Origin of the sequence: Brucella sp. RRSP16 (genome assembly GCF_052246815.1) — a bacterium.
Classification (GTDB): Bacteria; Pseudomonadota; Alphaproteobacteria; order Rhizobiales; family Rhizobiaceae; genus Brucella; species Brucella intermedia.
In genome coordinates, this window is sequence record NZ_JBQQAM010000005.1 from 1 (window position 1) to 57,671 (window position 57,671).

Below are 57,671 nucleotides of genomic sequence, written 5' to 3' on the forward strand. Positions count from 1 at the left end.
AACTGGGCATGGTGTTCCAGAGCTTCAATCTGTGGTCGCACAAGACCATTCTGGAAAACATCATCGAAGCGCCGATCTATGTGCAGGGGCGTCCGCGCGCGGAATGCGTGGCGGAAGCAGAGGCGTTGCTGGCGAAGGTCGGCATTGCCGACAAGCGTGACTTCTATCCGGCGCACCTTTCGGGCGGACAGCAGCAGCGCGCGGCGATTGCGCGCGGACTGGCGATGAAGCCGAAGGTCATGCTGTTCGATGAGCCGACCTCAGCCCTTGATCCGGAACTGGTCGGTGAAGTGCTGCGCGTCATGCGCGGCCTTGCCGAAGAGGGCCGCACCATGCTGGTCGTGACCCATGAAATGGGCTTTGCCCGCGACGTCTCCAACCGCGTCGTGTTTTTCCATCAGGGCCTGGTGGAAGAAGACGGAAAGCCCGAAGACGTCTTCGCCAACTCAAAGTCGGAACGCTTCCGTAAATTTATCAGCCAATAAACCATCTCCTCGAGAGAGGCTGGCAAATGAAAGGCTCCGTCACAAAAGTTCCAGTAGCCTCAAAGCGACTTTGTTTTTGGGTGCAGTAGAGCTGCGAAGTCGCTTGCCTCAGCCCGGAATTATTATTATTTCAGATCGTCCTAGTTTCAATGAAAGCCGCGTGAACCTTGCCGGAACAGAATTCGAGAATGGAGACGAAGCCGGCAGTCATTCAAGTCAACGATTTATCCGTCGACTATGACGGTTCGCCTGCGCTGACATCCGTTAATGTCTCTGTCAGCGCCGGTCGTATAACTGCGATATGCGGCGCCAACGGTTCCGGCAAAAGCACATTGTTGCGTTGCATGGCCCGCCTGCAAAAAGCCTCGCAGGGCACCGTGCTTTTCGAGGGACGGAACATCAGCGGCATGCGCCGCAACCAACTTGCCAGAAAGGTCGCCGTACTGGGGCAGATGCCTGAAGTTCCGGCAGGCCTTACTGTCGAGGAACTCGTTGAAAATGGTCGCCATCCTCATCGGGGATTGCTCTCCCGTCTGGGGCTGGCGGACCGGGCCATCATCGCACAATCGATTACACAGGTCGGACTGGAAAATCTTCGGCACCGGCAGGTCGCTTCCTTGTCGGGCGGCGAACGGCAACGGGCCTGGGTTGCGCTTGCTCTTGCGCAGAACCCTTCCGTACTCTTCCTTGATGAGCCGACGAACTTTCTCGATATACGGCATCAGTCCGAGCTTCTTACTCTTCTGAAAAAGCTCAACCGAGAGCGTAACCTCACCATCATAGCCGTACTCCACGATCTCAATCAGGTAATTGAGCTGGCTGACGATGTCATTCTAATGCGCAAGGGGCGGCTTATGGCTTCCGGCGACCCGCAAAGCGTCCTGACGAGACAGCATCTCAAGGAAGCCTTTGAGTTCGACATGGACGTTATCGCCCACCCTGTGCTGCCGATCTCCTTCTGTCTGCCGCGCTGGATTGTCGATGATCAAAATCAGGCCGCGAGATGAGGTCACGGGACGCCGTCGCGGAAGCTGCCAAGCCCCGAACCCATGTGTTCGGCCTGTTTTTACTGGCGTCAGTGCTACTGCTGGGGCTGATTATCGCCGAACTCCTTGTCGGCAGTGGTAACGTCACGCTGTCCGACGTTTTGCAGGCGCCGTCGCGGCCCCAGTCGCTGGCGCAGATCATCATTGAAACCATCCGCCTGCCCCGGGCTCTTGCCGCTGTTCTTGTCGGTGCCGCCCTTGCAGCCGCGGGCGTGATCATGCAGACGGTGCTGCGCAACCCGTTGGCCGCACCCGACATACTGGCTGTCACCAGCGGTGCCCAACTGGCCCTCATTATTGCCAGTCTATTGCTTCCATTCGCTTTTCCGAGCTTTCTCGCAACGATCCTCGGCGGAGCCATCGGCGGAGGTCTCTGTCTTCTGGTGGGGGGCGGATTGCGTGCGCAGCCGGTTCGGCTTGCGCTTGCAGGGGTAGCAATCTCCCTCGCCTTCTCGGCTCTTTCATCAGCGATTGTGCTTATGGCTGACGATCGGGCATCGGGCATTCTTTTGTGGTCTTCCGGTCTTCTGGAGCAATCCGGCTGGACCAGGGTTGCTTCGCTGGCGCCAGCAATACTGGCCGGAATATTGCTGCTTGCCCTCCTGGGGCGACAATTCGATGTCATGGCGCTCGGTAATGACATGGCCTCGGGTCTCGGACTGGGGAAAGCGCCGGCCATCATCGGTTTGCTGGCTACGGTCGTCCTTTCCGGCGCAGCGGTTTCCATCGCGGGACCGATCGGCTTTATTGGCCTCGCCGTCCCGAATTTCCTGCGGGCAATTGGTTTTCACAAACACGGTCTTCTTTTGCCGGCAGCCGCGCTTTTGGGGGCAGTCGCACTTCTCGCTGCCGATGTTGCGGCACAGCTGTTGAGCAGCCATGGCACGATCATCCCTGCTGGAGTTTTCGCCGCCTGTTTCGCTGCCCCCGTCCTGATTCTGGTTCTTCGCAGGATCAAAGGAGAGGCGCGCACGCGCGCAAACGTCGTTTCGCAAAAGGTTCTGTTTCAGCGGAAAACAGTGCTCTATCCCATTCTCGTTGGATTGATAGTGGCGGCTTTCCTGCTCGGCCTGCTCTTCGGTGACGGAGTGGCCGGTTGGCAAACCGATTGGAATACCGTCTATGCCCTGCGCATGCCGCGCGTGTTGATCGCCATGGGGGCGGGAGCGTTGCTTGCATGCGCTGGCTTGCTGCTTCAACTCGGCACTCGCAATCCGCTTTCGGGTCCGGAAACCTTGGGCCTGTCGCAAGGGGCTGCGCTTGCCGGTCTTGCCGGACTTTTGATCGGGGTCGTGCCCGGCAGTCCGTTATTCGCGCTTCTCGCCTTGCTCGGCGCAGGTCTGGTCGTCCTGTGCATTTCGCTTCTTTCGATCCGGATGTCGCCCGAGCGCACCGCGCTGACCGGCATGGCGGTTGCCGCCAGTCTCGCGGCGGTCAGCACAATCATCGTCATTGAAGCCAAATTGCAGGTCGCCGAGGCGCTTTCCTGGCTGGCGGGGTCCACGCATGGCCGCAACTGGCAGGATGTCACAGCACTTGCTCCCTGGCTCGTCCTCATCCCCTTGATGATGACACTCGCAAGGTGGTTCGATATTCTGGCAATGGGGCGGGACGAAGCGGAATCCATCGGTCTCAACACAATGTCCGCCCGGATATGGACGATGCTTTTGGCCTCGCTCGCGGTGGCGGGTGCTGTGGCGACGGTTGGCGCAATAGGCTTCGTGGGATTGATCGCTCCGCATGCCGCGCGGTTGTGCAGCGGCGCCCGCTATCGCCAGCTCGTGCCTGTTACGGCGCTTATCGGAGCAATCCTCACCGCCTTCGCGGATATCTTTGGAAGAACCCTGATAGCGCCGCAGGAAATTCCCGCAGGAATTGTCACCGCGTTCATCGGAGCGCCGTTATTCATTCTGCTGATGCGCCGTCAATCGCGATAACTTCTGCTTGTATCCGGCCCGGAATGCCGGACCATTTCCCGCAAGAATGGTTTTGCGTAGAATAATGCTCATCGCGTTTGGGTCAGGCGGGGAGCACGCTTTCCACGCGGTCCAGCAGACGCAACATCGACCGTGTGGAACCGAAGGGCCAGATATCGGGACCTATTGCGTGCACCTGATTGCTCGCGACCATTGGCAGGACCGGCCAAAGGGCGCTTTCCGTCAGTTCCCGCGGAGGCTCATCGCCAAGAAGACAGAGATGCGTGTCGGCATCGAGCACGGCGAGATCTTCCAGCCCCAGCGTGGTGAAACCGAAGGACTGGCTGCCAAGATCGACAGCCGTGAAAAATCCGGCTTTTGACAGCGTCGTCATCGCGGCGGAATTGGATGTAAAGATGCGCAGACGGGCGACGCCCGGCAATGGCTGTGCAATGACAATCCTGGCTTCCTGTGGCAAGCGCTTCGCCCGCGCTGAGGAAAGACGCTCTTCAAAAGAGACCCATTCCTCACGTGCTTCCGGCTCTCGCCCCACCGCTTTGCCCGAAGCCAGAAGCCCGGCTTTGATGTTGTCGTAGAAGTCGGACTTTTCGGAACCTTCGTCGAGCAGCAAGGTTGGCGAAATTTCGGTCAGTCGAGCTGCAATGGCGCCATGGCGCAATGCGGATGTGACAATGAGATCGGGCTTGAGACGCATCAAGGCCTCAAGGCTCGGCTGCTGACGCCCGCCGACATCGACCGCACTGGAAAGCTTATCGTTCCCAATGTTCACCCACTGGCGATACCCAGCCAGATCGGCAACCCCGACAGGGACAATGCCGAGCGAAAGAAGAGTTTCAGTTGCCGCCCATTCCAGCGTTACAATTGTCGAGGACTCTGCGCGGGCAACAGATGTAAGGGCAGCCAAGGCCGCCCCTACAAGAATATCACGCCGCGAAAAAACTGTTACCATCGAACGCTCGTCGTCGCGACGATGGAACGACCCTGACCATAATAGCACTGGCTGGTGGAATTGCAGCCGGCCACATATTTCTTGTCGCCTAGATTGAAAGCATTGACCTGCAAACGATAGCTGCCGATGTCGTAACGCAGAAACGCATCCACCAGTGTATAGGACGGCACATAGAAGGTGTTGAGCGTGTCGCCCGCCGTCTTTCCGATGCGACGCACACCCCCACCGACGACAAGGTTGCCTTCGATATTGCCCGGCAACGGCATGTCGTAGCTCAGGAACACGGATTGCTGGTTCTTCGGCACGGTATAAGGCAATTTGCCGATCTGGTCAGGATTCTGGCTTTCGCTGACTTCGGGGTCCTGGAAGCTCAATGCAGCGGTGAGGTTCAGCCTGTCCCAGAGACGTGCAGTTCCTTCAAGCTCGATCCCGCGAACCCGCACTTCGTCAGTCTGATAATAAACGCCGGAGATGCGGTTCACGACATTCTGCTGCTCAGCCTCGAAAGCCGAAAGCGTGACGGTGTAATCCTCTCCCTCCGGTGCATATTTCACGCCCACTTCCTTCAAGGTGCCGGTAGTAGGTTTGAGCGGCGTATCGGCGAGTGTCAATGTCGGGAGGAACGAAGTCGAGTACAAGGCATATGGAACGAGGCCTGAATCGAACAGGTAAGCCACCCCCACGCGGCCTGTGAACTTGTCTGGATCCTGTTCGTAATCCGTCGTCTTCCCTGATGCGAGTGCGGTCTGTTCGGAACGGATGCTGACGAAATCCTTGCGGCCGCCCAGCGTGACACGCAGCTTGCCGGCTTCGATCTGGTCCTGAACATAAATGCCGGTCTGGTACTGCTTCTGCAAAAGCCGCGTTGTCGGCGACAGCTCGGCTAGAGGCTGGCCATAGGTCGGGTTGAAAAGATCCTGCGTGGGGCCGCTTGCCGAGGCAGTATAATTGTCGAGACGTTGCCATTGCTGATCGAAGCCCACAAGAAGCGTATGAGCCACCGGTCCCGTATCGAAACGCGACTCCAGTTGCGTATCGAAGGCAATCGCATCCAGTTCGGGCTGGGCCAGATAGTTGGTGCGGGGAATCGTATGCCCGTCCCAGCCCTTTGTCGGGATGACGCCGGTAAACAGATTGCGATAATCCGTCTTCATATGCGAGTAGCGAAAATTCTGGCGCAGAGTGAACGTGTCGTTGAAACGGTGCTCGAAATCGTAGCCCGCATAACCGATCTCTTTCTTGTAGATCGCATTGCGCGGATCTCCATCGGAAAACTCGCGTGAGATCGTCTGTCCAGTCGGGTTTGGCAACACGCTGCCATAGGCCGGGATTATGACGCCGGCCTGTCCCATATCGTCCTTCAGATAGCCGCCGGAAACCACGAGGCTGGTATCGGCATCCGGCCGCCAGGCGAAACTGGGATTGATCGCAATACGATCATTCTTGCCCAGATCATAGGATGTGTTGCTATCGCGGAAAATTCCGTTCAGACGATAGGTGAAGCGCGGGTCGTTGTTGATAGGCCCTGTAATATCGGCACCGAATTCCTTACGTTCAAAGCTTCCGCCGCGCAGATAAATCTCGCGCGAAGCTTCGGCCTGCGGCTGCTTGCTGACCATATTGACGATGCCGCCCACATTGCTCTGACCGAACAGGGCGGAACTCGGGCCGCGCAGGATTTCCACGCTTTCCAGAGAATAAGGTTCGACGACGAAGCCGGAATAGCCGCCAGATTGGCTGGCAATCTGGGGAATGCGCAGGCCATCCAGATAAAGATCGGCTGGAAAGCCGCGCACCGTAAAATAGTCCGAACGAACATCGGCACCATAACGCTGTGCGTTCACATTGGCGCTATAGAGCATCGCTTCGCTGACCGACTGCACCGCGCGGTCGTTCATGTTGTCACGGGTCACAACCGAAATAGACTGGGGAACTTCCCGGATCGGCACGTCACTTTTGGTTGCGGCACGGCTATGCTCGGCAATATAACCTTCCACAGGAGCACGCGGGCCTTTCCCATCCGACGTCTGTATCTCGATCGTGTCGAGCTTGAGGATTCCGGTCTCCTGCGCTGCGGATGGCGATGCGATTGCGATGGAAGCCGCACCACCCAAAATTACGGTTTCCAGCAGAGACTTGACGCTCGTCCTGCGTGGGTTCTTTGTGCCCTGTTTGCGCGCAGCACCACTCGTATTCAATTCGACTCTCCTTGCCGCCGGCCAGCCGACGGCACTTTCTCCCGCTGGCTGATCATGGCTGCGGGCTATGCGATGATTTTGGCGTTGCGCAAACTCGAATTTCAGAATAATTCTAATTTGTGCGTATCAATGAACGCGTTACGCAGCTGAATATATTTCAGCAACCTTGATGGAGTCAGGCCAAACTCCGTTGCAATTGGGTCAAAATTCTGCAATTTCCGTTAAATATGACAATTTCAGTCAATTTGGGCCAAACGGAAATCTGCATGCGACCGAAACACGCCATCGACTATCAGAATTTACCGCGGCCTCTGGCTGTCATGCGGCGTGAATATAAAACCGGCATGAATTTTGGCTGGCATAGTCATCAGCGCGGTCAATTGCTCTACGGGAATACCGGTTACATGACGGCGCTGACCGAAGAGGGCGCGTTCATGCTTCCAAGCGGTTATGCGGTGTTATTGAGACCAGATCTGCCGCATGCGGTGGAAACGTTCGGCGAAACGGAAATGTATTCGGTCTATGTTGAAGAGAACATTTCACGCGACTTATGGGAGGAGACGCGGGTCCTCAAAGTTTCCGCCTTGCTCGACGCCAGCATACAGGCGCTTGCCAAGGAGCCCCTGCTTTATGACGAAAACGGACGTGGGAGGCATCTTTCCGCTCTCATTCTGGACGAAATCCGCTGCGCGGGCAGGCAGCCTTTGACGGTACCGCTTCCGACAGAAAAACAGCTCCGAAAGCTGTGCCGGAATCTTCTTGGAAATCCGGGTCTGGACCTTACCATTGATGACTGGGCTGAAGAGGTGGGCATGAGCCGCCGGACGATGACGCGCAAGTTTCGCCAGGAAACTGGGATGAGCTTTATTGAATGGCGTCAGCGCCTGCGTGCTTCCCATGTCATGCGTCGTCAGGCCGAAGGTGTTCCATTGGCCATGGCGAGCGTGGAAGCGGGCTATCAAAGCGTTTCAACCCTGCGCAAAGTGATGAAAAGCCTCAATCTGGTATAATGAGTTTTAGTGGGCCTCTCGTAAAATCGCAGCGAAACGCTTCAGCTTGGCATTTTTCAGCGGGCAAGATCACGCAATGTGGCAGTCATTGTGTCGTTCGCCTTTCCTGTTGGTCCTGATAGATCGAATTATGGCGCTCGATTGCGAGTACCATACTTCTTTACAGTCAAGACCATGTGCGACGCTCGTTACAATCTCAAACACAAACCTCAATAAATCGACGCATCAAAGCCCAACTCAGACACAGTTGCAAAATTTCAGCATAATCAGACGACAAATCGAATTGCACGCTGAATATCGAAAAAGTCATTAGCTCTGAAAAGCAGTGTGCGGGGGGCCGGATGTTCGATCCCCGGATACCAACTGCCTCGATAGGCTTCGATTGGGTTTGTGTATTCCACAATGAGCTCGAACGTGTTTGCGAGTTTTGGAGGGCATTTGGACAGGTCGCGCGATAACGACCGCTCAACGCCGTCACGAATTGCTTTAACGGCAGCCTGCGGTGACAAAGAGGAGGTTGCGGGGCCATGTCCTTCGCTGGTGGCGACCGTGCGAATACCAGACACGAATTCATGCGCTTCGCTACACATTCCCGAATCCCCCGAAAGAAACGTCGAAGGTACGCCATAGCGTGCCGCACAGAGGGCGTTCAGCGTGAATTCAGAAGCAACTTCGCCGTTGATCAGCATTCGCGAAACAGTGCCAGTCAACGTGTGAGCTAGCGGATTGGTATCGGTGCCCGCCTTGTTGTGATAACCGGTGTACAGCGCCGCACTGAAACTGCGGTCAATACCAAACATCATGGCGTCGGGGTGCCCGCTCCAGCCCCGGACGATGCGAACATAGTCGGGAAGTTTCGAGAGGATCAGATTACGCGCAGTTGAGTGCGCATCTTTTACCACGATCTCCTTCGCACCTGCTGCCCGTGCACCCTCGCAGGCGGCGACCAGTTCGTCTGTCATGTATTCGCGAAACTCTTCGTAGTCAGCATGCCCTTTTCGCGCCTCGTCCCAGTTGGTGATGCCAGCCGTACCCTCGATATCCGCGCTTATGAATATTTTCATGACTTCGCTCCTTATCCGCATACGTGCGCCCGAAGGTGCGTTAATATTCTGAGACTAACTTGGCCGGCCGCGAGCCCTCTTTCAGGCGGCCTTTCCGGCTTCCCGACGTTCCAGAAACATCGGTCCGACCCGAATACCTGTTCGCCCAGCCTCGTCAGTTGCGCCCAGTTCCAGTATCTCTTCTTCATAAAGCAATCCGCGCATGCGGAACCGGTTGCCGTCGACAGGCTCGCAAGTGTGGGTGCAGAAATACTCGATGAGGCATTTGAGTTGGCCGTGGCTATAAGTCAGGTATGTGATGTTAAAGTCTGGCCCGTATCTGCCCAGATGAGAGGCTATTTCCGTTGGAACTTGCTCTGTAGGAAGGCTATCGGCTTTCAGCCACTCCTGACCTTTCCAATCGAGTTTGCCGGCTTCGGGAAACGAGACATCCATATGAGGATAATCCGCTCCACGACCGTAGATGCGACCGTCAATGACAAAATGGTTCTTGGACTTCGGACGAATTTGCAGAGGCACACCCTCTCCCATGAGATAGAGTTTGCCTGCCTTTTCCTTTACCTCGATAACTTCACCACTTTCAACCTGACGATAAAGGCCTGGAAGGGTGGCAAACTGCTCGTCAGTTATAGCGGGCGGCACCTGGACGCCGTGCGGGCGCTTGCCCATACCATTTTCCGACAATGCAATACGCAAACCATCGCCAGCCAGGCGCGAGGCAATCTGATTGGCAAAATCCAGTGTGGCAAAGATAAGAACGCCAAATCCAGCACGGGGGAGCAAGGTCATCTGGGATGCATAACCATAAACCGCTCCGCCATGTCCAACTGAAGTCCAGCCATCCATGTCGCCAACACCAAAACACAGTCCATAGCCGTTCTGGGTTCGGTCGTGGCCGGTTGGTCGCCTTCCAATCGGCGTCCACATCTCCCGCAACGAAGCAGGGCTGATAACGGAATGACCATTGGGCGTAAAACCACCGCGCAGAAGACATCTCGCGTAGCTTGCCATGTCATGGTTAGTTGAGAAAATGTTTCCAGCAGGAGAACCACCGAGGCTGAAGACCGGCGCGGGGCTATCCCCGTCTAGAGTCCACATCTCAGCAGGCGCGAGACGTTCTCGAATACCGTCTGCCATACCCGAGGAGGTGTCATACATACCGAGAGGCTTGAGGATATTGTCAGTTATATAGTCTGCATAGCTCTTGCGTGTTACCTTCTCGATAACCAGTCCAACTACCGCAATTCCGGCGTTGGAATAATGCATGGTTCCAGCGCTGGGGTCCTGTTTGAGTGTTGAAGTTGCAAGCTCGGCCACTGTATCTGCAAGCGGAGGGCGATGGGCGTCAAGATAATGGCCGCTTTTGGGTTCCCGGACGATACCGGCGGTATGACTCATCAACTTGCGAAGGCTGATACGGGAGCCGAAAGGCCCACTTTCACGACCGACGAACGGATTGATAGGCTGAAAACCTGGAAGATATTCAGAAACATCCACGTCGAGGTCTAAAAGGCCCTTCTCGACCAATTGCATAATCGCGACCGAAGTGAAGGTTTTGGTAATCGAACCGATACGGAAACATGTTCGAGCATTCATCTCGAAATGTCGATCTGGATGCTGAATATGTCCTTCCGCCAGCAATCCGTCCCGATCAACAAGTGCATAGGAAATTGAAGGTATGGTCTTGTCTTCCACCTCATGGCGGATAAGGCTTTCGAAGAGTTCAATTGATTGATTTGAAAGCTTGGACACAACAATACTCCCGAGGTTCAGCTTGAGTGGCGAGGATCAAGAACATCTCGCAGCGCGTCGCCGACAAGGTTCCATGACAAAACAAAGAGAAAGATTGCAGCGCCGGGAAAGACCAGCGTGTACCAGTATTGGAAAGGGTTTCCCGGCTGACCCACGATCCAGTTTCGCGAATAGGCGATGAATTGCCCCCAGTCTGCATAGCCTTCCTCAGTGCCGACACCAAGGAAACTGAGCGCTGAAGCCGAAAGTACCATTGACCCCGTCGCCATGGTGGCCAGAACAAGGACAGGAAAAAAGGCGTTGGGCAGAATGTGCAACGCAATAAGACGAAGATCTCCGGCTCCATAGCTTCGGGCGGCATGGACATAATCCATCTCACGAATACGCAGGATTTCGCTGCGGATGACGCGGGCGTAACCCATCCAGCCAAAAGTTGTCAGCGCGATCGTAATCGGACCGATGCCCTTTCCAAGAAGGGCGGTCAGGACCATGGCTGCAATCAGGAATGGAACAGCCATGAATACGTCGACAATGCGCATCAGAATCTCATCGACTGTACCGCCATAATAGGCGGCGACAGAACCGATCAATGTTCCGATTAACACGGAAATGGCGACCACACCGAGGCCGATCTTGAAGGCCGTACGGGTGCCCCATATGACTGCATAATAGATGTCATACTGACCTTCCGTGGTCCCGAAGATCGCTTCTGCGGAGGGCGGTTGCGGTGTCGCCAGAAAGCCGGCTCGCGGCGTGTCATAGACCGACATCTGGAATTCCTGCGGCGGCGCCAGTACCGGCGCGAATATTGCCACCAGCACAAAGGCCAGCAAAATCAGGACTCCAATGAGCGAGACAGGATTACGCAGCAGATATCGCAGCAATTTCATCGTGTCTTCACCCTTGGATCGAGTAACGGATAAATCAGGTCAACGATCAGGTTCATTAGTACAAGCACGATCGCGAAATAGAGGCTGAAGCCGAGAATTGCCGGAAAATCCAGATTGGCGGCAGACTTGGCGGCGAACTGACCAAGCCCGGCATAATCGAAGATGGTTTCCGTGATAACGACGCCGCCCATCATCGTCGCCAGCTCCATGCCAGCAATTGTGGTAACGGGTAGAAGCGCATTGCGGCGGGCATGGCGCAGTTCCACAACGCGTTTAGGCATACCCTTGGCTCGTGCAGTACGCACATAATCCTGACGGAGGGTCTCCAGCATCGAGGTTCGCATCACACGGGTCATGCTGGCGAGATTGACATAGGTCAACGTAATGACAGGGGCTGCAAGGTGGCGAAGGGAATCCCAGAATATCTGAAGATTGCCATTGAGGATCGCATCAATGGTATTGGCGCCGGTATATCTGGTGAAATCCGGGGACATGACAGTCGCTTGCGCCCATTGGCTGAGCCTTCCCGGCGGAAACCAGTCAAGCGCGGAATAAAAAATCAGCAGCATCAACAGTCCAAAGACGTAGACAGGAAACGACCACCCCAGAATGGTGAATATACGGATAAGGTGATCCGGCCATTTGTTGAGATAAATGCCCGCACGCGAGCCCAGATAGATCGCAAGCAGAAAACTTGGAATGAAGGCCAGTAGAACCAGCTCCAGTGTTGCAGGCAAGAGAGACGTCAGCGCATGGGATACAGGTTGACGTGCAGTCTCGGACCAACCGAGATTGCCGGTCATGATATTACCGATCCATCTGCCGTATTGAACGTGGAAGGGATCGTTAAGCCCGTATTGTTCGATCATGCGCCGGATGCTCTCCTGTCCCCCTTTGAGAAAGTCAGGCGAAGGAGCGTAAGCCGCCAGCCGTTGTGTTGGCGATAGCGACATCTGCAGCGCGAAGAGCATCAATGACAAGGCAAAAAGGACGACGGGAAGCGTCAGCAACCGCCTCAAAGCGTAATTCAGCACACCAGAATCCGTTTCGCTTGGAGTTGGGGAAAAGAGCCGGGCGATCGTATCGCCCGGCACGTTTCAGCAAGGCTCAGTCAGCCTTGGTCACCGGGTAAAAATCCCAGGCACCGTAGAGGATCATGTTATGTACGTAACCGTCGATATTACTCCGGGTAACGATGTAGCCGAAATCTTCCCAGAGGAACTGGGTGGTTGCGTAGTCGTGAGACATCGTCTGCAGTTTTGCATAGATTGGTTCGCGAACGGCAGGGTCAGAGGAAGCCCAAGCCTCGTCCAGCAAGGGTTTGAATTTTTCGGCCATCAGCCCCCGATAACCATCGCCGAGCATGCCGCCAACGAGACCTGTGGGTGAAAGATAGTAAGTTGCTGCACCGAGCGGACCGCCTGGATCGGAATAGTCTGGGCCCCAGCCCATATAGGTCAGCGGAGACGCCGGCTTTTCGCGATTATTGAGCTTGTCCGAAATCGATGCCCAAGGCAGCGACTGGATCTTCATCTTGAACTTGGGATTGATGCGCTGCAAACCCTGCTGCAGTGCAGACAATGCGGCTGTACCCTGCGGCGTGCCTTCCTGTACATAGGCCGTGAAGGTAAAGCCTGTTTCCCAGAGCTTGCCGCCGAAAGCCTTCTTGAAATGTTCTGCGGCCTTCTTCGGATCGTAGCTATAGATAGGAGAATCGTCACGATAGCCCATGATGCCGCGCACGGTCGGGCCACGCGACTGAACGGTCTTGTTCAGAAGAACCTGTTTGATAAGCGCATCATAGTTCTGTGCGTAGTTGAAACCTTTGCGCACATCAATGTCGGCGAAGAAATCCGGCGGAATACCGTTTCCGTCAAGCTTGCCGCTGCCGAGCGCGGGGTTGTCGGCGTCATCCAAAGGCCACGCAAAATAAAGTCCGCGACTGAAAACCTTAGGTAGTCCGTCAACAACCTTGACACCCTCGGTCTTGCTTAGTTCATCGAGAAATTCGACCGGAGCCGTAACAAAATCGGCGTCCCCTGAGAGGAGCTGCAGGCGCCGTGTCGTCCATTCCGGCACCGTGCGCATGACCACGCGCTCGAGCTTTGCTGGTCCCATGAAGTAATTATCGAACCGCTTGAGAGTGATGCGGCGATCAGTACGATCCCATTCTTCGAGCATGAAAGGCCCGGTACCGTTTTCCTGGGCAAACAACGGATCGTCGCCAAGCTCGGGACGATAATATTTTATCCACGTATCACCATTGCCATCCCACCCGCCGACCGAAGCAACCCATTCCTTGTCAACAATGGAAGCACCGAAAGGGAGAGCCAGAACACCGAGCGTAGCCGGGAAAGATTTCGGAAGTTTCAGGACGACATTGTCCCCTTCGACGGTAATTTGTGATGCAAGCTGGTCATAGACCTTGCGGAGGGCTTGAGGATCGGCGTCTTTGATATCCTTGACATTTGCCTCGGTCTCGACCCATTTCGTGACATCCGGATATTTTCCGGCCGTTACCACCTCGGTGATGGCGTTCGACATCCATGATTGACCCATGAGAATAGCCCGCAACAGCGAGTATCGCACGTCTTCAGGTGTGATCTGGCCATATCCAGGTTCGATCTTCGCCTTCTGGTCACCCGCCAAACCGTCGTAGTTTTGCCAGGTTATCTTACCGTCGCTACCCTTAATCCCTACTTTGTGAGCGTGAACGTCCTTGCGGATGGGAAACGTATAGCTGATCGATCCGTCACTGCCCTGTTTTATAAGTCCGTTTTCCAGCGTCGGCACCTCGCTGGAAAGGGAGGGCACAAATTCCGAAATCTGTGAACCGTTGTAATTGAGAAGGCGACTATAGACGTTCAGTACGCCGTAGGAACTGGGTGTATTCGCGATATAGGCCGGGTCGAAGGACTGAATATCGTCAGTCCACAGAAAGACAAATGTTCCTGGATTCTTGGTCTGCGCGACAGCAGGCGCCACCGCCAGGCCAAGGCCACAGGAAAGGGCCAGAGCCAAAGCACGTTTCATGGATATGTTCCCCTATTTGGTCTTGCAGTCTTCTTTTAAATTTAAGCTAGGAGCACACTTGCATCAGTGTCCAATGCGTAGTTAGAATGAATTATGCAAATAACGCATGAGGTCGTTATGGAGCTAGCTTGGCTCGAGGACTTCCTGGAAATTGTTGCGACGCGGAATTTCTCCACGGCTGCTGCATCGCGAAATATTTCGCAGCCAGCGTTCAGTCGGCGCATCAGGTCGCTGGAGTCATGGGTTGGTGCAGATCTTCTTGATCGAAGTACCTATCCGGTGCATTTGACAAGTGCTGGTAACATGTTCGTACCGCGCTGTCAGGAACTCGTTAGAGACATGTACCGTCTTCGCACCGATTGCCACAATGTTGCGGGCGCCAATTCGCAGCTTCTTACATTCGCCGCCCTGCACACACTGGCGATCTACTTCTTCCCGAACTGGATCAGCGGTTCCGGATTTCCGAGTTCCCCTGTTCGCTGCAGTATGCACACGGGTGATTTTCTCGAATGTATTGAACACCTGTCTTCTGGAAAATGTAACTTCGCGATTACTTATGACCACCCTGATGGGCCACCCGTTCTCGAAGCGGGGCCGTTCGAATCTTTGCAGATTGGAAAAGATCGTCTCATCCTCGTCTCGGGAACTGATGCAGCAGGCAAACCTCTTTACGATCTGGACACGGTTGAGGGCGAAAGAATTCCTTACCTTTCCTATTCATGGAATGACGGCTATCTGGGAAAGCTCATTTCTCTCATCCAGTCGCGCTGGCGACGTCCGCTCAACCTCAGCACCGTGTATCAATCCTCGCTTGCGGAGGGCCTCAAACAAATGGCTATCGCCGGTCAAGGGATCGCGTGGTTGCCCCAGATATGTGTGCAGAAATCGATCAGCCAGAACGAATTGACTCAAATCGGCGGCCAGCAAATGTCCTTGGAGATAGAAATTCGAATCTTCCGGCGCGCTGGCGCGAAAGACCGGGATGCAGAGGCATTCTGGAAATATCTCGCAGAAAACCAAAGCCGCCCGCGCAGCCTTATCGATCCCGCACTTAAGCTGCGCTGAGAGTGTCCATGCGAAAACAGAGAGGGTAATGCAAAGTTTGCATAACCTTTTTCAGAAGCACTCTCGGCCGGATTTTTTGATTGAATAGTCATGGTTGGTCTCTTCCCGCCAGCTGTTTGTCCCCGCGGGAAGCCATTTGTTACGAAGACGGTATGTTGACACGAGCTTTGGACAAAGCATTAGATGTTCCCAAAAAGCGGGCCAATCGCAAGGGGAACCAGTTTGACCAGGATATCGACAAGTAGTTTAGCCCTTCCCGACAACATCATCCTGTCTGTTGAAAATCTCGAAGTGTGTTTCGCCCCGAACGCTGCAAAGCCCGTGCGCGCCGTGCGCAAAGTATCGTTTCAGATCGGGCATGGAGAAACCCTAGCGCTGGTGGGAGAATCCGGCTCGGGGAAATCCGTGACGGCGATGACGGTAATGCGCCTGACTGAATTTGATGGTGCGAGGATTACTGATGGCCAAATCCTGATGCGGCTGAAGGACGGTTCGATTGCAGATCTGGTAAAACTTTCCGAAAGGCGTGTCGAGGGGCTGCGCGGCTTTGAACTCTCAATCGTTTTTCAGGATCCTATGTCTAGCCTGAACCCCGTCTTCACCGTCGGGGATCAGATTGCGGAAGCCGTTATCAGGCATCAGAAAAAAACGCCAAATGATGCAAGGCAGATAGCGCTAAATGTTCTAAAACTTGTCCGTGTGCCCGATGCCGAGCGGCGGCTGGACCAATATCCGCATCAACTTTCTGGCGGTATGCGCCAACGGGTGATGATCGCGATGGCTCTGGCATGTCGGCCGTCGTTGATGATCCTCGACGAGCCCACGACGGCGCTGGACGTTACTATCCAGGCTCAAATACTGGATCTGGTGCGAGCGCTGCAACGGGAAATCGGTATGGCAGTTCTGTTCATCACCCACGACATGGGCGTTGTTGCAGAAATCGCGGATCGCGTGTGTGTGATGCTCAAGGGGGAGATAGTTGAGACCGGACCTGTCGACGAGATATTCAACAACCCGCGGCATCGGTATACACAAGCATTGATCTCGGCTGTCCCGCGGCTTGGCAGCATGGCAGATAAGGACGGACCTGAAAAATTTCCTCTCCTTGTTTACGAGCCAGATGTGGTTCTGACGGAGGTGGCGCAATGAATGATGCTGCCATGCAAAATATTGCTAAAGCTCCTCTTGTTGAAGTTCGTAACCTCATTACACGCTTTGAGCTCAAGGGCGGCCTTTTGGGACGTACTACCGGCCGTGTCCATGCGGTCGAGAGTGTTTCCTTTGATATCTTCCCCGGCGAAACCTTGGCGCTGGTGGGCGAATCCGGTTGCGGCAAGTCCACGGTGGCACGGAGCATCATGCAACTGGACAAACCGCAGTCCGGTTCGATCCGGTATGATGGAACCGAACTCATCGGCGCATCCAGAGCGGCGCTCACACGATTTCGTCGCGAAGCACAGATGGTATTTCAGGATCCCTTCTCATCGCTCAACCCGCGCATGACTATAGAACAGGCCTTGATTGATCCGATGCGTGTCCATCGGGCAGGACGAACAAAACAACTGCGGGAACGGGCTGTTGATCTGCTCGCCAGGGTCAACCTCCCGGCTGACCACCTTGACCGCTACCCGCACGCCTTTTCCGGTGGTCAGCGCCAGCGTATCTGTATTGCTCGCGCACTGGCGCTCAATCCGCGCCTGATCATCGCGGACGAAGCCGTTGCTTCACTTGACGTGACAATTCAGGCGCAAGTCATCAATCTGCTGATGGACCTTCAACGGGATATCGGTATCGCAATCTTGTTTATCAGCCATGATATGGCTGTCGTCGAACGCATCGCACATCGTGTTGCAGTCATGTATCTGGGCGAGATCGTGGAAATCGGAGATCGCCGCTCGGTCTTTAACAATCCTCAGCACCCGTATACCAAGAAGCTGCTTTCGACCGTTCCTGTTGCCGACCCCGCACGGCGTCCAATCGGCCGCGAACCTATGTCGGATGAAATTCCGAGTGCCGTAAGGGCGCCGGATTTTGTGCCAATTCATCTACCAATGAACCAGATCAGTCCAACGCATTACGTGCGCCAATCTTAAGTGCAAGCTTGGCGGCGCTGCTACCCTCAGCCTGCCAAGCGGGCTGTACTCCGCCGGCTGTTTCATAAGGTTGCCAATCAACGCAATGTAAGACTTGCAGCGCCAGCCGATATCAGGCGCGACTTCCCACAGTGGGAACGCCAATCGTCATGCTTCATATTGAACCCTTATCGAGCGCGAAGAGTTTTTCCTCAGGGATTGAACTCCCTCATTCATGCTCGAACGGCTCGCGGATACTCTGTAATTTAACGGGGTCCGCTGAGCCTGAGAACAGAATGCTTAAGGCTAACCATCCACTGCTGTTTCTAACATATCTTTCTTGGAGATAGGCCGTCTCTTAGTTAGTAGATTCATATCAGGTTTGAATAACACCATACCCATTTGGGATTTTACATTTGTACCCACCTACCGCATGCTTTCACTAAAAATGGGGAAATGAGAGTTGCGACCAGTGATTAGCGATACTTGGCTACGTAAATCGGAGCACAGGGCAGCTGTATTCAACGCCATGTGCTCTCAAGGAGATGCAAGGGTTGCTCCAATTTGTGGCCATCGATCTATCTTCGGTCGGCGACGTCGCGCCTTCAATTGCAAATGAAGTAAATTTGACGCAGGAGAATTGCATAAACTCAAATATTATTAGATATTATGATTATTTTTTCCAATATATTTAAGTCTACATTGGAAATGAACCACAAAGCCTGAAAAACAAAACACAACCGAATATTCGGATTGAATGTATAAAAGGGGATAGAATGCTTACAAGAGCTAGATTGCTAGTGGCCACCGGATTGGTCAATTTGACTTTGATGTCACCAGCACTCGCTGATCAGATACTACGTTTGGCGAATTCTGACGATCCTCGGACCATAGACGTCCAGATGACGACGAATGACTATACAATTCCGCTGAATGTATATGACCGGCTGGTGGAAGCAGAAACGGTAGCTCCTGGGCAGTCGAAAATCGTTCCATCGCTTGCGGAAAGCTGGGAAGTCTCTGAAGACGGAAAAACCTACACTTTGCATTTGCGCAAAGGCGTTATGTTCCATAACGGCGAGGAACTGACAGCCGACGATGTCGTGTTCACCTATGACCGCATGCTGAATCCTGCAACCAAAGCGTTGAACACCGATATCCTGGACTTCGTTGAAGGGGCGAAAGAACGGCTTGATGGCTCAGCGCAGTCCGTCTCAGGTTTGCAGGCTGTTGATAAATATACGGTCAAGATTGTTCTGGTCCAACCTTATTCGGCTTTCATTGCACTGCTCGCCAGTCCACAGGCATCAATCTATAATCGCAAATTTACCGAGCCACTCGGTGACAAATATGGTCTGTCGCCTGAGACTGTTAACGGTACCGGCCCGTTCATTTTGAAAGAGTATAATCTGAACGACAGCCAGATGATGGAAGCCAATGAGAATTATTTCAAAGGCCGTTCCAAGTTGGATGGCGTTCTCATCCGTGTTGTTCCCGACGCGGAAACCATGCGTATGTTGTTCGAATCTGGCGAGATAGACGTTTTCGATACGGACTCAGCTATCACGCAAGTTCCATATTTTATGAAGAACGAAAAATGGAAGGACCAGATTCGAAAGGGTCCGATTGCCGGCTTGGATTATTACCACATCAACCAGAAGATTAAGCCCTTTGACGATGTGCGGGTGAGAAAAGCTTTCCAGATGGGTATTAACCGTCAGGAAATACTAGACAAGATGTTCTATGGTGAAGGACAGCTCGAGAATGGTGTTCTTCCAAGCGGTCTCACCTGTTACAAGCCGGCCACGCCGATTGAATATAACCCCAAAAAGGCCAAGGAACTGCTGGCCGAAGCAGGTTATCCAGACGGGGTGGACATTGCCTTTTCTCAAGTGAGCAGCTGGTCGTCAAAGTGGGTTGACCTGAATCAGCTCGTTCAGGCGCAATTGAAAGAAGCCGGTTTTAACACTGAAATCAAAGTCGTTGATGAATCGGCCTATTTCGCCATGCGTAAAGGCGGCACCATCAACAATTATTCCCAGGTCTGGTCTGCCGATTTCAATGATCCGGATAACTTCTTCTACACCTTCTTTAGCAAGACCGGCACTTCGGTGCGTGGTTTCAACAACGAAGATCAGGAAGTTTTCGACGGCATCGAAAAAGCCCGGAGCATGACCAACCCCGACGAGCGCTGCGAACTGTATGCAAAGCTCGCCGAGCGTATTGTCCAGACGGATGCTGCGTGGGTTCCAATGTATAGTCTCAACCATCTGTTTGTCGTACAGCCGCGGGTGAAGAATTTTGTGGTCCCATGGAACGGATGGACAAGCATGAGCTACTATAAGATGGAAGTTGAAGACTAATCATACTGGCCGAGGAGTCATGCCTACTCCTCGGTCATACTTCCATTCTTACAGCTCCATCCCAGCATGAATTGATGAGCCAGCTCCAGCTCGTCAATTCATGTCAGCCGAAGATAATGCTCGTGCGGCGTTATCTTAGCCATACAGATGAAAGCCTCCACGCAATGCTGACCTTTCTGATTAAGCGTATTGCGGTCTCCATTCCCGTCTTGATCGGTGTGACCGTACTGCTCTTCATCATGATGAATATCATTCCAGGCGATCCAATCGCCTTGCTGATGAAAGAGCATGCCAGCGCTGAAGTTATAGAGCGCGTGCGAGCTCAGATGCATCTTGATGATCCACTGATCACTCGTTACTTCAGGTTTCTGTTCGCTGCGGTTCAAGGCGACCTGGGTGTTTCCATAAAGCTCAATCGCGATGTCACGACTCTGATCCTTCAAGCGTTTCCCAACACGCTTTATCTGGCGGCCTGTGCGGCCCTCGTATCATGGATGATTGGCATTCCGGTCGGCATCCTGTCAGCCGTAAAGCGCGATTCAGCGCTCGATCATTTTTTCATGGGTTTCTCGCTGCTGGGCGTTTCGATGCCGGTTTTCTGGTCCGCGCTCCTGTTGCAGTATATTTTTGCCATGCAGTTAAAATGGCTTCCGGTATCGGGCTTTTACGGCTTCAAATATGTCATTCTGCCAGCGATTGTGCTGGGCTGGAGTTCGGCAGGCGTTATCGCGCGTTTGACGCGGTCAAGCCTGCTGGAAGTCATGCGAAACGACTATGTGAGAACAGCGCGCGCAAAGGGCCTGCGCGAGATTTTCGTCATCCTTCGCCATGCCGTTAAAAATGCTCTTATTCCCGTTGTGACAATCATGGCAATCCAAGTTGCCGGACTGTTGTCTGGCGCAGTCATTACGGAAGCGATTTTCGGCATTCCGGGTATTGGCCGCATATCAGTTAACGCAATTCAGGCGCGCGATATGCCTCTACTTCAGGGGTCGGTTCTGTTTGCCACTGTACTGGTACTGATCGGCAATCTGGTTGCTGACATACTTTATTCCATTCTTGACCCCCGTATTCGCCATCAGATGAAGGGAGGGGCGAAATGACCGAACTCGCTCAGGCAAACGACGCCTATGTCGAAGAAACGGAGAGCGCCAGCTTTCTGCGCGACACAGTTCGAATATTTCGTCGCAATCGAATGGCAATGACGGGCTTGATTATTATCGTCGTTCTGGTGCTGACGGCAGTATTTGCACCTTATATAAGTCCTCATGATCCATATCGCGTCGATATGAACGAGCAATTCCTGTCACCATCGCTCACACACTGGCTCGGCACTGATAATTTTGGACGGGACGTTTTAACACGCATACTTTACGGTGCGCGCATTTCGCTTGTGGTCGGCATCGTTCCGAGCTTCATATCGTTGATAATCGGCGCCATCATGGGCATCGTCAGCGGCTATTATGGCGGACGGATCGATTTTACGATCATGCGCCTTGCCGACATGATGATCGCCTTTCCGTCGCTATTGCTGGCAATGGTGGTGATGTACACACTTGGCGCGAATTTGTTCAACATCTTCATAGCTCTCAGCCTGGTCGGCTGGGCAAGTGTAGCCCGGGTTGTACGTTCACAGACGCTGGCATTGAAAGAAAAGGAGTTTATCGAGGCCGCTCGCGCCAACGGATCGAAGAAGACAACGATCATGTTCCGGCATCTGTTTCCCAACGTAGTGCCTACGCTGATCGTTCTGTTCTCGCTCAGCATTCCTGAAGCGATCATGTGGGAATCGAGTCTCAGTTTCCTTGGCGTTGGTGTGCAGCCACCTGAAGCAAGCTGGGGCCTGCTCGTTGCCAAGGGAAAGGAATATCTCTTTGCTGCTCCTCTCGTTGCCATCATGCCCGGCGTGGCGATTTTGATCACGGTGCTGGCATTCAACTTCATCGGCGATGGGATGCGTGACGCTCTCGATCCTTACATGAAAGATTAAGGCGGCTGATATGACCGATCAAAGGCCTCTATTGAGAGTGCGCAACCTGCGCACTGAATTCAAGTCACATCGCGGAACAGTCCGCATCCTCGACAATGTATCTTTTGATGTCGGGCACGGCCGGATTGTCGGCTTGGTGGGAGAGTCGGGCTCCGGCAAAAGCATGACGGCTTTGTCCCTGATGGGGCTGGTTCCATCACCCCCCGCGACCGTTAGCGCTGACAGTATCATGCTGGATGGCGTGGAATTGACAACCCTCACCAAAGATCAACTCCGCTCGAAACGAGGCCGCGACATGTCGATGGTCTTCCAAGAGCCGATGACTTCGTTCAACCCGGTCAAAACCATGGCGCAGCAAGTGGGTGAACCGCTGCAGATTCATGGCAATTTTTCTAAACGCGACGTTCGCGACAAAGTCCGGCAAATGTTTGAGATGGTTGGCATTCCCGAAGCGAAAGCCCGCCTGGATGCCTACCCGCATGAATTATCGGGCGGCCTACGCCAGCGGGCAATGATAGCCATGGGATTGATCTGTGAACCCAAATTGCTGATTGCTGATGAGCCGACAACAGCGTTGGACGTCACGACGCAGGCGCAGATACTGCGTCTCATCATGGAACTGCGCGACCGCGTCGGCACTGCCATCATCATGATCACTCATGATCTGGGCATCATCGCCGAAATGTGTGACGAAGTGAATGTGATGTATGCGGGTCAGATCATCGAGCAGGCCAATGTATACGATGTTTTCGATCGTGCATCTCATCCTTACACCCGTGGCCTGCTGGCCTCGATACCGAAGGCCAACGAGAAGCCGGACGGTACGCGTCTGAAGAGCATCAACGGTATGGTGCCCAATCTGGCCAGACTTCCTGGTGGCTGCCGTTTCAATCCCCGTTGCAGTGATGCCATGTCCGTTTGCAGCTTTAAGGCGCCTGATCTGAACCTATTGGAGAATGGGCACAAAGCACGCTGCTGGCTGCATGACAAAGCAGGAGCCTCTCTATGAACAAGGTTCTCATTTCCACCGAAAAACTGAGCAAGCACTTCCGGCTCGGCAAGGGATTGTTTTCGTTTGACGAGAAAGTGGTTCGCGCAGTCGATGACGTTTCGCTGGAAATCTATGAGCGGGAGACCTTCGCACTGGTCGGAGAATCCGGTTGCGGCAAGTCTACTCTTGGACGCGTCATCTTGCGGCTTCTAGAGCGCAGTAGCGGTACGGTAAGCTTTAAAGGCCAGGATATTTACGCGCTTGACGAAGCACGAATGCGCGAACTGCGCAAACAGATCCAGATTGTGTTTCAGGACCCTTACGCATCATTGAACCCGCGAATGCGGGTGAGGGATATTCTGGCCGAGCCGTTGCGCGCGCACAATTTCGGTACCAGCCAGCAAATTGAGACGCGTTGTAAAGAGCTCCTCAATATGGTCGGTCTGCGTCCGCATCTGATCAATCACTATCCGCACCAGTTCAGCGGGGGGCAGCGCCAACGCATCGGTATTGCACGTGCGCTCGCCAACAATCCGGAATTCATTGTCTGCGATGAAGCTGTTTCTGCCTTGGATGTCTCGATCCAGGCCCAGGTTCTTAATCTCCTTCGAGACTTGCAAGAACAACTACAGCTTACATACCTATTTATTACGCATGACCTGAGTGTCGTACGACAATTCGCCGACCGTGTCGGTGTCATGTTTCTTGGGCGTCTGGTTGAAGTGGGTACGACGGAAGAAATCTTCAACAATCCGCAGCACCCTTATACGCAGTTCCTGATTTCCGCCGTGCCGCGTGCTGATCCGCACCAGCGCAACAGGGCCCGCCCGCTTTTGAAGGGTGAAATACCCAGCCCGATGAACCTGCCCAAGGGCTGCCGTTTCAACACTCGATGCCCCTGCGCACGGGATATTTGCCGAACCGACGAACCAGTACTTTCCGGGGATGTCGGCCTGCATCATGCCGCTTGCCATTTTCCAGGCGTCAAGCTTAGCGAAGTGCCCGCGGAAGCTTGATGAGCTTCAAGACTGCCAAGATTTTGCACTGCGCCGCAGCTTCACTGGCCATTTAAAAACATGATCGAGCTTCGATCGGCTTTGAACGGATTGGATACCTATGACCCGCATCTCCGATGATACTCTCGTTGATCGCCTGCTAACGTTTTTATGCGAACAAAGCGGGCCGCTGAGTATTCCCGGCATAGGACTGTCCATCGTTCGCCGGGGAAAGGTTCTCTATACGGGCGGCATCGGCGTTCTGGAGGCGGGCACCGACCGCAACGTCACGGCGGATAGTCTGTTTGCCGTTGCATCCTGTTCAAAGGCTTTTACGACCACTTTATGCGCGGTCCTGTCGGAACAAGGAAAGCTGGACTGGGATCGGCCGATCCAGGAGATATGGCCGAAATTTGCATTTGGTTCCCAGGCTATTTCCGAACAGGTAACGTTGCGGGACCTGTGTTCCAATCGGACGGGCATAGGCCAGGCAACCGCCGTAGAGTACGGCTCCATCCTGTCTTTTGAAGAAGTGGTCAACGGCGCTGGGGGTGTTCCAATGATCGCCCCTTTTCGCGATCGATATTCCTATTCAAATCTCCATTTCACCGTCGCTGCCGAAGTATGTAACCGGGTGAGCGACAAGACATTTGCCGATGCGTCAGCGGCATATATATTCGAGCCCCTTGGAATGACCACGGCATCGGCTGATCGACCCGATCTGGAAACCGATCCGCGTTTCGCTCGACCGCATGTGCGAAACGGCGATGCAATGCTACCTGTCGCCTTGGACAAGCTTTCCAACCTCATCGGAGCGGGGTCGGTTTCACAAAGCCCCAATGACGCCGCCCAGTGGTTGTTGTTCAATCTGAACGCTCATCCAAATGGCGCCGCGGTTCTGCCAGCGGCCAGGCTTGCAGAACTAAAGCGCATTCATTCCCGAACCACGCCGGAGAACACTTTCCTTGGCTACGGCCTCGGTTGGCGCATAGGCAGCGGTAACGATTTAACTGTTGTGGATCATACCGGCGCTATTGGCGGTGTACTTTCTCTCACTCGTCTGGTGCCCGATAGCGGGTTCGGAATCTTCATTTCCATCAATGCAAGTGGCACCGAGATTGAAGATTTCCGCAATGCAGCTGCCGATCTTGCCGTGGCGCTCGATCGTGGTGAGGCAGAAGCGGTTGCGACAATTTATGGGCAAGCGGTTTCTTCCTTGGCCGGAAGGCAATCACAATATCGCAAATCCATTTGGCGCAATATGAAGCCGGCTCCAGTTGATGCTTCCATTGCCGGCGTTTTTGAAGGCGGACCGATGGGTGCTTTGCGGATCGAAGCCCGCAACGGCTGTTTGACGACTTCGCTTGAGCTCTTGCCGGACTACCAATATTGCCTCATGGAAGCCGATACTGCCGGTACATATCCCTTGCGTTCGCTGAAGGCTCCGGAACGCTGGTGGGGCAAAGACGATAAGGTAGCTCAGCTTGTGCTGTCTGAAGACGGCGATACGATAACTTGGCAAAATATGTGGTTCGGTGATTGCAAATTTCACCGCAAGAGCATTTCCGCGATTCCGATTTAACCGGAACTGACCGATTTTCATAACACCGAGAACTGGTTCATTTCAGGTGTTATGGATTAATCCTTACGGTGTTGAGATTATGGACGATGGTTCGGGACAAAGACGCCGGTCGGGCCGGATTTTACGATACGGTAGTTCAGATGGATCGGCCGTATTAAATCCCGCACTCTTTATCACAATAATTCGCTCGGCTATCGACTGGAAGTCTGCCCTGAAGTGTACCGAGCTTTTAAGGGCGATGATTCCTACCCTTTTGGATCGATGCCGAGATGAAAGAATATGGCCTGTGTTCCTGCCTGCGACCGCCTGCTGCCCACGATTACAGAAACACCGGTACCGGAAATTCGGAGCAAAGCCGTCAAACCAATGTCAATTGCGCTCCCCGCATAGAATTCACCAGTTCCATTGAATTTTCCGTTTCCCAGAGCAAGGACCTCGAACTCTGCTTTGAGTGGCGTAATGCCATCCGGCCCTGAACGCCCGCCAATTTCCGTCTTGAACCGGGCACCAGTCCCCTGCCGGTGTGCAATCTCTGCGGCTTGGGGATCGAAAACAAAAGCGACGATTGCATCTCCTGCCCTCTGCTCCAAGAGTTGGCGGATCAGGCCGGTGCTGTCACCCGTACCACCGGCGCCGGGATTGTCTTGTGTATCGACGAGAATTACCGGCCTTGTCGTTGAACGCGCCACTTCCAGCGCCAGACTGACACCTTCTCCCTCGTTGAATATGCGGTCTCTGGCGTAGGCTGTTTCTGCCTTCAGGATGCAATCGGCAAACGACTGCATATGCCGGTCAAGAGCGGGGTCTTCTTCCCTGCCGTATCCAACTATCGCGGGACCGCAATCCAAGGTATCGGAGGGGGGAAACCCAGGCGCAAAACTGAGATGCAAACGATGCTCGCGCTCGATTTGCTCCAGCCGGGTATAAATCGAGGATGTCGGCTCAGCCAATGTACATTGAGATGGAATGGGAATGAGGTAGGGCGTTTGAACCAGCGCCTTGGCAAAACGCGTGCCACTTCTGCACATGTTGAATAAAACCTGTGCTGTCCGCCGTCCTGTTTCTCTCATGTCGACGTGAGGATAAGTGCGGTAGGCGGACATGAAATCACTGTGGCCTACCATTTCCGGGCTGATATTGGCGTGAAGGTCGAGACTACAGGCGATAGGGGCTTCAGGCCCGACAGCCTTGCGGATACGACGCAAGAAGTCGCCTTCTCCATCTCCTATGTCTTCGACGACCATCGCTCCATGGAGATCCAGTAATAGTCCGTCGAAAGGCCCTTTCGATGCAATCGCATCAAGAAAAAGGGCGACCACTTGCTCATATGCCAGCCGCTCGACGGTTCCACCCGGCTCGGCCTGACACCAGACAAGCGGGTGGAATTCGACGTTCTGTGAAATTGCCTCGTCTATCATGCCCGCAATAGGCAGATTGCGTCCCCTCATGACTTCGGGGATAGCGGCTCCCAATGTCAGTGGAGGCCACCCTCCGGGCGTGTTGAACTCGGCCCAACCTGTTGTACCGGGTGCGAAAGTATTGGTCTCGTGCTGAAAGCCACCTATTCCAATCTTCATCTTAGATACAGGTCTCCTATAAGATGCAAGCCAGGAAACGCTCCCTGGATTTCCATCACGATGTCGGCGGCGTACACCCGGTAATTTGTGAGAGCGGAATCCAGATTGTCGATCACACAGATGGAAGCGGCCCAATCAAAGCCAAACCCACGAGAAAGGGTCTGCCTGACTGGTGTAGACTATATCTTCATGAACAAAACTTGGAAAATATCGTTTGATGATAGTTTCATTCAAGCAGGATATGTTTTCCGCTGTTGTTCAATTCGACCGTGGAGCGCACAGATTTCGCGCGATAAGGGCGTCAACAGTTGAATTCATCGTGTTAACGATGGTCTCGATGAAACGCTCTCCTAGCTGGCTTCTACGCAAAGGGTCCGGTTGCCATATATTCAGGTAATAAGGGATGGGTTGGGCGAGCGGCCGGAGAACAACCCCCGCGCTTTCGAAAGCCAGCGCACTTAGTGGATTAATAATCGAGACCCCAATTCCGGCGGCAACCATTGTGCCGATCGAGGTTGCCGTCGTTGTTTCTACGACCAGATTACGCGCAATGCCTGCTGCATCGAACTGCGCGTCGATCTGGCGGCGATAGGAATCTTCTTCGGAATAATAGATGAGATCATGACGATCGAAATGAGCCATCTCAAGCACGTCGTGTTGTGCCAGGGTGTGATTGCGCGGCATGATGCACAGCAAATCCCCTGCGTAGAGATTGATAATGGAGCTCGTGTTGCCTGCGACGTTACCTTCGACGACTCCAAGATCGAAAAACTTGCTGAGGAGATCACGTGTTAATGCGGTTTCCTCCAGCGAATGAATTTTGAGAGAAGCATCGGGATAGATGCTGCGAAAGTTGTGAACCACCTGTGGCATAAGCGCGTGGGCGAATGCTGGCAGACACGCCACAGTCACGCGTTGGAGCCGTTCGCCGCGGATGGCACGTGCTGTCCGGGCAATCTCGGCGAGGCTGACAAATGAGCGTTGCACAATCACATTGAGCGCTACCGCCTGTGGCGTCATCTCAAGACGACGTTTTTCGCGTTGGAAAAGCGTAAAACCAAGGTCAGCTTCGAGCGCTTTCAACTCACGGCTGATTGTTGGTTGGGACGAGTTCAATTGCTTGGCAGTTTCGGTCACATTGAGAGTCTGCATCAATGACTGAAATATTTCCAACTGCCGGTGCGTCAGTTGCATGGTCCCCCTCCACGACGATTTTCACAACATATCATAAATGACTATTATCATGATTAATAGGAATTTGACGGCATGTCATGCTCTGTTAGCCTTACCGAAAAATGGGGACACTGGACGGTCGCAAAACAACCTGTCGGTGGTCAAGAAGACGACGGATCGTTCCTCCAATAAATGGAAAGAGTGAAGTAGATACAATGACGTCGTTCCGGCTCGCTATTCCACGGTCAGACGAAGGCAAACAATACTTCATCAAATGTAACGGGCTCGGTAATGACTTCGTGGTCATTGACGGTCGCAGTATCCCATTTCGGAAATCTTCCGACTATATCAGGTGGGTCTGCAACCGCCACGTCGGCATCGGCGGCGATCAGCTACTGGTTTTCGAAGCGCCTGAATCACCTGAGGCTTCCGTTCGTCTTCGCATCTACAATATTGATGGACAAGAAGCGGAAACATGTCTGAACGCTACGCGTTGCGCAGCCTGGTTGATTATGGAAGAGACAGGGCGAGACGAAGCTGTCATCGAGACCCTCGGTGGGCCGATCCGGGCGAAACGGGCCGGCGATCACAAGGTTAGCCTCAGTATTGGTAACGTCAAATGGGACTGGCCCGAAATTCCTCTGGCGGGTTCCCTCGAATCTGCGGGTGCCCAATTGGAGAGCGGACCGCTGGTTAGCCCAATCGCAATCAATATTGGCAATCCCCACCTCGTTTATTTTGTTCAAAACCTGGGTGGGCTCGATATTGCCGCGCTTGCCGATCCGGTTCAAAAAAGTGGCTATCTTCCCGAGCAGGCAAATATCGGCGTGGCCGAAGTTACCGGCCCAGATTCGATCCGGCTCGTCGTCTATGAACGTCCAGGCATCCTCACGCAAGCCTGCGGCAGCGGCGCGTGTGCCGCTGTCCTCGCCGCAAGACGGGCCGGTCTCATATCGAGCGACAGGGTTACAGTCTATGCGCCCGGTGGTCAGCTTGAAGTCGAAGTTTTTGATGGCGAGACTTTCATGCTGACGGGCCCGGTAGACGTAACCTTCGACGGGTACATCGCATCCAACCTCCATCGGTGAAGGCGATCGAAAAGCGCTGTCTCACTCGGTCACTCTCACCGACCGTATCTGATATTCCATCTGAAAGTGATAAAATGAAGAGTGAATTCCCTCAAGACACGTTGTGCGAACTGGCTACCCAATATGCGACGCCGTTATGGATCTATAATGCTGATGTAATTCGCCGGCAGATTGATCGTCTTGCCCCTTTCGATATTGTCAGATTTGCGCAGAAGGCATGTTCCAACGTCAATATCCTTTCGCTCATGCGCGAGGCTGGCGTGCACGTTGATGCGGTATCTCACGGTGAAATAAGGCGAGCACAACAGGCGGGATTTTCAGCAGCCGCTACAGCCACCGGCGCCGCGGGCATCGTTTTCACTGCCGATCTTTTTGACCGTGATACCCTCGATTATGTTGTGCGGGAGAAGATTGAAGTCAATGCAGGCTCTTTGGACATGCTGCACCAATTGGGTGAAAGATCACCGGGTCATCGTGTGTGGCTGCGTATCAATCCAGGCTTCGGGCACGGTCACAGCAAGAAGACCAACACCGGCGGAGAAAACAGCAAACACGGCATCTGGCATGGACAGCTTGCCCAAGCGATTGCCTTGATAGAGCGATACCGTCTCCATCTGGTAGGCTTCCACCTGCATATCGGTTCAGGCGTCGACTATCGCCACCTTGAGCGCGTCTGCCAAGCCATGTCCGATATAATTTCATCGGTGGACCACGATTTTGAGGCGATATCTGCTGGTGGGGGTCTTTCTGTGCCCTACAAGAATGAGGACCAGGACATCGATGTTTCACACTATTTCAGTCTCTGGGATCAGACCCGCCGGCAGGCAGAGAAAAAACTAGGCCATCCGGTGCGTCTTGAGATTGAGCCCGGTCGTTTTCTGGTAGCACAGTCGGCGGTTCTCGTGGCGGAGGTGCGCGCGACCAAACAGATGGGCGACAATCATTTCACTCTGATCGATGCGGGCTTCAACGACCTGATGCGTCCGGCTCTCTACGGCAGTTATCACCATATTTCAGTTCTGTCGGCTAATAGTAGGGCCCGGAAGACTGAAGCTTCGCGCCCGACTGTCATTGCCGGGCCCCTATGTGAATCAGGAGATGTTTTTACACAACAACAAGATGGCACCGTGGAAATGAGAGAATTGCCACCGGCTCATGTCGGTGACTATCTGGTGTTTCACGACGCAGGAGCTTACGGAGCATCGATGTCCTCCAACTATAATAGCCGCCCACAGGCGGCCGAATATCTGTTGGATGGCCCTGCGTCCCGTTTGATCCGGACAAGACAGAAAATAACCGAGCTCTATCAGAGAGAATGTCCTAACTTGGCATCCCTGACCACTGCGAAGGCAATATAAAGTTTGCGCGGCTTTAATCCCGATAACAACATGATGGTGCTGAAATTGAACAATCAACGTAAAAGCGGGAATCCCAAGCCCGCCATTGCAGTAATAATGGGAGAAAACACCAGTGCCGGTGGAGATCGGTACGACATTTCGAAACATTATTTTGCAGCCATACACCGGGCTGGCGGCGTTCCATACGGCATACCCTACCTCACAGATATAGTGGATCGTGTTACCCATGAATTCGACGGTTTCTTAAGCATCGGTGCTCGAATAAAATTTCCCGACGCCTGGTACGTGGAAGGGGATCGGTCTGCTTTCCCATTTTCTGATCGTCTTGAAGTGGAAGTCGCCCTGATGAAGGGATTTCTTGCCAGGGATAAGCCTGTACTGGGCATCTGTAATGGGATGCAGATGCTGGGTTGTCTGAACGGCTGTCGGATGGTTTCGAACGTCCACGCGAGCCTGCCCAATGCAATCAATCACGATCAAGCTGATCTTCTGCATGAAGTTGCTGTTTCGGCGGGAACAAAAATGGCTGGAATATTGCAGGTGGACAAATTCAACGTGAATACGTTCCATCGCGAAGCACTTGTCGATATTTCCAAGGAGGTAACTGTCACCGCTCGCGGATCCGACGGCGTAATCGAAGCGATTGAAATTCCCTCACAATCATTTGCGATGGGAGTACAGTGGCATCCTGAATTATTTGGTACTGTCGAGCATCCCGGCAGCCGGCTATTTGACGCCTTTGTAAATGCCGCTGCGCAGCATTCTTGAAACAGGTTGGCTATGATAAGGCAGGTGTCCGCAAACCGGCTAAATTCTCTTGTCTTCAGAGAAGATCAGGCCTTTCCGGATCGGCTGAAGGTCTGTTGTCGACAGGAACAGTTGACGCACTCAACCATTGATCGCTTCGACACCTGATCTTCTGGCTCCAACTGTCAGCAAGCACCCCATGAGAGGCGAGGCTCCCTCGCCTGTCGACCCATCGCAAGATTGTGCCTTCAATCCTCGTTGCCCATCGTTCCATGCCGTTCTGGCGATATTCCCGTTTTCACCAACTCGCCGGCAGTTCCTTCCACCGAGCCCGTTGTCACTTGTTAAAACAAGGCTAAGATCATGAGTCAGAATCCATTTTTGGTCGGAACGCTTGAACAGCCTACAATTGTCGTTCGTACCGGCCAAGATCAGAAGAACCCGCATATCGGCCTGCTTACTATTGACGAGTGGACTGTCAAATGCGCGGTAGGCCGCAATGGGTTGGTGGAGCCGCAACTGAAGCGCGAAGGTGATGGGAAAACACCCTGCGGCCGCTATCCTTTGCGTTATGGCTTTTACGATCCTGCGGTTTTTGGGGATGAACCACGCAGTTTCGATTTCCCCTTTTTGCCCAAGCCCGAAAACTATCGCTGGGTGGAAGATCCAGACAGTCCCTTTTACAACCAGCTGGTTTTTGAAACTGATGAAACCCAAGCCTCTCGTCGGGGTGAACGGCTCTTCGATCTGATTATCCCTGTCGGATGGAATGATGCCCTGCCCGATGCACGCGGCGGTTCTGCAATTTTCATACATGCGGCCCGCCCCGATTTCAGCGGTACATCTGGCTGTGTCGTCGTTGCCCACGAACATCTGACGGAACTGGCGCGCCGGGTGCGCCCCGGAATGGTTATCGATATCGCATCGGTCGACGGGGCGCAAATGACCCTCGAACCCCGGGTGACAACCCCGCCCACCGCTATAGAGACAGTTACATTCCATGGCCTGAAGCCAGGTCCGCGCCTTATTGTGACCGGTTCTGTCCATGGTAACGAACCATGCGGCCCCCACGCCATCACACGCCTGATCCACGAGTTCCGCACCGGACAAAGGAGCCTGGAATGCGGCACGGTGACCTTTGTGCCGGTTGTGAATGGACTTGCCTTTCGTAACGATACCCGCTTCGGCGATCGCAATTTCAACCGCAATCTTTCCGAAGCCGCTATCCCCCAGGATAACGAAGACCGCGTGGCCAATGTCATCTGTCCGTTGCTGCGCGCCCACGACGTGCTGATCGATCTTCATTCCTTCAGTTCAGAAGGTCCACCGCTTGCTCTCATGGGGCCACGCAACAACAACGGAACGCTCGAACCTTTCGCGCATCAGGAGGCGGAAGAAAAGCTCGCCAAGGCGCTTGGCCTTCCAATCATTATCCATGGTTGGCTTCCAGCGCACGAAAAGGCACTTGAGCAGAAACGTGAAGCGGGCGTCACCGAAGGACTGTCGTCCCTGCATGCCATCGGCACAACTGAATATATGCGGTTTGCGGGGGGCTACGGCGTGACTGTCGAATGCGGTCAGCATCTCGATCCCAACGGACCACAAGTCGGTTATGATTGTGTCGTCAACGGAATGGCGTCGCTCGGCCTGATCTCCGCACAGCCAGCCATGGTGCACCCGTCATCGGTGCTTGAAATCAGCGATGCTATTCTGGCCGATCACGAAGATGATCACTTGCTGAAGCAGTTTGCGGCTGGCGAAAAAGTTGAAAAAGGGGAAGTCATCGGGAAACGCGCCGACGGCAGCGACATTGTGATGCCATATTCAGGAGCAGTGCTTTTTGCCGGAACAACGGCACCCGTGCATACAGAACTGTGCTTTTTGTGCAAACCGAGTGATCGCCTGCATGCTTGAACGTCTGCGCAGCCAATAAATAGCAGAATCCAATTGTTGCCGACGCTGTAAAGCCAGCGTCGGCAAGTGGTGCATTGTTTATTCCGCGATGTCGACCTTCTCGAAGCGGTGCGACCCGAGTGGCTCCATAACGTAATTCTTCACGTTCTTGGACATCGGCAATACGACCGTTGAATGCGCAAGTGGAACCCATGGGGCTTGATCGATGGCGATTGCCTGTGCCTCCTGATAGAGCCTGGTTCGCTCATCCTTGTTAGAGCTCACTCTCGCCTTCTGCAGAATATCTTCCAGCGGCTTGTAGCACCAATTGGCGTTGTTGCTTCCACCGACGCCGGAGCAACTGAAGAAATAGCTGAGCAGATTGTCAGGGTCACCATTATCGCTGGTGCCTCCGAGCACCACCGCCCCGTCACGATCCTTGTCACGAGCCTTCTTGAGATATTCACCCCATTCGTAGGAGACGATCTCCACACCGACGCCGATCTTGGCGAGATCCGCCTGCATAAGCTCAGCCGCACGCCGCGCATTTGGCATATAAGGCCGGCTGACCGGCATCGCCCAGATTTTCATCTTGAGGTCTTTGACGCCCGCATCGTCGAGAAGCTTCTTTGCTCCATCAGGGTCGTAGCTATACCCCTTTATATCACCATTATAGCCCCACATACTGGGTGGCAGGACGCTTTGAGCAACCTGTCCCATGCCCTGATAGACAGCTTCCACAATTGCCTTTCTGTCAATGGCCATGTTCAGGGCGCGGCGTACTTCCACCTTGTCGAATGGAGCGTCCATCGTGTTCATGGCGAGATAAGCCACGTTCAGTCCCGGCTGTTCCATAACAGTAAGGTTTGGATCGGCTTTTAGCCGTGCGACATCCGCTGGCGCGGGATAGGCTGCGATATGGCACTCACCTGCCTGAAGCTTCTGCATACGGGTGGCGGGGTCCGTCGTGATCACGAAGATCAGGTTGTCAACTTTGGGCGCACCGCCCCAATAGTCTGCATTGGCAGCAAAACGGATTGCTGCATTGGTCTGATAATCCACAAAACGAAACGGACCAGTGCCCACCGGCTTGCGGTCGAGATCCTCGCGCTGCCCGGCCTTCGCCAATTGCTCGGCATATTCTGCCGACATGATCGAGCCGAAGTTAAGGGCGAGCTTCGCCAGAAGGGATGCATCCGGCTGGTTGAGAACGAACTTGACGGTATGGTCATCGACTTTGACCACGTTCTTTATAATCACCGGCATGTCCATGGCGTTGAACATTTCCCAACCTGCGCCGACGAAATAATTGTTCCACGGGTGCTGCTTGTCGAGCTGGCGATTATAGGTGAACAGAACGTCGTCCGCGTTGAATTCACGGGTTGGCGTGAAGCTGTCGGTCGAATGGAACTTCACCCCCTGCCGCAACTTCAACGTATATTCGAGATTGTCGTCAGAGATGGTCCAGCTTTCTGCGAGGCCGGGAACGACGTTGGTCGTGCCGCTTTCGAACTCAGTCAGCCGGTCGTAGATCGTTTCGGCAGAAGCGTCCCATGTGCTGTTTGTCGTGTAGAGCGCGGCATCGAAGCCTTCCGGTGCGCCCTCGGAACAATAGACCAGCGTCTTTGCCATTGCCGGGGCTAGCGCTACGCTGGACAATGCTGCCGCCGCCAACAGTGACAGCAGAGTTTTGCGTGTTGTTTTCGACTTCATTTTCATTTTTGTTCCCACAATCGTGTTTTCTTTTCGAGTTGCCTTTTGCCCGGCAAGTTAGTCGGCTCGGCCTTCTGTTGTCGCGAGGCCGCGTCCAGGTGTCCAAACCGAATCCGGTCTGGTCCAGAGCACATCATTACGGATCAGTTTCACGAGTTCCCTTGCATGAAGATCAAGGAAACGCTCTCCCTTTTCCGCCGTGGCGCTGCGCGGATCTCCCCATGTTCCGGTAACCGGCGCACGCTCGGCAAAGGAATAGAAGCGCGAAACGTCTGCCGGTACGTCGACAGGATGCTGCTGATTGCCGAATGCCTGTCCGAACTTGTCCGTCCTCACGGCATCACCGACAATGGCAAGCATGACGGAAGCTTCCCCCTCACAGGCATGATGGGGTCCATTATCTACCTCGAAGATTTTTCGCGCTTCGTCGCCTGCCAGCATCCACGGTGTGGTGGCCACGATTGGCATCGCAAATTCAACAGCAAGTTCGCGGACAGCGACGGAAAGCGGATCGATATTGCCGCCATGTCCATTGACAATCAGGAGACGCGAAAACCCAAGTGTTTTCAATGATCTGGCTATGCATCGGATGACACGGCTGAAAGTATCGTAATCAAGCGTAATAGTGCCGCCAAACGGCAGGTGGTGTTCGCTCATGCCAAGCCATTGGCCGGGGAGGACAGCGACGGGAATCTCCTCGGCTATGAGACGCGCGGCGCGGATGGCGGCCGCCGAAGCGCTCGCCGTGTCAGTGATGACCGGCAGATGAGGGCCGTGCTGCTCAAGCGATCCCACAGGCAGAATAGCAAGGGCACCCGGCTTGCCTGCAATCTCGCGCAGGTCCGGTGCGGTCATACGTGACCATTCAACTTCTTTCGTCATGTTCAGTCCTCTTTCCTTAATTTCAGATGAGGCAGAGCGCAGGCGTCACCGCATCAGGTCTGATGGCCTCGGGCCTCGATCGACAAGGTTCGTGTTCTTCCGTCCGGTTGTCGCAGGGCGACCTGGTCGAATTGGGCGATAACTGCACAGGAATGATTGGGAAATATGCGAACACGACCACCAACAGGGGGCGGCGTGTCACTGAAACGAACGAACCCGTGTTCTTCAGAAAGGCGTTCAATTTCCCACACCTTTGACGTATCGCCCCCCACGCTGACCGCCAGTCCAAAGCCGCCGCCACCAGAGCCGTGTGCACCAAGATCGGATGAAAGGGATTTGGATCCTGCATCGATAATGAAATGATGGTCGTTGTGGGCAACAACGGTGGCAATGATGGAAAGCGCGATGTTATCACCCGATGCTATGCCAAGGCGAAGCGCTGTCCGGTCAAGGAAGGCGTAGTTTCCCGGCCGTATCTCCGTTATCCCGGACGGAATAGGCGCGCCGAGGCAAGTCGGTGTCGACCCCACGGATATTGCGGGGACTTCGACGCCCACCTCCTTCAACTGTTCTGCGAGGTGGAGGAGAGCCTGCGCTTCCGCATTGGCAATATTTGCCAGTTCTTCGGCGGACTTGCTGCCATAGGCATGGCCTGCATGGGAAAAAAGGCCTGCAAATGCAAGATAAGGGTGTTGCGCTATCTTTTGAGCCAGCACAACGGCGGCGGGGTCCTGCGGCTTGACGCCGACGCGCCCGAGACCGACATCGACTTTCAGAAAAACGCCAAGCTTTACATCATGTGCGTCTGCGGCAGCCCCAATCGCCTGAATGCCGATCTCGTGAGCGGCGATAAACATAAGCTCGGTATCTCGAATCTGCGCACTGCGTATCAGGCGACCGATCGAATCCGGTCTCACGATGGGATAAGCGAGGGTTACGGAGGGAATGCCGCCCTCGACAAAGACCAGCGCTTCATCCGGCTTGGAAGCAGTGACGCCAATTGCGCCAAGCTGAAGCTGGCGGTTGGCAATCATGAGGCTCTTGTGGGTCTTGATGTGAGGCCGCAGCCGCACCCCGGCTTTGTCCGCCTTTTGCTGCATCTCCTTCAGGTTACTTATCAGCCGGTCTTCGTCGATTTCCACGTAAGGTGTCTGAATGTCGACGGGATAAGGACGGTTGAATGTTTCAATTGCCACTGCTGATTCAGTCAAAGTTATCTCCGGCAATCTGACTGGCTGCAAGCCCCCTGCCTGCCAGTTCGTTCCACTGTACCCGAAAGTCATGGAACCAGATTTGCACAGCCCGGAGAGGCAATCAAATTATTTTCTTATAAGAAAATAATTTCCCTAAGATGCCGATGAGATTCAAGCCTTATCGAAGACGTCAATCCGCTTTGAATTTAATGGTTTGCGTATTGACCAGCGTAGAAACCAGTTCCGTTTCCGGCGTTGAACAGACACACAGGATCTGGGCGGGCTCTTCGCTCACGCTTAGATAACCGTGTCCAGTCATCGCATCAAAATAGGCGGAATCGCCTTTCTTGAGACGAAGAGGCGCATAAATTTCTGAGTGGAGTTCCAGTTCACCCTCAAGCACATAGATGAATTCCTCGCCCTTGTGCCGGATGAGCGGCCCAAATTCCTCAAGTGTTCGAGCGTGCGCCACAGCGAGGATCGGGACCATCGCCTTCTTGTAGATCTCCGTGCAAATATAGAGATAGTCGTAGTTCTGCGTGATGATCGAACGGCCGTCGCCGGACTTTGTGAACGTACGCCGGCCCATCACATTTGAAAGTTCATCCGGGGTGGCTACGGCACCAAACAGCTCTGCAATATCGACACCGATGCCCTGAGCAAGCTGGATAAGCCGGTCATATGTAAGCTGCATCTGGTTGTTCTCAACCTTGGAAAGGGTCGATACTGCAAGCCCGGTCATCGCGCTTACTTCAGCCAGGGTCCAATGGTTGCGGCTTCGGATGTCTCTCAGGATGTCGCCGAGGCTGGATTTCGCATCATTCATCCGACGTTTTCCATTCGCTTGATCTCAAAATCGAGTGACATCCCGATCAGCTCTGTTTTCAAGAGGTATATCGCGTCACCGACATGAGCACGTAATTTACATCTCGCTCCAAAGCAACATGATGTCCTACTGAGCCAGCGGATCCGCAACTCTCGGCCAGTATGGTTTTTCCAGTTTTGTGAAAGGCAAATCTTCGAAACGTGGTTGTAGCGCACCGGGAGCGCCAACATAGAGTATCTCGCCCGCAATAGGTTCGAAACCAGCCCGGAAATGGTTGCTCGATTTCACCACGACAATCTTCTTTTTCGAGGGATCAAGTCCGAGCCCTGTCATGCATTCGGGGTGAAATGTCTGCGTGCGGATGGTATTCAACACGATATCGATACTCCCCGCGCTGACCCAGACGGCATCGCCGATACCAAGTGGCGTCGGGCCAAACCGTTGCTTAATGTCCGAAGCAATCCGCCGGACCGTGACCGTGAGATCCAGCGGCGCACCCGACACTTCGCCGACCTTGCCCCCAATCCTCAACGCGAGAGTGGCGCCTTCTCCCGCTTCCCGGCACATCCGCACGGCGATCGCGTCCCAGTAAAGACAAGAGGCGACGTCTTCAATTCCGCGTTCAATAATACGCCGCAGAATAAAAGTGGAATCGCCCGGCGCGCCCCCGCCAGCATTGTCTGAAACGTCTGCCAATACAACGGGGGCATTTTTCGCCTCCAATGCACGGTCCAGCGCCTCATCGACAGACAAGTATGCGCCACGCATTTGCTCCCGTGCACCGTATATCTCTCGACCGAAGCTTTCGGCAATACGAGCAGCCTTCTGCCGATCCCGGTCGGTGACAACGAGCATCTTCGCGCCGACATCCGCAACGTCACCCCAAGGAAAACCATGGCCGAAGGAGACAGCCAGTATGCCGTCGTTCCCTTCCATCGCCTTCATCCGGTCCACAATCCCGCGCAACGGTTGCCGGTGCGGATGAAAGATGCCGATGAGGCGGCAGTCATAGACCGCCATGACAGGTTCGATTTCACCCGTGAGCGTTCGTTCCAGTATTGCAAAAAGCTGACGGGCCACGATCTCAATATCGGTGTGCGGATATTCCTTGTAAGTTGCGATGGTCGTCGCATTGTCGATCATGCGCTCAGTAATATGACAATGCAGATCCAGTTCGACAGCTATCGGAACATGAGCGCCCACAAGGCCACGTATATGGGAGATGAGGTCTCCTTCGACGTCATCATAACCGTCCGCAACGCAGGCGCCATGAAGCGCAAGCATGACTGCGTCCACCGGCATTGCCGCCTGAAGATCATCAAGAATTGTTTTGCGGAAATGTTCGTAAACGGCGCGGGTGGTTCTGCCACCAGGCTCGGCCACGGCGCAAAGACTTTCGACGACACTCCACCCTTTCTCTTCTGCGGCATCCCGCCAGACAGACAATTGCGATGAGCAGCAATTAAGTGGCTTCGAAGTGGCATCGCCATAAGCAATCAGGTTTTCAGTGAAAGCTTGGAAACCTGTCTGCATTGGCGAAAAAGTGTTCGTTTCGGTATCCAGACCCGCGATGAAAATCTTCATTATCGTCTCTTATTGTGCGTTCAAATTTTCCGATAATAAACATCGTCATTTCGCCCGGTCAACACAACATGACCATCCTGGACAACCGTTGCAACAATTCATCCGGCTTGAAGCGCGCCCCAACTCTGGGCGCAGCTATGCCGCGAGCACCGAGAAATGCCAAGGACATCGACGGTAGCGCGAAGCGTCTTTCCTGCCGAAATGGAGAAGAATTCAATCGCGTCGTGATAGAGAAATATTGCTCGCGAGCGCAGGGGACGTGGGCTTAAGCTAGGCGGCTCAGGCGACGCATACCGTCCCACAAGGGGGATCATGGCCTTCAGATTGTCTGACCGCATTCAGATACTGCGGCGGGACGGAGCGAGGGCATCACGATAGCATCGGCCAGCGACCAGCTTGGCTATGGCCTGATGATCTGTGTCAAGCTTCAGCGAGTGTAAGAACAGGATTGATCATAGTCAGCGTCAAGACTGCCAAAATGCTTTACAATCGGTCTCTTCTGTCCTTGGGGAGACTTTGGATATGCGGTTTTCAGGGAAAGATCGATCGAAGACAATCCTTCTGGTCTTTGCCGTCTGCGGACTTGTGCTCGGGCTGGGCTTTTACTTTTCGGGTTACTCCTACGGTGCACGGCTGATCTGGGCTATCGCCACCCTGCCTGTCCTGGCGACTTTGCTCGTCGAAATTCTCAGGAGTTTATGGCGAGGGGAGTTCGGGCTGGATATCGTCGCGGCGATGTCCATGTCGGCCGCTCTGGCATTTGGGGAAATGCTGGCGGCCTCGATTGTCGCGCTCATGTATACCGGCGGAGCTTTCCTTGAGAGCTTTGCCGAAGGGCGGGCACGCCGTGAGATGCATGCCTTGCTGTCCCGCGCGCCCCGAACCACAATGCGTTATATTGATGATCGTCTCGAGGAGGTTGCCGTTGACACGGTTCGTCCGGGCGACCGGCTCCTGATCCGTCAGGGAGATGTTATCCCCGTCGACGGGCGTATCGCTTCCAACAGGGCCTTCGTAAACACCTCGGCACTGACGGGAGAAGCGCTTCCGATCTCGCTAGCCCAGGGGGCCGATGTGCTGAGCGGATCGGTCAATGCCGGCGATGCCTTCGATATCGTTGCCAGACACGAAGCGAAGGACAGCACCTATGCGGGCATCGTGCGCCTCGTGGAAGAGGCACAGGCTTCCAAAGCCCCGATGTCGAGACTGGCGGATCAGTGGTCCATCGGTTTTCTGCTCGTAACCATCGTAATCGCCTTCGCAGCGTGGTGGTTCACGGGCGATCCGATAAGGTCGGTCGCCGTTCTCGTCGTTGCCACCCCATGCCCGCTCATTCTGGCGGTGCCCGTCGCGCTTGTTGCCGGGCTATCGCGTTCCGCTCATTTCGGGGTGCTAGTGAAGGGTGCTGGTCCACTGGAGAATATGGCTCGCATCGTTACGCTGGTGCTGGACAAGACCGGAACGCTGACCGATGGCCGTCCGCAAATTACCTCTATCCACCTTCAGCCGGGATTCGGTGAAGACGAGATATTGCGGCTCGCTGCTTCCCTCGACCAGGTGTCGAAACACCCGATGGCACAGGCGCTTGTACTGGCCGCTCAGGAACGCGGTATAGATCTTGTCTTGCCGACCGACGTTAGCGAACTGGCAGGGGACGGCGTGGCCGGCCGGGTCGATGGCAGAAGTGTCATCGTCGGCGGGCACAGCTTCGTTGCAAGACAAGCCGACGCAAAGCTGATCGAAATGCCGGGCACTGAAGCTGGAGCAGCGCTGGTGGCAGTCGCAATAGACGGCACTATTGCGGGCTATATAGTCATGGCCGATCCTTTGCGCGGCGATGTGGCCTCTACACTAAAAGGTTTACGCAAGGACGGTGTAAGGCGAATTGTGCTGGCGACGGGCGATCGCGCTGCGGTGGCCAGACGCATCACCAAAGGTTTGGGGCTCGATGCCATCTACTGCGAACTTTCACCCGATCAAAAGGTGCTGACCGTTCTCAGCGAGCGCAAGTATGGCCCCGTGATGATGGTCGGGGACGGCGTCAACGACGCACCCGCGCTCGCCGCGGCAGATGTCGGCGTTGCGATGGGTGCAAGGGGAGCGGCTGCCTCTGCCGAAGCAGCCGACATCGTTCTTCTCGTCGACAGAATAGGCAGGCTGCGGACCGGCATAGAGATTGCGAAGCGATCAAGGCGCATCGCCGTCGAAAGCGTCGTGGCAGGTATCGGCCTTTCGGTGATCGCCATGATTGCAGCAGCGTTCGGTTATCTGTCACCCGTTCAGGGTGCGTTGCTACAGGAGGTGATCGATGTCGCTGTCATTCTCAATGCGCTTCGAGCACTGAAAATCTCGCCAGCCCTCGGCTGAAGAGCGTTGGAAACCGGATCGATGCGAAACGAAATTCGATATTCTTTCCATATACGCCCTCGGTGCCGGCCGCGAATAATTCCACAAGAGGAAGCATCAGGCCGATACGGCCTGATGTATGTGGTTTCAACAATGATAAGGAAGCTCACTCGAAATCCGTCGGTAGCACATCGGTCGGAATGTTCTGATAGCTGACGGGGCGCAGAAAGCGGCGGATGGACATGGTTCCAACGCTGGTTGCGCCGAAATTGGTGCTGGCCGGATAAGGCCCGCCATGCACCATCGAATCGACCACTTCCACGCCGGTCGGGAAACCGTTGGCCAGAACGCGTCCGGCCTTGCGTTCCAGAACCGGCAGAAGCTTGCGGGCTGCAGCGGCATCGTCCTTGTCCATATGCAATGTCGCCGTCAGCTGGCCTTCAAAACCCTTGGCCAGATGCACCATGTCGTCGACCGAATTGACACGGACCACAACCCCGAGCGGGCCGAAAACTTCCTCGCCGATCGTGTGATCGCCGAGGAAGGCGTCCCCCGTCGTCTCATAGAGATTGGGCGAGGCTTCGCGGCCCTTGCTTTCGGTGGTCAGCACGGGCTTGACGGAGTTGCGGCTGTCGAAATGCGCCTTGCCACCCTGATAGGCCTTGGCAATGCCATCGGTCAGCATGACCTGCGGCGCGACCTTTTCCAAAGCGCTGCGGGTGGATTGCACAAAGCTGTCGGCGTCCGATCCGTCGATAACCACGGCGATGCCCGGATTGGTGCAGAACTGACCGGCACCCATGGTCAAGGACGCGGCCCAGCCTTCGCCCAGCGACGGCGCGCGGGTCTTCATGGCTTCCGGCAGCAGGAACATCGGGTTGACCGAGCCAAGCTCGCCGAAGAAAGGAATCGGTTCCGGGCGCTGTGCGCAAAGATTGAACAGAGCGCGGCCACCGCCAAGCGAGCCGGTAAAGCCGACAGCCTTGATCAGCGGATGCGTGACCAGCGCTTCGCCGACCTTGCGGTCACCACCCTGAATGAGGCTGAACACGCCCTTGGGCATGCCGGTCCTGGCAATAGCGGCATGAATGGCCTCGGCAACGATCTCGCCGGTGCCGGGATGGGCGGAGTGGCCTTTCACGACGACCGGGCAGCCTGCGGCAAGGGCGGCTGCCGTGTCACCGCCGGCGGTGGAGAAAGCGAGGGGAAAGTTGGATGCGCCGAAAACGGCAACCGGACCAATCGGACGCTGCATCAGCCGGATTTCCGGGCGTGGCGCTGGCTTTCGGTCCGGCAGGGCCTCATCAACGCGGCGATCCAGATAGTCCCCCTTGCGGATATGGGTGGCAAAAAGGCGGAGCTGACCGGTGGTGCGTCCACGCTCGCCTTCAAGTCGGCCTGCTGGCAGGCCGGTTTCCTGCGTGCCGATTTCGGTGATGGCGGCAGCGCGGGCTTCGATTTCGTCGGCGATGGCCTCAAGGAACTGAGCGCGCTCTTCGCGGCTTGTGTAACCATAAGTCCAGAAAGCATCTTCGGCCGCTTCGCAGGCGCGTGCCACCAGAGCAGGCGTGCCGACCGCAAATTCATGCGATGGACCCGTCGCAGGTGTCGAGGCGAATGTCGCCTCCCCTGCCACCCATTCACCGGCGATCAGATGGCATCCGTGCGGCTTGAAAATCATTGTCATTTCCATTTCTGATGAATTAATGAAACCATAATATGTATTTGAAGATGGCGGTCAATACGTCATACGACTTTCATATGCGGTCTTGTTCTGCATAATCAGAATTGCTACACGATTGAAGCACAACCAAGGAAAGTTTGCGGTGACGAACAAAGACAAGGACACATCCCGTTCAACTGGAAATCTTGTCGCCAAAGTGAGTGAACAGCTGCGGCGATCCATACAGGCGGGCGAAATAACGCCCGGGACGAAGTTGCCGAGCGAAGCACGGCTTACTGAATCCTTTGGCGTCAGTCGCACGGTCATTCGCGAAGCGATCGCAGCCTTGCGGGCTGACCGGCTGGTGGAAGCAAGGCAAGGTGCGGGGGTCTTTGTGCTCGAGCCGCAGCCGCCGGAAGCAGTTCCCTTCCAAAACCTTGATTATGAGCGCGTTTCTTCCGTCATAGAACTTCTGGAACTGCGCACCGGCGTGGAAGTCGAGGCAGCGGGCCTTGCCGCCTTGCGTCGTTCGCCCCAACAGGAAGAAGCCATCATCAATTGTCACAGGCAGGTTCTGGCCTGCCTCGAATCCGGGCAATCCACGAGCGAGGCAGATTTTGCCCTGCATCTTGCCATTGCAGATGCCGCCAACAATCCCCGCTTCCGCGAGTTTCTGGCAATGATCGGCAGTGGCGTCATTCCCCGTGCAGCACTTCAGTCGGGCGCAGACACCAGTCCCGGTGATTATATCGCCCATTTGCATAGGGAACACGCGCAGATCATAGAGGCCATATTCAACGGTGACGAGAACGGTGCGCGCGATGCCATGCGCCGGCATTTGAAGGGCAGCCAGACCCGCTATCGGGCCATTCTGCAGAGAGCACCATAACTTATAATATAAGTTGTTGACACTTATCATCTGAGTCGGGTAGGTCCTATGTGTAGTTTTCCAGAAGGGATCGACACATGGAACCGCAACTAATCAAACAGAAACTGGGCGCTGGCCTGCTCTCGTTTCCGGTCACACATTTTGATGTGGAGGGGAATTTTGCGCCTGAAAGCTATAAGGCGCATGTCGAATGGCTTTCGGGTTTCGACGCGCCCGTGCTGTTCGCAGCAGGAGGTACGGGTGAGTTTTTCTCCTTGAGACCCGACGAAATTCCGGCAATCGTTTCGGCGGCCAAAGAGGCTGCGGGCGGCAGCAATACGGCCATCGTTTCTGGTTGCGGCTATGGCACCGAGGTAGCCATCGAGATTGCGAAATCAGCAGAAAAGGCCGGTGCCGACGGAATCCTGCTTCTGCCCCATTATCTGATCGATGCCCCGCAGGAAGGGCTCTATGAGCATGTCAGGCGCGTCTGTCAGTCAATCGGTATCGGCGTCATGGTCTATAACCGTGACAATTCGGTTCTTCAGGCTGACACGCTGGCCCGCCTTTGCGATGCCTGCCCTAACCTCGTCGGTTTCAAGGATGGCGTCGGCGACATCGGTCTGGTTCGCCAGATTACGGCAAAGATGGGCGACCGGCTGACCTATCTCGGCGGTATGCCAACGGCGGAACTCTTCGCCGAAGCTTATCTCGGCGCGGGCTTCACCACGTATTCCTCGGCGGTTTTCAACTTTGTTCCGGGCCTGGCGGTGGAATTCTACAAGGCGTTGCGAGCAGGCGAACGCGCAAGCTGCGAGCGTATCCTCAATGACTTCTTCTACCCGTTTATGGCAATCCGCAGCCGCCGTAAGGGCTATGCTGTTGCCGCAGTCAAGGCCGGTGTTCGGTTGCAGGGCTTTGCTGCCGGTCCGGTTCGTGCTCCCCTTTCCGACCTGACCAGGGAAGAAGAAGGCATGCTTGAAGCTCTGATCGGCAATCATGCCCGCAAGCAGGCGGCTTGAAACCTTGACTTGAAGACAGAAGCCGCAGCTCTTGGCTGCGGCTTTTTTGATGCCTCACATCAGGGAAGCGACCATTTCCCTGAGACGCGTGCAGGCTTTGACCAGCTCTTCTTCCGAAGCCGCAATCGACAGGCGGATGAAGCCCGGGGCTCCAAAGGCAGTACCGGGCACACTGGAAACGCCAAATTCCTCAAGCAGATATTTCGCTACGTCCGTATCGGTTTGAAGAATATTGCCCGCACCGGTTTTGCGACCAAAAAGCCTTTCAACGCCGATGAAAGCGTAAAAGGCGCCGTCGGGCTTGAGGAAATCAATATCCGCAATCTGCGCCAGATGGCCGGCCACCAGATCGGCGCGGCGGCTGAAGATTTCTGCGGCCTGCGCAACAAAGGCCTGATCGCCGTCAAGGGCTGCCTGTGCTGCCGCCTGCGCGATAGAGCAAACGGAGGTCACGCTTTGCGATTGCATCTTGTTGATCGCGGCAACAAGTGCTTTGGGGCCTGCGGCATAGCCAACGCGCCAGCCCGTCATGGCATAGGTTTTGGAGACACCGTTGACAATGAGAGTGCGTTCGCGAAGCTGCGGACATGCGGTCCCGAAAGAGATGAAAGGCACCTCGCTTAACAGGACATGCTCATAGATTTCATCGGAGAGAATGAGAATGCGCTCGTGCTTTTCGAGAATATTGGCCAGTTGCGCATATTCATCTTCGCTATAAATGGCGCCTGTCGGATTGGATGGGGAATTGAGCATCAGCCAGCGGGATTTGGGCGTGATTGCCGCTGTAAGCCGGCTCGCGGTCAGTTTGAAACCAGTGTCCGGTCCGCAAGGCACGAAGACCGGCTTGCCGCCATGCAACGCGACAATATCAGCATAGGATACCCAGCATGGCGTGGGAATGATCACTTCATCCCCTTCTTCCAGCGTTGCCAGAAACGTGTCGAACAATATCTGCTTGGCGCCGTTGGCCACGGTCAGTTCATCAATGCTGAATTCAAGCTGGTTGTCGCGGCTGAACTTGGCAATGATGGCCTTGCGAAGCGATTCCGTGCCAGCGGCCGCACCATAACGCACGCCGCCGGCTTTCACCGCCGCATGGACGGCATCCAGAACGTGGGTGGGCGGTTCAAAATCAGGTTCACCCAGAGAAAGATCCACAATGTCCCGGCCCTCGGCGCGCAGTTTCCTGGCGGCCATGGAGACGGCCATGCTGGGGGACGCCTTGATGCCCGATGATCGGCGATTTTCATACTGCATGGGAATACTCTTTTATTGGTCAGATGAAAGAAGCCGCCCTCATGGGGCGGCTTACGATGACGTTCAGGACTATCCATTCACCACATAGTCAAAATCCCGGTCGCGTTTGACGGCTTCCGCCTCACGCTTGTCGTGGGGGCCATAACCGCCCCCTCCGGGCAGTTGAAGGATGAGCGTGCGACCGGCAGGTACATGCTGGCGTCCCTTGGCGTTCAACACCGTGCCATCGTCGAGAAGGACCGCCCCGGCGGCTCCGTTCTCTCCCCCTTCGCGGCCGCGCGGTGGGTGCTTGATGCGGTCGAACATTGCGTTGAAGTAAATCTCGTGTCCTTCGGTTGGAGCGATTTCCACCACCTGACCGAGGCCACCGCGGAACTGACCGGCACCACCCGAACCATCGCGCAGTTCCTTGCGCCAGAAAATGACCGGCCCGACATGCTCGGTTGCTTCAATCGACATCGAATGCACGCCGCTTGGAAAAGCCGTGGCGTTCAACCCGTCCAGATGCGACCGCGCGCCGGTGCCCCCGCTGTTGAACAACAGCACTTCCGCACGGTGGCCGCCGTCCCTCGGCGCATCCTTGCCGGTGAGCGGACGTGCGCTGACATGCAGGTTCCAAAGCGCGCCGGAACCTTCGGCGGGCACTTTTCCCGGCAGCATCTTGTGGACGGCACCGAGCACCGCATCGGGCACCAGATGGCCCAACACGTGGCGCACTGAAACGGGAGCCGGACGCTGCGCATTCAGGATGCAGTCTTTCGGCGCTGTCACCTTGAACGGCAGCAATGAGGCATGGTTGTTGGGAATTTCCGGTGCGAGCGAGCATTTCAGGCCATAGCAGGCATAGGCGGCAGAATAGATCAACGGACAGTTGATGCCCTTGGGGCTGGGTGCCGATGTACCGGCGAAATCCGCAAGGATATGATCGGCATGCACGTCTATCCGCACGGCAATGTCGATTGGATCGCGGTAACCATCCACGCGCATCACGTTGGAATAGGTGCCGTGCGGCAGGCTGGCCAGGCGTTCCAGCGTTGCATCATAGCTGCGCTTGAAGATGAAATCGGCCAGGCCTTCCAGATCATCGAGCTGGAATTCATCCATCATGTCCATCAGGCGGCGATGACCGATTTCATTGCAGGCTGCGAGCGAATAGACGTCGCCGACGACCTGATGGCTTTCGCGCACATTGTTTCGCAGTATATTGACGAGGTCCTTGTTGACCACACCGCGCTCGGCAAATTTCATGATCGGCACGAAAATGCCTTCTTCATAAACTTCGTTCGCATCCGGGCCGAAGCCGCGTCCGCCAACATCGACCACATGGGCCGTACAGGCAAAGAAGCCAGTCAACTCACCCTTGCGGAAGCTCGGCGACACGACCGTGAAGTCATGCAGATGGCCCGTGCCTTTCCATGGGTCGTTGGTGATATAGACATCGCCCTCGTAGATGTTTTCGCGACCTATATCGTTGATGAAGTGGCCGACAGCTTCCGCCATGGCATTGACGTGGCCGGGCGTACCGGTCACAGCCTGCGCGATCATGAGGCCTGCGCGATTGAAGACACCTGCAGAAAGGTCGCCGGATTCACGCACGCTGGTGCTGAAGGCGGTACGGATCAGAGTGACGGCCTGTTCCTCGACAACGGAAATCAGGCGGTTCCACATGATCTGCATATGAACATCAGAAATGGGTTTCTTTGTCATGTGAGACGACTCCTTGGAGCATTTCCAGCAAAAGCGTGAAACGGTTTTGCGTTGGATAATGCGATAAAACAAATAGTTAGAGCGGTTCCGGCGGTTCTGTCAGAACAGGAACCGCTCTAGGCAGCCTTGGCGCGTAGCAGCAGGCATCCATCGGCCTGCATGATCGCTTCGCGGCTGGAGGTTACAACGGTCGAGGTTTCGCGTTCCGTGATGATGGCGGGGCCGGCAATCCACTCGCCCGGCTTCATGGTTTCGCGCTCGACGATCGAGGCTTCCAGGAAGCGTTCTTCGAGAACGTCGAACACCTGGCGCGTGGTGGATATGGCGGCCTGCTCCTGTTTCTGGACCGGCTTTGCGGGGGTCGGGGCAGCAGCGTCTGCGCTTGCGCGCAAGGACCAGCTGACGATCTCGACATCGAGATCATCGATCACGCGACCGAAGAACCGCTCGTAGCATTCGTCAAAAAGCGTGCGGAACAGTACCGCATCCGCATCGCTGTAATCGCGGACTTCAATCGTAACCGGCACTTCCCAGCCTTGTCCGGCATAGCGCATGTAAGCGGTGCATTCGAGCGTCGGGTCGGCGTCAGGCGCGCCTGATCGAACGAAGGAGGTTGCTTCCTCCACCAGTTCCTTGATGACCGCATTGATGGCCTTGCCTTCAAAGCGGCTAAGGCGGCTGTATGCACTTCGTACCGATTCAAAGCCGAAGGGCGCACGCAGGAAACCGATGGCCGAACCAACACCGGCTCCGGGGGGAATGAGAAGATCGGTCACGCCGAGTTTTTCACACAGGCGCGCTGCGTGAACTGGAGCGGCACCGCCGAAGGCGATCATGGTGAATTCCGACAGTTCCTTGCCGTTTTCAACCGCATGCATGCGTGCGGCGTTGCTCATGTTCTCATCCACCACTTCGCTCAGACCATAGGCGGAAGTGGCAATGTCGGAACCAAGCTTGGAGCCGATATCGGCATCCATGGCTTTTTCCGATGCAGAGCGTGAGAGTTCCATCGTGCCGCCCGCAAATGTATCGGGGTCGAGGCGGCCCAGAATGACATCGGCGTCCGTAACGGTTGGATGGGTGCCGCCGCGATCATAGCAGGCAGGGCCGGGTTCCGATCCCGCACTATGCGGTCCGACGCGGATCTGACGCATGGAATCGACCGTTGCAATCGAGCCCCCGCCCGCACCGATCTCCACCATTTCGATCACCGGAATGGAGATCGGCATGCCGCTTCCCTTCTTGAAGCGATAGGTACGCGCCACTTCAAAGGTTTTGGAGGTTTTGGGCATCTGCTGCTCAATGAGGCAGATTTTTGCGGTCGTGCCGCCCATATCATAGGAGACGACCTGATCGAGCTTGTGATTGGCGGCAATGTGGGCCGCGAAGATCGCGCCACCGGCAGGGCCGGATTCAAGCAGGCGAACAGGAAATTCGATGGCGCTTTCAATGCTGATGATACCGCCGCCCGAATGAATCATGAAGACAGGCGCAACAAGGCCCTCTTCGCGAAGACGACCGACAAGACGGTTGAGATAAGATGCCATCAGCGGCTTGACGTAGGCATTGGCGCAGACAGTGTTGAAACGCTGGAATTCGCGCATCTGCGGCGAGACTTCGGAGGAAATCGATACGGAAAGACCGGGCTTTCTGGCGAGAAGACGTTCGCGGAAACGGCGCTCATGCTCACCATTGAGATAGGAATGGATGAAACCGACGGCCACACTTTCGTAGCCTTCCGCGATGATGCGGTCGCAGAGCGCATCGACTTCCTTTTCATCGAGCGGCTTCAAAACCTCGCCACGGGCGCCGATGCGTTCGTTAACAACCAGCCGGTCGTTACGCGCAACAAGCGGCGCCGGCAGTACGATATCGAGATCATATTGCTCGAAACGGCTTTCCGTGCGCATTTCAATCACATCGCGAAAGCCCCTGGTTGTCACGAGTGCGGTTTTCGCACCGCGTCGCTCAATCAGTGCATTGGTGGCAAGCGTCGTTCCGTGAATGACAGTGTCGATCTGATCAAGCTTCACTCCAGCTTTTTCAGCCACTTCCCGAATGCCTTTGATGATGGCATTTTCGGGAAATGCATAATCCGTCAGCACCTTGGTTGAATGGAGGGTGGAACCCACTTCCATTGCCACGTCGGTGAAGGTTCCGCCGATATCGACACCCACCCTGATCAGTTTGCCATCTATCGTCATTTTCTGCTTAACTCCCAGAAAGATATCCCGGAAAGGGACGAGTACGTTGTGTGCTGTCACGGCTTGGTTCAGGCACGTGTTTACCGGTTCCCGCAAAAGGCCTTGCGGGTTCATGTCATTGGATACTGGAGACTTTGGATGTTCCGGTGCGTTTCACCCGCACCGGGGAACCTTATGTGCTGGCGTTATTGCTTGCCGGTGAAATCCACCCCTTCAAGCGTGGTTGGCAGCTTTGGACGGTCGACGCCGATCCACTTCTTGTAAAGCGTATCCAGCGAACCATCTGCATTGTGGCGCGTCACGAAATCATTGAGAAAATCGAGCATGGCCTGATCGCCCTTGCGCACTGCCATGGCCTGGATATTGTCCGCTGCCTTGTATTTGCGAACATATTTGTCACCATTACCTGTGCTCTCGATCACAAGGCCGTAGGTGAGACTTCCGAGGATCGCATCAACCTGGCCCGACAGAAGCGCCTGCACGGTGGCGGCGTCGTCGTCAAAGCCCTTGATTTTGGTGCCCGCGGGGGCTGCCTTCTTGAGGATCGGCTCGAAAGCGCTGCCGCGATTGACACCGATCGTGTATTTGGCGAGATCCTCGTTGCTATTGATTTCGGCATCCTTTTTACCCCAGACCGTGATGTCATTGGCCGAATAGGGAAGCACGAACTGGATAACCTTTGCGCGTTCGGGCGTGATCGTCATCGAGGGCACAAGAAAATCGACCATGCCGTTGGTCAGCAGCGGAATGCGGTTCTGCCCTGTCACACGCTCGAACTTGACCTCCACTCCCAGTTCCTCGGCAATAAGATTGGCCACATCGATGTCAAAGCCGCCATTCTTGCCATTCTCATCGATGAAGCCCCATGGAAACTGATCCATCTGCACGCCGATGACGGCCACGCCCTTGGCCTTGATTTCCTCCGGGCTTGCCGCTTCAGCCGCACCAATGGACAAGGCCGATGCGACGAGGCCGGTTGCAAGGCTGAGTGCGATCGCGGAACTCTTGAAAACTGCGTTGATCATGTTCTTACCTCTGGTTTGTTTTATCGTTGACTAGCGTGTGGTGTTCAGCCGCTTTTCGATCCGGGCGCTATAATAAGTGAGTGGCACGCAGATGATGAAATAGATGAGCCCCACGGTGCCGTAGACCTTCATCGGCTCAAAAGTGATGTTGGCCATCAACTGTCCTGAACGGGTGAGTTCAGTCAGTCCGAGCAGTGCTGCCAGCGCCGTTCCCTTGATCAGATTGACCAGAAAGCCGATCGTCGCCGGAAGGCCAATGCGAAAGGCTTGCGGCAGCACGACATCCTTCATGCGATGGAAATAACCGATACCGAGCGCACGAGCAGCCTCGTCCTGTCCGCTGGAAACAGCCTGGATGCTGCCGCGCCAGATCTCTCCCAGAAAAGCACTGGCATGCAGCGACAGGCCGATGATCAGGGCCACCCAGATGTCGACCCGGATACCCAGAATGGGCAGGCCGAAATAAACGAAGAACAGCTGGATCAGCAGCGGTGTACCCTGAAAAATCTGGATATAGGTCGCCATCAGATAGCGCAGCCATCTTTTCGCGGATGTGCGACCCAGTGCTACGACCAGCCCGCCCAGCCCCCCGAAAGTGAAGGCAAGGATGGAGAGAATGACGGTCCATTTGGCACCGTCGAGAATGAAGAGAAATTCGGAGAAACCAAAACTGCGGATCATCTTGGGACCTCACTTCGACGGGTAGGAAAAATAGGTCCTGCCGATGATTTGCAGAACGATCGAGAAGAATTGCGACAAGGCCAGGTAGATGACGCCGAGCACGAAATAGATTTCAAAGCTGCGGAAGGTTTCCGAATCTATCATCTGTCCGACATAGGTCAGTTCTTCCGCGGAGATCGACGCGACAAGGCTTGAATTGAGCATCATCAGGATGAACTGGCTGCAAAGCGCGGGATATACAGCGCGTATGGCCGGGCGGAAGATGATGAAACGGTAGATGTCGAAGGTATGAAGCCCGAGCGCCTTGCCAGCTTCGATTTGGCCCGCCTTGATCGATTCCACGCCGCCGCGCACGATTTCTGCCGCATATGCCGCGCAATTGAGCGTCATGGCGAGAATGGCCGCCTGTTCAGCGGAAAGCGTCACGCCCAGCGAGGGCATGCCGAAGAAGATGAAGAACAATTGCACCAGAAACGGTGTGTTGCGGATCAGTTCGATATAGCCGAAGGCCGTGAGCGAAATCACCCGCACCGAACTCATCCGCATCAGCATGAAGACGATGCCCAACGCGAGGCCCAGGACCATGGAAATGGATGAAATCTTCAGCGTCTGGATCGCACCGTTGAGGAGCGCGGGCCAGGCTGCCAGAACCGGTCCCATGTCGAATGTGTATTGCATCAAATTATTCTCCCGCTCGCGGCCGTTTCCCCTTTGTTTTTTAGTGGTTCAGAATCTGGCCTAGAAACGCCTTGGCGCGCTCATGTCTCGGATTGCCGAAGAATTCGGCTGGCGGCGCGCTTTCGATGATTTCGCCGCGATCCATGAAGATGACGCGATGAGCGACCGCGCGGGCAAAGCCCATCTCATGGGTCACGCAGATCATGGTGATACCGTCGTCGGCGAGACTGATCATTGTGTCCAGCACTTCCTTGACCATTTCAGGATCGAGCGCGGAAGTCGGCTCATCGAACAGCATGATCTTCGGACCCATGCAGAGTGCCCGCGCAATGGCTACACGTTGCTGCTGACCGCCGGAGAGTTGCGCCGGGTATTTTTCGGCCTGCTCGGCAATATGAACGCGCTTCAGGAAATGCATCGCCTTTTCCCGGGCTTCGGGAAGCGAGTTCTTGTGCACGCGGCGCGGCGCCAGCATGCAATTTTCCAGCACTGTCATGTGCGGAAACAAGTTGAACTGCTGGAATACCATGCCGACATCGCGGCGAATATGATCGACATTGGCGCCAGTATGTCCCAGACGGGTGCCATTTACATCGATGATACCGTCCTGAATTTCTTCCAGATAATTGATGCAGCGGATCAGCGTCGACTTGCCCGATCCGGATGGACCGCACAGCACGATATGCTCACCGCGGTCGACCTCCAAATTGATATCCTTGAGAACATGGAGCTGGCCATACCATTTATTGACCCCATTCATCGTGATGGCTTTGTCAGACATCTCATTCTCGCTTCGTCTATATTTGCAAAAGGAAGTTGGCGCTCAAGGCTGGACTTCAAAGATGGCGTCGACCTCGACGGCAAAACCGCGCGGCAGGGAACTTACGCCAAGGGCTGTGCGGGCATGATGCCCCTTCTCCCCAAGCACCGCGATCAGAAGATCGGAAGCACCATCGATCACTGCTGGATGATCCTTGAAATCAGGCACGGCGTTCACAAAGCCCCGCAGTTGCAGACAGGCGGAAATGCGGTCGAGATCACCATCGAGGGCAGCGGCCGCCCGCGCCAGCAGATTGAGCGCACAGACGCGCGCTGCCTGATAAGCTTCCTCGACATTCATGGTGCTCCCAACCAATCCGAGATAGCAGTCAACCCCATCGACACGCGGCACCTGACCAGAGATATACAACGTATGACCACTCAGCCTGTATGGTACATAGGCGCCACTCGGCGCCCCCACTTCAGGCAGGATAAGACCCAGTTCCTTCAGTCTGGCTGAAACCAGTCCCATTCTGTTTCCCCTTATTCTCGCCGGAACGCACATATGACCGGAAGGCGCATACGTCCGTTCAAGACCATTTTGAGAGCACGTGTTCCATCACCCGGTCTATGAGGCTGGAGGATTGGGCCCTCGCACTTGGTGCCAACGCGCCGTTCCGACCGACAACCTCAGAGTTTCGTCAAGTGATATTATGACTTGGCCCTTTGTTATGATGATAGGTTTGCTAAAATATTATCACTTGTCAAGATGGATATTTTTGGGAACGGCACGATGCGAAGCCAGCGGCGAGATCGCCATTTAATATAACACTTCCAACAATTTAACAGCACTCGACCGTGCAGACACATATTATCCGCCCCAAAGAATCATGGTGAAAATTTGCGCGCGATGATCCTCATCGCCGAAAACTAGTAATACCATTCTGCGAGAAAGAGGTTACACCCAGAGGCGCAATTCAGCACCATACCCCAATAAGATAATATCTCTATATGCGTGATATTATCTTGTAATTCTGTTCAGGGCATCGTATCAATGACAGACGACCTGATCGGCCAACTGGAACTGACGGACATTGAAGACGCTTACCGCACGGACGATTGATAATCTTAGGGCCTTCATTCGCGATGGGGATTTTAAAACCGGGGACAAGCTGCCTACGCTGGTGGAGCTTGGCGAGACGCTTGGCGTCAGCCGCACGGTCATCCGTGAAGCCATTGCAGAACTTCGCTCTGATGGCCTGCTGGAAGTGAAGCACGGCGTCGGAGTTTTCATCCGCGATTTCGAAAGGCTGCGTTTTTCAGGCGACGATGTTTCGCCGCTTGAACCTTTGGCCCGGTTGTCGCTGCCCTTCATGGATCTGCTGGAATTGCGCATGGCCTTTGAGGTTCATGCTGCGGGACTGGCCGCGCAGCGGCGCTCCTGGGCGCAGGAAGCCAATATGTGGGAAGCGCTCAAAAAATTCGAGGCGTCCGTGGACGACGAGGCCGCGCTCGATGAGTTGGATTACATCTTTCACCGTTCGATTGCCGAGGCGACCAACAATCAGGCCTTTATCGAGTTTTTCAGCGTCATGAGCCTGAAGATTCTACCCCAGCCTGCGTTTTCGAGCGATCTCAATCCTTCGTTGATTACACCCGACTATATCCGCAATAGCGTGACTGAACATCGTGCAATCTGCGAAGCCATCAGTGCCGGGAATGCGGAGGCCGCGCGCGAGGCGATGCAGGCGCACCTCGCCCGCAGCCACCAGCGCTATCGCGGTTTCAACGGCAGCATAGGCTCCCCTCTCAGCAATGTGACAGAGCTTTGAACCAGAGCGGCTACGGTTTGGACTTGTGAATTCTGTCAGATCAGATCGATCGCCGCAATCTATGCTGCATTTCCTCTATCCGATCATGCGCTCGTTGCATGAAGCCGAACTCGATTGGACACGGCCAGAGGCTTCTACCGCCAAATTAATGTCCTTGGCGGTAGAAGCAGTGTGAATAAACTTAGAACTTTACGCTAAGCCGGGCCTTGCCCGCGTTTTGATTGAAGCTCGAACCATACTGACCTGTATATTCAAGACCCAGCGTCGTCTGATTGCCGAGATCAATATCAAAGCCAGCCTTGATAATCGCGGTGTCCTTCGCAATTGGCGCACCGGCCACGTCAAATACCGTTCCGGCATCGAATGAGGCTGCTGTCGTCGGAATGGTATCGCCATAGGCGTGCTGCCAGCCAGCCGTACCGCTAAGCCGGGCATTCATGCTGCCGAATACGACTGGGGCAGAAGCCCGAAGACCAATCGTGGTAAACGTGGTTGTCGTCGTTTCTTTTCCAATCCGGAGCGCGGCATTCCCACCATGTTCATCGAACCGCCCGGTTTGCAGGCGCACCACCGCAACATTTGCAAATGGCTCAATCGCCGTTCCGTTCACATCAAAACGATGCGAGAGTTCGCCGAATGCCTGAAAGGTGTCTGCGCTGTAATCGGCATCAAGGCTTTCTGAAAAGCCCGGGAAAGCGACAAGGCGATCAGTTTCGATCTTGTGCCAGCTATAGGCAAGACCTCCCTTGAGCGTGGTCGCGCTCCACTGGGTACCGCCATAGATTCCCAGATGATAATTGTCGCTGTGGCCAGACGAGTTGCGATCATTCACATCGAAACTGGTGCGGCTATAGCCCGCGAGAGCACCCAGCCTCCAATTCTCGACGACTTCCGCGTCATAGCCTGCAACAAAGCCACCGGTTGATTGCTTCAGCTTGCCAGCATTTCCATCCGCCCCGGTTTCACTCCATTGGCCAAGTGCCTGCCCCCAGATTGCGGCGCGCGGTGCCGAAACCTGCGATGAAACCATGTCTGTTGCGACGGATGATGAGGCAGCGCTCTGCCCACTACCGCCAAACGCCGCGTCAACGCGTTCCATGACGGCATTGCGAATGATCGAGCTGTCATTGATGATCGCAGTTCGCGTCGAAGCATGGATTTCCCCCGAAAGCGCGTCGAATGCGCGACGCGCATCCTCTTCACTGTCCTGCATGACAACCGTATCGTAGACGGCATTACCAGCACCACGACCCTCGACGGCCACGGCCACCGATTTCTGATTGCCTGTCTTTGCCGTAGCAGCGAAGTCGACGTCGTTGCGTGCGATGTTGAGGTAGACTGCGTTGGGATCATAGGCCAGGCCAAGATCGACGAAAGGCATGTTCTGGCTCAAATCGCCGAACGTACCCACGATGCCGCCTTCAGCACTTAAAATGGTGTAGCTCTTGCCGGGCATATAGGTGCCAGCGGCTTTTTCTATATAGACCTTCGCGCCACCAAGCGTCGCCGTTCCGCTCACATCGATGCGATCGCTTTTACCGGAAGCATCAATTTCCGCAACGTAAGTGGCTCCCGCATCAAAGGTCAGATTGCCATTGACCTTCAGCGTGCCGATAGAATTGCCCGGTGCGATGATACTGCCAGCGCCGGCATAAAGGCCTCCGACTGAGCCTGCGCCAGCCAGATATGCGCCGTTTTCAACGCTGGCTGTGCCGACAAGGAATGCACCTGAATGGGATGCATCGCCAATGACCAGCCCACCTTCTTTCACAGTCGTGCCGCCTGTATAGGTGTTGGCACCATTCAGAACCAGAACACCAGTGCCGGACTTCGTGAGACTGCCAGTACCATCAATATTGCCATCGAAACGGGTATTGGCGGACTGGTCTACGGTCAGAGCTGCCGAACCAAGGCTCAATGTCCCGCCCTCGCCCATCAGCGACGACATGCTCACATTGAAATTGTTGAGATCGAGCTTGCCACCATTCACCGAGAAGGCCGTATTGTCGACGAATGCTCCGTCCACGCCAGCCTGAAGCACTCCGCCTTCCACCAAGGTTCCGCCCGTATAGCTGTTTGCCTGGCCCAGAACGAGCGTACCGGCTCCGCGCTTGAACAGCGCGCCCTCTCCTGTGGCTTGCTGCAGCAGCGTCACGCGGTTGTTTGCCTCCGC

Annotated in this window: 42 protein-coding genes and 2 pseudogenes (1 of these 44 running past the window's edge); 20 read left to right on the forward strand and 24 right to left on the reverse strand. The window is 55.0% G+C overall.

Translation table 11 applies throughout. From position 1 onward, the window contains the following. From ACS5UA_RS09255 to ACS5UA_RS09265, 3 genes are all read left to right on the forward strand, one after another. The coding region (locus ACS5UA_RS09255; RefSeq protein WP_443101274.1) for an ATP-binding cassette domain-containing protein at nt 1-485 on the forward strand (485 nt) is incomplete at its 5' end. A 188-nt stretch (nt 486-673) separates the two neighbouring features. Then, entirely contained in the window at nt 674-1,492 is an 819-nt protein-coding gene (locus ACS5UA_RS09260; protein WP_112701748.1) for an ABC transporter ATP-binding protein, read from the forward strand. Next, nucleotides 1,489-3,468 carry an iron ABC transporter permease gene (locus ACS5UA_RS09265; protein WP_273772854.1) on the forward strand — a complete coding sequence of 660 codons (1,980 nt, stop codon included), beginning with the start codon at nt 1,489-1,491 and terminating at the stop codon, nt 3,466-3,468. Before ACS5UA_RS09260 ends, ACS5UA_RS09265 begins: the two co-directional genes overlap by 4 nt. Before the next feature lie 82 nt (nt 3,469-3,550). On the opposite strand, the gene ACS5UA_RS09270 is transcribed toward ACS5UA_RS09265, so the two are convergent. After that, nucleotides 3,551-4,417 (reverse strand): iron-siderophore ABC transporter substrate-binding protein, encoded by an 867-nt coding sequence (locus tag ACS5UA_RS09270; protein ID WP_241084684.1) that lies wholly within the window; start codon nt 4,415-4,417, stop codon nt 3,551-3,553. After that, on the reverse strand, nt 4,411-6,615 hold the full coding sequence (locus ACS5UA_RS09275) for a TonB-dependent siderophore receptor (protein WP_112701751.1): 2,205 nt from the start codon (nt 6,613-6,615) through the stop codon (nt 4,411-4,413). The genes ACS5UA_RS09270 and ACS5UA_RS09275 overlap by 7 nt, the downstream gene beginning before the upstream one ends. A 266-nt stretch (nt 6,616-6,881) precedes the next feature. Here ACS5UA_RS09275 and ACS5UA_RS09280 point away from each other — a divergent pair, with 266 nt between their 5' ends. Then, entirely contained in the window at nt 6,882-7,625 is a 744-nt protein-coding gene (locus ACS5UA_RS09280; protein ID WP_021588346.1) for an AraC family transcriptional regulator, read from the forward strand. A 266-nt stretch (nt 7,626-7,891) separates the two neighbouring features. On the opposite strand, the gene ACS5UA_RS09285 is transcribed toward ACS5UA_RS09280, so the two are convergent. The 5 genes from ACS5UA_RS09285 to ACS5UA_RS09305 all read right to left on the reverse strand — a co-directional run bounded on the left by ACS5UA_RS09285 (nt 7,892) and on the right by ACS5UA_RS09305 (nt 14,364). Beyond that, nucleotides 7,892-8,689: a M55 family metallopeptidase gene (locus ACS5UA_RS09285; RefSeq protein WP_443101275.1), complete on the reverse strand. Its 798-nt coding sequence runs from the start codon at nt 8,687-8,689 to the stop codon at nt 7,892-7,894. Between the two features lie 81 nt (nt 8,690-8,770). Further along, the gene (locus tag ACS5UA_RS09290) at nt 8,771-10,441 is read right to left on the reverse strand and encodes a serine hydrolase domain-containing protein (protein ID WP_112701752.1); all 1,671 of its coding nucleotides are present in this window, start codon (nt 10,439-10,441) and stop codon (nt 8,771-8,773) included. A 17-nt stretch (nt 10,442-10,458) separates the two neighbouring features. Beyond that, nucleotides 10,459-11,331 (reverse strand): ABC transporter permease, encoded by an 873-nt coding sequence (locus ACS5UA_RS09295; protein ID WP_021588343.1) that lies wholly within the window; start codon nt 11,329-11,331, stop codon nt 10,459-10,461. Further along, nucleotides 11,328-12,200 carry an ABC transporter permease gene (locus tag ACS5UA_RS09300; protein ID WP_006470751.1) on the reverse strand — a complete coding sequence of 291 codons (873 nt, stop codon included), beginning with the start codon at nt 12,198-12,200 and terminating at the stop codon, nt 11,328-11,330. Before ACS5UA_RS09300 ends, ACS5UA_RS09295 begins: the two co-directional genes overlap by 4 nt. Before the next feature lie 238 nt (nt 12,201-12,438). Further along, nucleotides 12,439-14,364, reverse strand: coding sequence for an ABC transporter substrate-binding protein (locus ACS5UA_RS09305; RefSeq protein ID WP_025091901.1), 1,926 nt, complete (start codon nt 14,362-14,364; stop codon nt 12,439-12,441). Between the two features lie 117 nt (nt 14,365-14,481). On the opposite strand from ACS5UA_RS09305, the gene ACS5UA_RS09310 reads away from it, so the two are divergent. From ACS5UA_RS09310 to ACS5UA_RS09345, 8 genes and pseudogenes are all read left to right on the forward strand, one after another. Continuing rightward, nucleotides 14,482-15,429 carry a LysR substrate-binding domain-containing protein gene (locus ACS5UA_RS09310; protein WP_025091900.1) on the forward strand — a complete coding sequence of 316 codons (948 nt, stop codon included), beginning with the start codon at nt 14,482-14,484 and terminating at the stop codon, nt 15,427-15,429. A gap of 183 nt (nt 15,430-15,612) precedes the next feature. Then, nucleotides 15,613-17,522 (forward strand): annotated as a pseudogene (locus tag ACS5UA_RS09315) (ABC transporter ATP-binding protein). An 881-nt stretch (nt 17,523-18,403) separates the two neighbouring features. Beyond that, nucleotides 18,404-19,864 (forward strand): ABC transporter substrate-binding protein, encoded by a 1,461-nt coding sequence (locus ACS5UA_RS09320; protein WP_235694458.1) that lies wholly within the window; start codon nt 18,404-18,406, stop codon nt 19,862-19,864. 74 nt (nt 19,865-19,938) lie between these two features. Further along, nucleotides 19,939-20,967, forward strand: coding sequence for an ABC transporter permease (locus ACS5UA_RS09325; RefSeq protein ID WP_235694457.1), 1,029 nt, complete (start codon nt 19,939-19,941; stop codon nt 20,965-20,967). Beyond that, on the forward strand, nt 20,964-21,854 hold the full coding sequence (locus ACS5UA_RS09330; protein ID WP_006469628.1) for an ABC transporter permease: 891 nt from the start codon (nt 20,964-20,966) through the stop codon (nt 21,852-21,854). The genes ACS5UA_RS09325 and ACS5UA_RS09330 overlap by 4 nt, the downstream gene beginning before the upstream one ends. A gap of 10 nt (nt 21,855-21,864) precedes the next feature. Then, on the forward strand, nt 21,865-22,863 hold the full coding sequence (locus ACS5UA_RS09335) for an ABC transporter ATP-binding protein (protein ID WP_025091897.1): 999 nt from the start codon (nt 21,865-21,867) through the stop codon (nt 22,861-22,863). Beyond that, complete coding sequence (locus tag ACS5UA_RS09340) at nt 22,860-23,861, forward strand: ABC transporter ATP-binding protein (protein ID WP_006470757.1); 1,002 nt, start codon at nt 22,860-22,862, stop codon at nt 23,859-23,861. Before ACS5UA_RS09335 ends, ACS5UA_RS09340 begins: the two co-directional genes overlap by 4 nt. A 100-nt stretch (nt 23,862-23,961) precedes the next feature. Continuing rightward, a complete protein-coding gene (locus ACS5UA_RS09345) occupies nt 23,962-25,422 on the forward strand; it encodes a serine hydrolase domain-containing protein (protein WP_025091896.1) in 1,461 nt (486 codons plus the stop codon). 63 nt (nt 25,423-25,485) lie between these two features. On the opposite strand, the pseudogene ACS5UA_RS09350 reads toward ACS5UA_RS09345, so the two are convergent. Continuing rightward, a pseudogene (locus ACS5UA_RS09350) lies at nt 25,486-26,999 on the reverse strand (M81 family metallopeptidase). Nucleotides 27,000-27,257: 258 nt separating this feature from the next. Then, complete coding sequence (locus tag ACS5UA_RS09355) at nt 27,258-28,193, reverse strand: LysR substrate-binding domain-containing protein (RefSeq protein WP_025091894.1); 936 nt, start codon at nt 28,191-28,193, stop codon at nt 27,258-27,260. A gap of 194 nt (nt 28,194-28,387) precedes the next feature. Here ACS5UA_RS09355 and dapF point away from each other — a divergent pair, with 194 nt between their 5' ends. From dapF to ACS5UA_RS09375, 4 genes are all read left to right on the forward strand, one after another. Continuing rightward, nucleotides 28,388-29,260, forward strand: a complete 873-nt coding sequence (dapF, locus tag ACS5UA_RS09360) for a diaminopimelate epimerase (RefSeq protein ID WP_025091893.1) — start codon at nt 28,388-28,390, stop codon at nt 29,258-29,260. A 74-nt stretch (nt 29,261-29,334) separates the two neighbouring features. Further along, a complete protein-coding gene (lysA, locus tag ACS5UA_RS09365) occupies nt 29,335-30,618 on the forward strand; it encodes a diaminopimelate decarboxylase (protein ID WP_025091892.1) in 1,284 nt (427 codons plus the stop codon). Between the two features lie 30 nt (nt 30,619-30,648). Beyond that, nucleotides 30,649-31,386, forward strand: coding sequence for a gamma-glutamyl-gamma-aminobutyrate hydrolase family protein (locus tag ACS5UA_RS09370; RefSeq protein ID WP_235694456.1), 738 nt, complete (start codon nt 30,649-30,651; stop codon nt 31,384-31,386). Nucleotides 31,387-31,728: 342 nt separating this feature from the next. Continuing rightward, nucleotides 31,729-33,279, forward strand: coding sequence for a L,D-transpeptidase family protein (locus ACS5UA_RS09375; protein WP_051556970.1), 1,551 nt, complete (start codon nt 31,729-31,731; stop codon nt 33,277-33,279). A 78-nt stretch (nt 33,280-33,357) separates the two neighbouring features. Here the strand turns inward: ACS5UA_RS09375 and ACS5UA_RS09380 are convergent, their stop codons facing one another. The 5 genes from ACS5UA_RS09380 to ACS5UA_RS09400 all read right to left on the reverse strand — a co-directional run bounded on the left by ACS5UA_RS09380 (nt 33,358) and on the right by ACS5UA_RS09400 (nt 39,456). After that, nucleotides 33,358-34,971 carry an ABC transporter substrate-binding protein gene (locus ACS5UA_RS09380; protein ID WP_043716800.1) on the reverse strand — a complete coding sequence of 538 codons (1,614 nt, stop codon included), beginning with the start codon at nt 34,969-34,971 and terminating at the stop codon, nt 33,358-33,360. Nucleotides 34,972-35,028: 57 nt separating this feature from the next. Beyond that, complete coding sequence (locus ACS5UA_RS09385) at nt 35,029-35,853, reverse strand: creatininase family protein (RefSeq protein ID WP_025091888.1); 825 nt, start codon at nt 35,851-35,853, stop codon at nt 35,029-35,031. A 53-nt stretch (nt 35,854-35,906) separates the two neighbouring features. Continuing rightward, a complete protein-coding gene (locus tag ACS5UA_RS09390) occupies nt 35,907-37,064 on the reverse strand; it encodes an alanine racemase (protein WP_241084686.1) in 1,158 nt (385 codons plus the stop codon). A 172-nt stretch (nt 37,065-37,236) separates the two neighbouring features. After that, nucleotides 37,237-37,872 carry a helix-turn-helix domain-containing protein gene (locus ACS5UA_RS09395; protein ID WP_006469614.1) on the reverse strand — a complete coding sequence of 212 codons (636 nt, stop codon included), beginning with the start codon at nt 37,870-37,872 and terminating at the stop codon, nt 37,237-37,239. Nucleotides 37,873-37,998: 126 nt separating this feature from the next. Continuing rightward, nucleotides 37,999-39,456 (reverse strand): M81 family metallopeptidase, encoded by a 1,458-nt coding sequence (locus tag ACS5UA_RS09400; protein ID WP_443101276.1) that lies wholly within the window; start codon nt 39,454-39,456, stop codon nt 37,999-38,001. 522 nt (nt 39,457-39,978) lie between these two features. On the opposite strand from ACS5UA_RS09400, the gene ACS5UA_RS09405 reads away from it, so the two are divergent. Further along, a complete protein-coding gene (locus ACS5UA_RS09405; protein ID WP_025091885.1) occupies nt 39,979-41,823 on the forward strand; it encodes a heavy metal translocating P-type ATPase in 1,845 nt (614 codons plus the stop codon). A 145-nt stretch (nt 41,824-41,968) separates the two neighbouring features. Here ACS5UA_RS09405 and ACS5UA_RS09410 read toward each other — a convergent pair whose 3' ends face one another. Beyond that, a complete protein-coding gene (locus tag ACS5UA_RS09410; RefSeq protein ID WP_025091884.1) occupies nt 41,969-43,483 on the reverse strand; it encodes an aldehyde dehydrogenase (NADP(+)) in 1,515 nt (504 codons plus the stop codon). Between the two features lie 145 nt (nt 43,484-43,628). Between ACS5UA_RS09410 and ACS5UA_RS09415 the strand changes: the two genes are divergently transcribed. Next, nucleotides 43,629-44,354, forward strand: a complete 726-nt coding sequence (locus ACS5UA_RS09415) for a FadR/GntR family transcriptional regulator (RefSeq protein ID WP_021588321.1) — start codon at nt 43,629-43,631, stop codon at nt 44,352-44,354. A gap of 77 nt (nt 44,355-44,431) precedes the next feature. Further along, nucleotides 44,432-45,355 (forward strand): 5-dehydro-4-deoxyglucarate dehydratase, encoded by a 924-nt coding sequence (gene kdgD / locus ACS5UA_RS09420; RefSeq protein ID WP_025091883.1) that lies wholly within the window; start codon nt 44,432-44,434, stop codon nt 45,353-45,355. A gap of 54 nt (nt 45,356-45,409) precedes the next feature. Here kdgD and ACS5UA_RS09425 read toward each other — a convergent pair whose 3' ends face one another. The 8 genes from ACS5UA_RS09425 to ACS5UA_RS09460 all read right to left on the reverse strand — a co-directional run bounded on the left by ACS5UA_RS09425 (nt 45,410) and on the right by ACS5UA_RS09460 (nt 54,198). Further along, a complete protein-coding gene (locus ACS5UA_RS09425) occupies nt 45,410-46,612 on the reverse strand; it encodes a pyridoxal phosphate-dependent aminotransferase (RefSeq protein WP_025091882.1) in 1,203 nt (400 codons plus the stop codon). A 69-nt stretch (nt 46,613-46,681) separates the two neighbouring features. Continuing rightward, on the reverse strand, nt 46,682-48,319 hold the full coding sequence (locus tag ACS5UA_RS09430) for a hydantoinase B/oxoprolinase family protein (RefSeq protein WP_025091881.1): 1,638 nt from the start codon (nt 48,317-48,319) through the stop codon (nt 46,682-46,684). Nucleotides 48,320-48,435: 116 nt separating this feature from the next. Further along, nucleotides 48,436-50,523, reverse strand: coding sequence for a hydantoinase/oxoprolinase family protein (locus ACS5UA_RS09435; protein ID WP_443101277.1), 2,088 nt, complete (start codon nt 50,521-50,523; stop codon nt 48,436-48,438). Between the two features lie 185 nt (nt 50,524-50,708). Continuing rightward, a complete protein-coding gene (locus ACS5UA_RS09440) occupies nt 50,709-51,548 on the reverse strand; it encodes a transporter substrate-binding domain-containing protein (RefSeq protein WP_025091879.1) in 840 nt (279 codons plus the stop codon). 30 nt (nt 51,549-51,578) lie between these two features. Further along, a complete protein-coding gene (locus tag ACS5UA_RS09445) occupies nt 51,579-52,229 on the reverse strand; it encodes an amino acid ABC transporter permease (RefSeq protein ID WP_112701757.1) in 651 nt (216 codons plus the stop codon). A gap of 9 nt (nt 52,230-52,238) precedes the next feature. Then, nucleotides 52,239-52,907, reverse strand: a complete 669-nt coding sequence (locus ACS5UA_RS09450) for an amino acid ABC transporter permease (protein ID WP_006470770.1) — start codon at nt 52,905-52,907, stop codon at nt 52,239-52,241. A 40-nt stretch (nt 52,908-52,947) separates the two neighbouring features. After that, the gene (locus ACS5UA_RS09455) at nt 52,948-53,688 is read right to left on the reverse strand and encodes an amino acid ABC transporter ATP-binding protein (protein WP_006469603.1); all 741 of its coding nucleotides are present in this window, start codon (nt 53,686-53,688) and stop codon (nt 52,948-52,950) included. Between the two features lie 42 nt (nt 53,689-53,730). Further along, nucleotides 53,731-54,198, reverse strand: a complete 468-nt coding sequence (locus ACS5UA_RS09460) for a RidA family protein (RefSeq protein ID WP_112701758.1) — start codon at nt 54,196-54,198, stop codon at nt 53,731-53,733. Between the two features lie 562 nt (nt 54,199-54,760). Here ACS5UA_RS09460 and ACS5UA_RS09465 point away from each other — a divergent pair. Continuing rightward, nucleotides 54,761-55,498 (forward strand): FadR/GntR family transcriptional regulator, encoded by a 738-nt coding sequence (locus ACS5UA_RS09465; RefSeq protein WP_006469600.1) that lies wholly within the window; start codon nt 54,761-54,763, stop codon nt 55,496-55,498. Nucleotides 55,499-55,679: 181 nt separating this feature from the next. Here ACS5UA_RS09465 and ACS5UA_RS09470 read toward each other — a convergent pair whose 3' ends face one another. Next, on the reverse strand, nt 55,680-57,671 hold the 3' portion of the coding sequence (locus ACS5UA_RS09470) for an autotransporter domain-containing protein (RefSeq protein ID WP_443101278.1). 1,608 nt of this gene lie beyond the right edge of the window; only the last 1,992 of its 3,600 coding nucleotides appear in the window; its start codon lies beyond the right edge, outside the window — the gene reads right to left on this strand; its stop codon occupies nt 55,680-55,682.

Excerpts from the sequence above, each read along its gene's own strand:
- ACS5UA_RS09260 (WP_112701748.1), top strand. The coding sequence starts at position 674 with ATGGAGACGAAGCCGGCAGTCATTCAAGTCAACGATTTATCCGTCGAC.
- ACS5UA_RS09265 (WP_273772854.1), top strand. The coding sequence starts at position 1,489 with ATGAGGTCACGGGACGCCGTCGCGGAAGCTGCCAAGCCCCGAACCCAT.
- ACS5UA_RS09270 (WP_241084684.1), bottom strand. The coding sequence starts at position 4,417 with ATGGTAACAGTTTTTTCGCGGCGTGATATTCTTGTAGGGGCGGCCTTG.
- ACS5UA_RS09280 (WP_021588346.1), top strand. The coding sequence starts at position 6,882 with ATGCGACCGAAACACGCCATCGACTATCAGAATTTACCGCGGCCTCTG.
- ACS5UA_RS09285 (WP_443101275.1), bottom strand. The coding sequence starts at position 8,689 with ATGAAAATATTCATAAGCGCGGATATCGAGGGTACGGCTGGCATCACC.
- ACS5UA_RS09295 (WP_021588343.1), bottom strand. The coding sequence starts at position 11,331 with ATGAAATTGCTGCGATATCTGCTGCGTAATCCTGTCTCGCTCATTGGA.
- ACS5UA_RS09300 (WP_006470751.1), bottom strand. The coding sequence starts at position 12,200 with ATGATCGAACAATACGGGCTTAACGATCCCTTCCACGTTCAATACGGC.
- ACS5UA_RS09305 (WP_025091901.1), bottom strand. The coding sequence starts at position 14,364 with ATGAAACGTGCTTTGGCTCTGGCCCTTTCCTGTGGCCTTGGCCTGGCG.
- ACS5UA_RS09310 (WP_025091900.1), top strand. The coding sequence starts at position 14,482 with ATGGAGCTAGCTTGGCTCGAGGACTTCCTGGAAATTGTTGCGACGCGG.
- ACS5UA_RS09320 (WP_235694458.1), top strand. The coding sequence starts at position 18,404 with ATGACGACGAATGACTATACAATTCCGCTGAATGTATATGACCGGCTG.
- ACS5UA_RS09325 (WP_235694457.1), top strand. The coding sequence starts at position 19,939 with ATGAGCCAGCTCCAGCTCGTCAATTCATGTCAGCCGAAGATAATGCTC.
- ACS5UA_RS09330 (WP_006469628.1), top strand. The coding sequence starts at position 20,964 with ATGACCGAACTCGCTCAGGCAAACGACGCCTATGTCGAAGAAACGGAG.
- ACS5UA_RS09335 (WP_025091897.1), top strand. The coding sequence starts at position 21,865 with ATGACCGATCAAAGGCCTCTATTGAGAGTGCGCAACCTGCGCACTGAA.
- ACS5UA_RS09340 (WP_006470757.1), top strand. The coding sequence starts at position 22,860 with ATGAACAAGGTTCTCATTTCCACCGAAAAACTGAGCAAGCACTTCCGG.
- ACS5UA_RS09345 (WP_025091896.1), top strand. The coding sequence starts at position 23,962 with ATGACCCGCATCTCCGATGATACTCTCGTTGATCGCCTGCTAACGTTT.
- ACS5UA_RS09355 (WP_025091894.1), bottom strand. The coding sequence starts at position 28,193 with ATGCAACTGACGCACCGGCAGTTGGAAATATTTCAGTCATTGATGCAG.
- dapF (WP_025091893.1), top strand. The coding sequence starts at position 28,388 with ATGACGTCGTTCCGGCTCGCTATTCCACGGTCAGACGAAGGCAAACAA.
- lysA (WP_025091892.1), top strand. The coding sequence starts at position 29,335 with ATGAAGAGTGAATTCCCTCAAGACACGTTGTGCGAACTGGCTACCCAA.
- ACS5UA_RS09370 (WP_235694456.1), top strand. The coding sequence starts at position 30,649 with ATGATGGTGCTGAAATTGAACAATCAACGTAAAAGCGGGAATCCCAAG.
- ACS5UA_RS09375 (WP_051556970.1), top strand. The coding sequence starts at position 31,729 with ATGAGTCAGAATCCATTTTTGGTCGGAACGCTTGAACAGCCTACAATT.
- ACS5UA_RS09380 (WP_043716800.1), bottom strand. The coding sequence starts at position 34,971 with ATGAAGTCGAAAACAACACGCAAAACTCTGCTGTCACTGTTGGCGGCG.
- ACS5UA_RS09385 (WP_025091888.1), bottom strand. The coding sequence starts at position 35,853 with ATGACGAAAGAAGTTGAATGGTCACGTATGACCGCACCGGACCTGCGC.
- ACS5UA_RS09395 (WP_006469614.1), bottom strand. The coding sequence starts at position 37,872 with ATGAATGATGCGAAATCCAGCCTCGGCGACATCCTGAGAGACATCCGA.
- ACS5UA_RS09400 (WP_443101276.1), bottom strand. The coding sequence starts at position 39,456 with ATGAAGATTTTCATCGCGGGTCTGGATACCGAAACGAACACTTTTTCG.
- ACS5UA_RS09405 (WP_025091885.1), top strand. The coding sequence starts at position 39,979 with ATGCGGTTTTCAGGGAAAGATCGATCGAAGACAATCCTTCTGGTCTTT.
- ACS5UA_RS09410 (WP_025091884.1), bottom strand. The coding sequence starts at position 43,483 with ATGATTTTCAAGCCGCACGGATGCCATCTGATCGCCGGTGAATGGGTG.
- kdgD (WP_025091883.1), top strand. The coding sequence starts at position 44,432 with ATGGAACCGCAACTAATCAAACAGAAACTGGGCGCTGGCCTGCTCTCG.
- ACS5UA_RS09425 (WP_025091882.1), bottom strand. The coding sequence starts at position 46,612 with ATGCAGTATGAAAATCGCCGATCATCGGGCATCAAGGCGTCCCCCAGC.
- ACS5UA_RS09430 (WP_025091881.1), bottom strand. The coding sequence starts at position 48,319 with ATGACAAAGAAACCCATTTCTGATGTTCATATGCAGATCATGTGGAAC.
- ACS5UA_RS09435 (WP_443101277.1), bottom strand. The coding sequence starts at position 50,523 with ATGACGATAGATGGCAAACTGATCAGGGTGGGTGTCGATATCGGCGGA.
- ACS5UA_RS09440 (WP_025091879.1), bottom strand. The coding sequence starts at position 51,548 with ATGATCAACGCAGTTTTCAAGAGTTCCGCGATCGCACTCAGCCTTGCA.
- ACS5UA_RS09445 (WP_112701757.1), bottom strand. The coding sequence starts at position 52,229 with ATGATCCGCAGTTTTGGTTTCTCCGAATTTCTCTTCATTCTCGACGGT.
- ACS5UA_RS09450 (WP_006470770.1), bottom strand. The coding sequence starts at position 52,907 with ATGCAATACACATTCGACATGGGACCGGTTCTGGCAGCCTGGCCCGCG.
- ACS5UA_RS09455 (WP_006469603.1), bottom strand. The coding sequence starts at position 53,688 with ATGTCTGACAAAGCCATCACGATGAATGGGGTCAATAAATGGTATGGC.
- ACS5UA_RS09460 (WP_112701758.1), bottom strand. The coding sequence starts at position 54,198 with ATGGGACTGGTTTCAGCCAGACTGAAGGAACTGGGTCTTATCCTGCCT.